Raw genomic sequence first — 51776 nt, forward strand, 5'->3', positions numbered from 1 at the left:
AAACAATGATCAAACAACACCCCATCTCCTCATCTCCCCATCACCCCTACCCCCCATCACCTTAATCCCTACAACCAAGACTATCTCGGGTAGATATGCCCGTCACAGGGTTAACCCCGTCTGCCCTTTCACACATCAAAGAAACCTGATAACGATCTATCACCGCATCGGTAAAATCAGCGCCCGTGATATTGGTATCATAGAATCTAGTTCTAGTGGCGATCGCCCCTATGAGAATAGCATCACTCAGATCAGAAAAATCAAAAGTAACTCGATCAATCAAAGCCCCAGAAAAATTAACCCCATGTAGGTCAGCATCCAACAAAACACTTTCGGTCATCATAGCATTAGTCAAATCAGAATTGCGCATAGATACCCGTCTCATGCTAGAAGCAGCAAACACCGCCCCCACTAACTCTTGATTAGAAAAATCTTGATCATCCAAATCCGCATAGGTTAAATTCACCATCTCTTGGGCATAGGCAGGGGTGGCACTACCAAGAATAAAACCAATGGCGAGGAATAAAACTATAACTATTTTCAAAAAACGATTCATAAACATAAAATGACAAACTATCTCCTACATGATAAACAATTACAGTTCATCCAACGAACGAACATCCCCCTGATAACCAAAACGATGGAGAGTGGTGGCCGCCTCAGACTTAGAGACAGTTTTTTGAGGCTGAAAAAGTTTAGTAAAGCCAAAAACACGACGCACATTAGCATTATCCCCATTTTGCCAATCAATATAAAGTTTTTGCCATAACTCAGGACTCATCTGGTTTGCATCTTGAAAACCCCAAGTTTCTCGGATATTATCGAGGGTAGTAGTGGGGAAACTCTGGCGAAAATCAAAAGGGACTTTCCAAGCGATTAAAGACTCTCTGGTTAAAGGTTGATCAGGGTTAAAGGCGATCGCACTCGGATCATTAGTCAAAGAAGAAGGAATTAACCCAGCATTAGCCAACCCCTGAATATAAGGAAAATCAGGATCACCCGTTGGCACATCATTAAAAACAGCCCCATCATTACCTTCAGCCAAACGAATTAACTTACCACTATCACCACTAAAAATCACATTATTAGCCTTCACCAACCAACGGGCATAATCACGACGACTAATCACCTCCCCCCCATTAAGGGACTCATTAGCCCCATCAATTACTCCTACCTGTACCAACTGTTGTAAAGACTCAGAAGCCCCCACCGTGGGGCTAGAATCCTGCCCAGAATCATCACCTTCCCCCTCAGGGGTAGTCGTATTTTCAGATAAACGACTATCCACCAAACTAAACTCCGTTTCATCCCCCACAACCTCAAAACCCATGGTTATACTAACCTCACCCCCATCATTCTCCTTCGTCGCCACCAACGAATCATTTTCCACCCTTTCCACCTGCCAATCAAACCCCAATAAACCCTGCTCATAGGAATCAACAATTAAATTAATCGGATCAGCAGAAGTCCATATAAAGCTATTATTCTCAACCCTTATCAACCTTGCCCCCTCATATACAGGAACATCTTCAGGAAAATTCTCAGGTAACTCCAACTCCTCCTCCATAACCATATCTTGCCCCTGTGGTTCATCATTATTATTAATTTCTTCCTCCTCCGTCAAACTAGCATCAGGAGAAAACCTAGATTCAAGGCTTTGATTACCACTACAACTAGATATAAACAAAGTAAAAACCAACAACACAAAATAACGAGATATAGTCATGTACCTATGAAAATCAAGATCTGTTACATTATATTAGTTATTAGATTTACTTTAAAATTAACCATTTTTAAACTCCAAAAGACCATCAAAATATCATTTTCCCTAAGTTGATTTAACAACTCTCCTTAACTTTAGTTCAATTAATAACATTCGATTCAAAGACCAAGGAAAAATCACACCAGAGGAAAATAATAGATTTTAACGGTCAAAAAATAATAAATAAAAAATAACCCTTTCCAAAATGACCACCAATAACTATCAAAACATTAACATCGATGACGGTGTCACCTCACCACCACCCCTCAAAATTTTTACCATCCTTCGTCTAGGCTTATTCAATCTTGGAGTCGGTTTAATGGCAGTCTTAACCCTCGCCGTGTTAAACAGAGTCATGATTACAGAACTAGCTATCCCCGCTAGTATAGCCGCCGGAACTCTTGCCCTGTCGCAACTTGTCGCCCCCATCAGGGTGTGGTTAGGACAACTTTCCGATGGTAAAAAACTATTTGGCTTCCATCGCACAGGTTACATCCGCACAGGAATCGTCATGGCAGGGATAACAATTTTAATTGCCGTACAATTGGTATGGATATTAGGAACAAATATAGAGGCTAATAATGGTTGGCAGTGGAATCCCACCACCATTGGAACATCTGTGGGGTTAGGTATTATGTTCATCCTCCATGGTATTGCCTTGGGGGCAAGTTCTACCCCTTTTACCGCTTTATTAGTAGATATTTCTGAGGAAGAAAGTCGTTCTAAAATTGTCGCAACCATTTGGTCAATGTTAATGGTGGGTATCGTCATTGGTGGTATCACAGGCAATATTTTTTTGGGTAATTTAGCCGTAGGAGAGATGGAGGAAAATCCTTTAATTTCCGTGGCTGATTTACAAAATCCCATTAATATGCTGTTTCTAATTGTTTCTGGGGTGGTGGTAATTCTCGCTTTAATCGGCACTTGGAATATTGAAAAAAAATATTCTCGTTTTCATCTGCGCACCAGTAACGAAGCAAGGGAGCAAAATATCGGATTACGGGAGGCTTTAAGGGTGTTAACTTCTTCTCGTCAAACGGGTATCTTTTTCTTTTTTCTGATGATGGTAACTACTAGCCTATTTATGCAAGAGTCAGTTTTAGAACCCTATGGGGGGGATGTATTTGGTATGGGCATTGGTGAAACCACCCTGCTTAATTCTTTTTGGGGGGTAGGAATTTTATTGGGTTATAGTGCTACTGGTTTTTTGGTAGTGCCTCGTATTGGCAAACAAAACACTGCTAGAATTGGTTGTTTGTTGGTGGCTATCTGTTTTCTATTAATTATTTTTTCAGGTTTAACCCAAAATGAAGGGATTCTCAAGGGTACAATGATTTTATTTGGCATTGCCGCTGGGGTGACAACCATTGGTTCTTTAAGTTTAATGTTAGATTTAACTGTAGCCGAAACCGCAGGAACTTTTGTGGGGGCGTGGGGTTTATCTCAGGCTATGGCTCGGGGCATTGCGATCGCCCTCGGGGGTTGGGTTTTAGATATTGGTAAGTTAATATTTGGCTCAAATCTTTGGTTAGCTTATAGTAGTGTCTTTTTTTGCGAAGCCTTGGTGGCATTGGGGGCGATTCTGCTTCTTAATCAAGTCAGTGTCAAAGAATTTAAGGAATCTACCCGTAAAGCTACAGAATTAGTCATGGAAGGGGATTTGGATTAAATACACTTTTGAATGGTAATACTTAAGGTGCGCTGGAAAAATAGAGTCTTGATGTTAATTGATGATTTTGTTTGCCCCGCACAGTGGATTTATGTTTTAGACAGTTTGCTTTTCTAAAAGTCTTACCGCATAAAGATTGTGCCATTCGATAGCTTTTCATTCCAATATTGATTGACTATATGTGTTGAAATCGAATTATTTTAAAATAAACTTAGTTGTTTTTGGGGATGCAACCTAACTCTTTCTTGATATTTATCAATGGGATTATGTATTTGCTTTTTAATGGCCGTTGCTAAATGAAAAGCCAACTGACAAGGTACGGCATTTCCCACCATTTTATAACCTGCGTTGACGTTATCATAATAAAAAATATGATCATCATCAAAAGTTTGAATCCTCGCACATTCCCTAACACTCAAACGACGATAAAGATGTTCATAACCAGAGGCAAAAATGCGTTTATCTTTATCCACTAAGGGCATTTTGGGGGCTTGGGGGTGAATTGGTGCATGTCTTCCCCCAGCCTGAATAGTAAAAGAAGGCTCATCCCAACTTCTTACCCTATTACGAGACATATAAATGCTGGAAAATCCTCCTGCTAAATATTCATGATTAGCAATTAAACATTTATCACCATTGGTATAGGTTTTGTTAACTGCAGGGATAGCACTATTTTTTAAATCCCAAATAGCGTCTTTTAGCACTTTTGATTTATCAATTTTTTTGGGAAATTCAAACTCAAAATTTAAATCATTTCTAATACCAACAAAAAAGACTCTTTTACGGTCTTGCGGTACGCCATAATCCACTGCATTTAAAAGGGAAAAAGAGAGAATATAACCAGTATCCATAAACAACTTTTGAATATCATATAGGGCTTGATGATGTCTTTTAGCTAACATTCCCGACACATTTTCTGCTAAAAAGAATAATGGTTTTTTATCTCCTAAAATTCTAATGAATTCAAAAAATAGTTGACCTCTTTTATCTTCAATACCTCTTAATGCCCCTGCTTCGCTCCAACTTTGACAGGGAGGCCCGCCGATAATACCATCACAATCGGGGATTTCATCGGAAGGAATTTTGGTTATGGAGCGTTGATCTAAATAAGTATTAGGAAAATTATTTCTAAAAGTTTGCCAAATATCTTTGTCATATTCATTGGCCCAAATAGTAGAAAAATCTGCTTTTTCAAAACCTTTATCTAATCCTCCAGCTCCTGAAAATAAGGATACTATTTTCACTTTTATATCTCCTTTTTTATACCAAATCCGATTAGTAAAGTTTACTATCACCCACTGTATAATTTATTACACGGCTCATAATTAACGTTCAATAAATTGAACTAAAGTTAGTTGTTTTAATATCTTCGTTAATTATTTTTTTTGCTCCGACTTTTCGATCTTTTTTATCAGAAAAAAACTACCCTTTCACTAAACTTATAAACTGTTCAATAATTAGGGTAGTTTAATCTGAATTATAAATAATATTTTTAACCTCAATTCGGGATAATTATTATTAGTCTAGTTTACTATCATGCTTGACGATAAAAACTTTACAACGGTTTTAAAATTGTTAAATAATAGCCAGAAATAGTGAAAAATATTCACCTTACTATTGCCTATTCCCTATTCCCTGCCTTAACTAAAAAATGTTATCCCGAACTCAGGTTATTTTTATGATTTTTTGATACTTTGAAAATCAGACCATAATAACACTATTCCCTATTCTCAGCTTGAATTAGGGTTTTCAGATTATCGATCGCCCCATAGACCTGCTCAAAACCTGTCCCCCCATAGCTATTACGGGCTTTTACCACCTGTTTAGGGGCGATCGCCTCATAAATATCATTTTCAAAGGCAGGATGCAACTCTTGCCACTCTGAGAGGGTTAAATCCCTGAGTAACTTACCAGCCTTGAGGGAAGTTTTAACCACCTTACCCACCAAATTATAAGCCTCACGGAAAGGCACTCCTTTAGAAGCCAAATAATCCGCCACATCCGTCGCATTAGAAAAGTCCTCATTAACCGCCTCCTCTAGTCTGCTAGTACGAAATTCCAACCCCTCAGATAACAAAATGGTCATAGCTTCTAGGCTACCCTTAACGGTTTTCACCGTATCAAAAATGCCCTCCTTGTCTTCCTGTAAATCCTTGTTATAGGCAAGGGGTAAACCCTTCATGATGGTTAACAAAGCCTGTAGATGTCCAAAAACACGACCTGTTTTGCCGCGCACCAATTCAGGAATATCGGGATTTTTCTTTTGGGGCATAATACTAGAACCCGTAGAACAATTATCCTTGAGGGTGATAAAACTAAATTCTTGGGATGCCCATAGAATCATCTCCTCACTGATACGGCTTAAGTGTACCATAATCAAGCTAGAGGCGCTCAAAAATTCGATGGCAAAATCCCTGTCACTCACCCCATCAAGGCTATTTTCGTAAATAGAGTTAAAGCCCAATAATTCCGCACTGTAATGGCGATCAATGGGGAAAGTAGTACCAGCGAGCGCACCGCAACCGAGGGGAGATATATTGGTGCGATCGTAAATTTGTGCTAATCTTTGCCAGTCTCTCTGGGCCATTTGAGCGTATGCCATGAGGTGATGGGCGAGGCTAATAGGTTGCGCCCGTTGTAGGTGAGTATAACCAGGGATAAGGGTTTCCACATGATTTTCGGCATGGTTTAACAAGGCTAGTTGCCAGTTTCTGAGCAATCCTTGAATTTGTTGAATTTGATCCCGTAAATACAAACGAATGTCCGTACCGACTTGGTCATTGCGCGATCGCCCCGTATGCAACTTTTTACCCACCGCACCGACAATTTCCGTTAATCTTCTTTCCACGGCAAAATGGACATCTTCTTCTTCTACCCCCGGGTTAAAATTCCCTGCCCCATATTCCTGCCTAATTTGCTCTAATCCTTTTACCAGGGTTTCCCCTTCCTCGGGGGTGATAATTCCTGTTTTTGCCAACATTTTGGCATGGGCCACAGATCCCGTTAAGTCGTATTCAATTAATTCAATATCAAAACCTATACTAGCATTAAATTCAGCAATGATAGGATTTAAAGAGGTTTCAAAGCGATCGCTCCAGGTCGTTTTTTTAGTCACAATTACTATAAAATTTCAATATTTTTACTATCAAAATCATAAAGCCAAACCCATGATAATGAGTAATCAATAATTGAGATATTAAAATACTATCATCGTTGCCTGTTCCCCATTCCCTGTTCCCTATGTAAAAAAAACCCCCAGCCATCAAAGACTAGGGGAAATGTCATCAAAAATCAGAATTAATTAGAAAGTAAATCTGGTACGAACAACACCCACAACCTCAGTACCATTGCGATCGTCATGGTTAGGATTGAAGATAGCATAAACACCAGGGGTGATAGAAACATTACGGCTAATGGGATATTTATATTGACCTTCCAAGATGAAAGAAGTATCTCTTTCAGAACCAAAAGTTCCACCAGTTACCTTAGGAGGTTGACCACCAGCAACGGTAAATACGGCGCCTTCTTTTAAAGCATCAATGAAGGAAATATTAGCATTCCAGGTAAATACATCAGCATCAGCACCACTTCCATCTTGGGCATCAGCATTACCAAAACCAACCCAACCAGCTACGTTGATATTGGGGCTAACTCTCCAACTGGTTTGAAGACCAAAATTATCAGTAGAAGTAGGAACACTGCCAAAAGGTCTTCTGGTGAAAGGACTACCAGTGCTACCCACAATGTTAGGGCTATCAGAGAAATAGCTACGGGCGTAAGCTAAACCTAAACCGAAGCTATCGGAAGGATTAAAGCCAAGTTGAACCACCGCGCTGAAATCTCCATCAAATAAGCCATTACCATCGCTAGGATCGGCCGCATTACCAGCAAGATAGGAAGCGCTGATTTCAAACTGATCACTAAATTCATAAACCAAACCTAAACCGCCACCTGAATTTTGACGGAAGATTAAGGGGTTGTAACGAGTGCCACGGGCTAAAGAACCACTACCACTACTATCAGTGAAAGGGCTGTAAGGTTCGTGAACATCATCGGTTTCAAAGTCTGTACCGATAAAGAAAGTAGCTCTGTCGCCGATGGGGGTACGATAGAAAAGTTTATCTACCACTACGTTATTATCCGGAGTGTTTTGGGCGAAGTTAAGACGAGTCATATCAGAACCGCTGAGGTTTTGAAGAGCTGGAACGTTTCCAGCTGCTAGACGAGTTCTTAATCTGTCTCTACCAGTGAAGCTAGTATCAAGGGATAAACGAACACGGTTACTGAAGGTTACTTGTCCGCCAACGTCATCATTTTGAGCCACTAAACCGAAAAGGACTTCACCGTTTAATTTGGTGGTGGTGGAGAATTGATTGTCTTCGAGGAAAGCGACTCTGCCTTCGAGGTTGTCAACTCTAGCACCTAGGGCCGCTAGTTCGGTTTCAAATTCAGCAATTAACCTTCTGAGGGCGGCAATGTCTTCATCGCTAACACCACCAGTGCCGATTAATCTTTCGATGGATTGCATACAAGCATTTAAACCAGCGGCGAATTCATAACGGCTTAAAGCTCTGTTGCCACGGAAGGTGCGATCGGGATAACCGACGATACATCCGTAACGTTCAACTAAACTTCTTAAGGCTTCATAGGCCCAGTCTGTGGGGGAAACATCGCTAAGTTGGTTAACGGAGGTGACTTGACCTTGAGTGTTAGTATCAGAAGAATAGTTGCTGATTTGTTCTAGGGTAAAGTCTGTGTTGTTAATTTCGTTAGCTTTAACGGATTCAACGGCAGTTCCAGTTAGTAATGTCATAGCCATTACGGTGGAAGCTGAAATGTTGTATTTTTTTAGATTTTTTAACATGATGATAAAAAGTTCCTCACACCTTTTTGGTTTTACGTTCTGCTATTATATTTGTTACTCTCTACAATTGTCTTTTACCGTAAGTAAAAGTTAGATTATTGCGAGTATATGTCAACAGACTTAATAGCATACTATATTGAGTTTAAATGATCAAGATTAAGGTAAGTTTAATTGTTGTTGACAAATTTGATCCCGTGACACAGGGCGATCGCCCCTAACCTTAAAATGCAACATAAGATCATCAATTGCTATGATATTTGAGCGATTATGGTTAATATTTCTGATAATTTGCATAATTAATTTGGATTACACAAAAGAAGAAGATGTTAAAACTGAACAAAATATTTTGCTCTCCCAAAATGGGGTTAATGATACTCCTCGGCGGTATATTATACGCCCCTGCCACCATGGCTCAATCTTCTCAAGTAAAACTAGGAGTAGTGTTAAGTAGAGAAAACATTACACAATGGGAGCAAATCAGTTCTCGATTAAACGATTCTTCTATCAATTACTGTGTCCTAGACACCAGACAATGGCAAAGTCCACAAGACTTACAATCATTAGATGTTTTATTCTTACCCAACGTTAATAACATCAACAACGCCCAAGCCAGTGCCTTAAAATCATGGGTAAATAACGGCGGAAAAGTGATCGCCTCAGGGCCTACGGGGGAATCATCCTCCGGGGAAGTCAAACAAACCTTAAGAGAAGTATTTGGCGCTTATTGGGCTTACCCTATCTCTCAGGCTTCTTCTTTGGTGTTAAACAATCCCGAAAATAATAAAAATATCCTAGCCTCCAATAGTCTCATCGGGGGAGTAATTGTCCCCACCAACTCAGATAATCAAACCAAAGCCTCTTGGTCCATGGATGGTAATCCCCCCGCCGTCATTAGCAACAATCATTCCACTTTTTTGGGATGGCGTTGGGGTGTAGATAACATTAGTAATAGTGAATTTGACGTAGCATGGTTAACCAATATCCTCAACGGTTATGGGGTAAATAGTGTTCCTCCCTTTGCCTTAGGAGAAGTGTTGCCCTGTGAGCAATCCCCCAGACAACCTTTTAACCCCCCAAACCAGAACTCTCAACAAACCCCCCCCAGCAATCAAGTAGCGCAAAACAACCTATTTTCAGCTACCCGGTCTCAACCCCAAGACCGAATGATCAAAGAACTACAACAGTTAGTTCACCGAGTGCAAAATACCCTCATCAAAGCCGACTCCCAACAGGAAATCTATAAAACCTCCATGGCTCAAGTAGTCCAACAACTAAGCCAAGGTACAAATAAACAGAGAAGTTTAATCCATAGCAATATTTTCGCCCACAACGCCATCAACCATGCCCAACAAATTATTCAAAACTTTCCCGAGTTAGCCAGTCAAGACTTCAACAACGCCCGACAAAACTGGTTAGACGCTAGACGTCGTCTTTGGGATAACTACCCTGTCGATCGCCACTTCGCCCAATCAGAAGTTAGAGGTATTTGGCTAGATCGAGGTACTATCGTCAAAGCTAAATCTAAAGCAGATTTAGAACCATTATTTGATCGTTTTGCCCAAGCGGGAATTAATACGATCTTTTTTGAAACCGTCAACGCCAGTTACCCCATCTACCCCAGCCGAGTAGCTCCCGAACAAAACCCCATGACGAGGGGATGGGATCCCCTTCAAGCAGCCATTGAACTCGCCCACGAAAGGGATATGGAGTTACATGCCTGGGCTTGGATTTTTGCAGGGGCTAATGAAGGACATAATCGCCTTCTCAATTTACCTGATAATTACTTAGGGCCTGTGTTGAGTCGTAATCCTAGTTGGGTACTAAAAGACAAGGATGGACAAGCATTTAACCGCACCCCCGGATTTAAAAAGGCATTTATTGATCCGGCTAACCCCCAAGCCAAGGAATATTTACATCGACTTTTAGAAGAAATTGTCACTAACTATGATGTGGATGGCATTCAATATGACTATATTCGTTATCCGTTCCAAGATGGTACTACCCGACAAAATTTCGGTTATACCCAAGTTAGTCGTCGTGCTTTTCAAAATGCCTATGGGGTAGATCCGCAAACCTTGACCCCTAGTTCTCCATTATGGTCCCAATGGTTAGGTTTTCGCATTCGTCAAGTGGATAGTTTTGTCCAAGAATCCTCCCGTCGTCTAAAAGCTATCGATCCTGATGTAACTATTTCGGCGGCGGTATTTCCCATGGATAGACAAGGGCGTTTAAATGTTTTACAACAAAACTGGGAGGAATGGATTCGTAATCAATCGGTGGATATGATGGTTTTAATGACCTATGCGCTTGATACGGGAAGTTTTGAGAGTCGTTTAGAGTCTTTGAATGATCCGAGTTTAAATAATAGCTCTAGTTTAATTATTCCTGGAATTCGTTTACTTAATGTTCCCGATACCGAGGCTCTTGATCAAGTTCAATTATTGCGTAATTTACCAACCTCTGGTTTTGCTTTATTTGCGGCGGAAAATTTGGATTCTAATTTAGAAACTATTTTCCAAAAGACTCAGGGAGGAGATACGATGATTCCTCAATTTTTACCCCACCGTCAGCCTTTTAAGGTTGCCTCCCAACGTTATCAAGCCCTCGTGCAAGAGTGGAATTTTGTTTTGCTTAATGGTCAAATGGCGATCGCCTCTGGATACTTAGAAAACTGGGCAACTAATGCGGATAACCTCAATCAAGCCTTAGCAAAATTGGCAGAAAATCCGAGCCAAAGCAACCTGCGACAAGCTAAAAATAGCTTACAACGTTTTAAGGGGCAATTTTCTAACTACACAAGGGAACATGGCAACATACAACCCCTGCAGGTGGAATCATGGCAAAATCGCCTTGTTACCATTGAAAACCTTCTTAATTATGGGGAGAGAATGGAGCAAAATTAAAATTTGGCGTTGGTGAATTAAGGTACAATTTTTAGTTTTGTTTGGCAATAGGCAATAGGGAATAGTAATAATAGTTTTAATACTATACATTTACTGTAATTCAATAATGGTTCATGCTCAAAATCAGTGATGCCTAAAATTTTAGATGTTGGAGAGTTTGAGTAAATACAGGTTTTATCAACGGTTAACTACTCTTAGGGTAAAGGGATATTGATTTCCCCCCGACTCTCCTACATAAATTGAATATTGCCCCGGCGCCCATACTCCTCCCATGTGGGGTAGTTTTCCTGTGGCGGTATCCCCTAAAATACAGGTGCGATCGCCCCTATCTGGCCCAACAATTAATAAAGTGGGCTTACCCTGACTAGCTTCAACCTGAAGATGTAGGGAAAAATTTTGTTCCCTCAAATTAATCACATGGTGAGGATTTTCTCTAATATATCCACAATCACCACTATTCACACTTCCGCCCATATTGCCAGTGATTTCCCTATTCAAACTTTGGGCAACGGCCATCGGGGCAAAAAAATAAGCCCATAAGAGTAACATTGAAAAAGCCCGTAAGGTTGAAAAATTACTCTTATTACCCCCAGAAGCAAATAGAAAAATTTTGTGATTCATTTTAGTTCGTCTTTTTTTTTCCTGTCTTCTATCCTAGACTAGAAAGTATAGTTAAATGTTCTCCATATTTACAATTCGATAAAATGGCTTCAAACTCTACCACAAGACCTGAAAAATTAGATAAAATCGTCCAAAAGTTCAAACGCAGGGAAAATCCTAAACAAAAATATGAACAGTTGCTATGGTATGCCAAAAAGTTAGAACCATTACCAGATAATGATAAAACCGCAGAAAATAAGGTTTCTGGTTGTGTATCTCAAGTTTATATTATCTCTAAGGTCACAGATGGTCAAATTTTTTATCAAGGAGATTCTGACGCTCAATTGGTAAAAGGATTAGTTGCTTTCTTGATTGAGTCTTTGAATGGTTTAACCCCCCAAGAAATTATCTCCATTGAGCCTGATTTTATCGAAGAAACTGGACTACAAGCGAGTTTAACTCCTTCCCGTGCTAATGGTTTTCTCAATATTTTTAAAAAGATGCAACAGTTAGCCCTTGTTTCTCTGGCTTAAGGGATATTCCCCGACAAGATTGCCTCGTAATCCATTGCGAGGTTATTAGTCTTCATAAAACTGCTGGGCGTGAAAACGGGCATATCGTCCATTTTGTTCCAATAATTGCTCGTGATTACCTGATTCGATAATTTTACCTTTATCTAATACTAAGATGCGATCTGCTCTTCTGACGGTGGCTAGACGGTGGGCAATAACAAACACGGTGCGCTCTTGCATAATTCTTTCTAAGGCTTCTTGTACAAGGGCTTCGGATTCCGAGTCTAGGGCAGAGGTGGCTTCATCGAGAATGAGAATGGGGGGATCTAAAAACATGGCTCGGGCGATCGCAATGCGCTGTCTTTGTCCTCCCGATAGGCTAATGCCCCTTTCTCCCACATAACTATAATAACCTTGGGTTAAGTCCCGGACAAAACGATCTGCATTGGCAATTATCGCCGCTCTTTCTACTAATTCTATATCAAAATTAGTTTGACCAAAAGCAATATTATCGGCAATAGTACCAGAAAATAAATTAGTTTCTTGGGGTACAATTCCAATTTGTTTTCTAAGACTTTTAATGCTGAAATCTTTGATATTAATACCATCAATTAAAATTTCTCCTTCCGTTACATCATAAAAGCGAGGTAACAAATTTACCATGGTACTCTTACCAGCTCCAGAAGTACCCACAAGGGCGATCGTTTCTCCTTTTTTAACGGACAAATTAATATTATTTAAAACCAATTTATCATCATTATAAGTAAAACTAACATTACGATATTCCACCAACCCCGTCGCCTTTTCAAGAATGACAGAATCTTCTTTTTCTACTACTAAAGGTTGCAAATTTAACAACTCAAAAATACGCTCCACAGAAGCCTCCCCCTGCTTAAACTCATTATAATTATTCGTAGTAATAGAAATAGGATCAATTAACAAAGCCACCGCTGCAATGTAGCTCACAAAATCAGTACCCGTCATATTACCCTGAGAAATTTGCCAACCCCCAAGGAAGAATAACAAAATGACACTCATCGCCTCCAAAAAACCCACTACCACAAATTGCAGAGCCTTAATTCTTTCCGCTGCAAACTTACTTTTTCGATTATTTTCTGCTTCAATACCAAAACGATTTATTTCATATTCTTCTGCCGCAAAAGCCTGTACTAATCTAATGCCACCAAAAACCTCGGTAATTAATGCTGATAAATTAGAAATACGATTTTGACTTTTTCTCGTCAAATCCAATAACCTTGAACCAAAAGCACCTATCAATAAAGCCATTAAAGGAGCAACAATTAAAGTAGAAATAGTTAACTGCCAATTAACGTAAATCATGTACCCTAAAACCGCAATTAATTGCAGAATACTAGGTAAAAATTGCTGAAATATCTTATTAACAACTTCTCCTATTTTGTCCACATCTTCAGTGAGACGATAGGATAAATCTCCCGTTTTCGCTGACTCAAAATAACTGAGACTTAATTTTTGTAAATGTCCATAAACTAATTTACGTAAATCGAGAGCTATATATAAGGCCGCCTTTGCCATGAGAGTATCTTGCCCATACTGCACCACCCCTCGAATAAAAAATATAATTGCCGATAATCCAGCTAAAGAAACAATAGAATTTAAATCCCCTTGTCCAATAAAACCCGCCATTTCCCCTGCTAACCAAGCCAAAATAGGCCAAAAAATTGTAAATCCGATGGTGCAAAATAATGCTCCCATGATAGTTTTCAACTGGGGGCGAATATAGGGAATTAGTTGCCAGTAGATGGATTTAGTTTGTTTTTCCAAGGTGGTAGATTGAAATAGACTGTTTGAAGTTTACCTGAAAATGAACCTTTTTGATGGCTTGTAAACTAAGAAAAATTGTTTTTAATCTATTTTCTTTTTTATTTTTTTAGCTAATTTTGTTTTTCCTTCCCGAAGGTAAGTTAAAATAAAAGTTAATATTTGTAACAAACCTTAAAAACCCTTATCAAAAAGTAATCTTTCGTTAGAAACTATGCACAGTCGTCTTCTTAATAAAATATTCGTATCTTTAACCATTTGCTTATTAACATTAACAACGTGGTTATTTAATCCTCAACCAGCCCAAGCCGTTAACAATCCTGAATTGCTACCTAGTGAAGTTACCCCCGTGGTAGATTTAGCAAATTACTTGCCAGATTTGCAGGAACAATATTTAATCGAAGAGTTTGATAAATTTGAGCAGGAGACGGGATGGAAGTTAAGGGTATTAACTCAATATGATCAATCTCCGGGTAGGGCGGTAATTAAGTTTTGGAATTTGGATGAACAGAGTATTTTATTAGTGGCCGATGGCAGGGGGGGTAATTTGTTGGCTTTTAGTGTGGGGGATGATGTTTATCCTTTGTTACCTCGTACTTTTTGGATTGAATTGCAAACTCGCTTTGGTAATATGTATTATGTTCGTGAAAATGGGGAAAATAATTCCATTGTGACGGCTATGGATACGGTGGAAACTTGCTTAAAGGATGGTGGTTGTTTGGTTGTACCTGGGTTACCTCAAGAACAATGGATTTTAACATTAATTACTTCTGTGGTGGGGGGTGTTATTTTTGGTTTGGCTGCTTTACCCCGTAAGGAAGGACAGGTTTTTGCTTGGCAGTGGGTTTTAATTATTTCTCCTTTGTGGGGAATTTTATTTATTGCTTTTGGTATGGGCCCTGTGGTAACTCGTACTACGGAATGGTTACCTTTATTTCGTAATGTAATTGGTTTTATTTTGGGGGCGTTGGTGGCATATTTTTCGCCTTTGCTTAATCAGCAATCTCCTTCTGAAACTTAGTCTTTTGGGTTTAAGTAATTAAAAGGAATTAGTATTATTGTGTCTTCTTTCTTCTGTGTGGAGAGGGAAGATTTTTTATTTTCTAAAAAAAATAAGGGCTGAAGATTATTCAACCCCTAAATTAGATAAATGAGCTTAAAATCTGATTATCTGCGCCATGATACTTTGGGTAAGATTTGTTCTAAATTAGCTCTATCTTTGTACTTAGTCGCAAAGTTAAGTAAAGAATCGAGGAGAGAATCAGAGAGATAGTGAGGTTGTAAACCAAGATCTAATAATTTGGTGTTTTTAGCGTTGAAGTAATGTTCCTCAATTTCTACGCGGGGGTTTTCAATGTTATTCACTTCCACTTTTAAGCCGATGGTTTGTCCTGCTTTTTGTACCATGGAAGCTAAGTCATTGATACTGAATTGTTCGGTAAATTGGTTAAATACTCTAAACTGTCCAGCATCAGCAGGATTGGCGATCGCCAGTTCCATACATCTTACAGTGTCCCGAATATCCAATAAAGCGCGGGTTTGTCCACCTGTACCATATACGGTTAAAGGATGTCCTAATGCGGCTTGAATACAGAAACGGTTTAAAGCCGTACCAAATACACCATCATAATCAAGACGGTTAACCAACATTTCATCCATGCCAGTTTCTTCAGTCAAGACACCATAAACGATACCTTGGTTTAAATCAGTGGCACGAATACCCCATACTTTACAAGCAAAGTGGATATTGTGGCTATCATGTACTTTACTTAAATGGTAGAAACTACCTGGTTGTTTAGGATAGGGTAATAAATCCTTACGGCCATTATGTTCAATTTCGATATAACCTTCTTCAATATCAATATTAGGAGTACCATATTCGCCCATAGTACCTAGTTTGACGAGATGGGTATCGGGAAATTCTTCTTTGATAGCATAAAGAATATTAAGAGTACCTACTACGTTATTAACTTGGGTAAATACAGCGTGTTCTCTATCAATCATAGAATAGGGTGCGCTGCGTTGTTCCCCAAAATGTACCACTGATTCGGGTTCAAATTTACGAAAAGCCTTGATCAAAAAATCATAATTGGTAATATCACCGATAAATAATTCAATTTTTTTGCCCGTTAACTCATACCAACGTTGAATACGTTTCTGGATAGGGGCGATGGGGGTTAGGGTTTGTGAACCCAATTTGTCATCCCAGTGACGACGGGCTAAACTATCGAGAATTGCTACTTCATATCCTTTATTGGAGAGGTGTAGGGCTGTTGCCCATCCACAGTAACCGTCTCCGCCTATTACTAATGCTTTCATCTTACTATTTGTGCTTAATATCAATATTTAGGTTAATTTACCAATTATTGGTACTCAAAAGATCATTGAATATGACTTTTTTTTGGTTAAAGTCCAATTTATCACTAAATCTTCGCTTCTATTATTGTAGATGTGTTGGTTAATACATTAAAAAGGGAACAGGGAACGGGGAAAAGGGAACGGGGAAAAGGGAAACGGTTATAATATTGAGAAGTCTTAGTTTTTAGTGTAATTCAACTAGATTTCATAGCATAATTAAGCAATGCCATATATTTTTATGACCAAAACCATTGATTATTAAAAATAATACCACCATTGCCTATTGCCTATTGCCTATTGCCTGTTGCCCATTGTCCATTGCCCATTGCTCAACCCAAACAACAAATCATATACAGTTCACCTAACGCCATTACTTGATAAAATTGAGCTAATAATCAATTGCATTAATTAAGAGGGATCAACGGAAATCATGACAAATTCCCCGTTCTATCAAGGAATACAGTACTTTAAAGAAGACTTACCCCATTTTGCTGAATATGGCACACAAAGTGCGATCGCACAGGATCAAACCGCCATCGCCTCTGCCACCGACAAAAAAGCAGTATATCAAACCCTCCTCGCCGCTGATGCCTTACGTTACCTAACCCTACACATCACCGCCACCAAACAATCAGGACATCCGGGGGGTTTTGCCAGTATCGCCGATGCGATCGCAGCCTTGGTCATGTTAGGACATAAAAACATTATTACCGAAGTAGGACACCACGCCCCTGGGTTTTACAGCACCGTTTTTCTTGACCAATCCCTTGAAAAAATGGGTATCTACACCGTAGAAGACATGGGCAACCGATTTAGGGAAATGCACGGACTTCTTGGACACCTTTCAGGACAAATCCCCGGACTCCTCAACCCCGCAGGCCCCCTCGGACAAGGCCAACACTTCGCCATGGCAGGGGCAAAACTCCACCCCGGCACTCTTTTCCCTGTTACCATCGGTGATGGCGGATTAGGAGAACCTTATATCATGAGTAGCTTTGGACACTTCAACACCGCTTATCCCCAAGCCACCAACTTTTTACCCATTCTCGTATGGAATGGATATTCCCAAGAGCATCATAGTATGGTATCCACCAAAACCAACCAAGAAATGATCGCCTATTGGCAAGGCAACGGCTTCCAAGAAGTCATCCTCGTCAACGCCAAAGACTACGATGACAGCAACCAACCAGGGGAATATGTAGATAGTACCAAATTTTCTTTTGCTAAAAGGCTCGAATTTACCCAAGCCGTTTTAGAAGCCACCGACAAAGCCGCCAAATCCTCCCTCGGTGGTAAACTAACTGTCCTCATCGTCAAACAGCTAAAGGGCGCTGGAGTCCACAAAACTGGTTCAAAATCCCATAACCTTTACCCTGGAGATAGCCTAGATAAAGATTATATCGCCTCCGCCCTCCAAGAAAGAGCCTTATCCAAAGAGGCTTGGGAATTAGTGCGCAGTAACTTCTCCCGTGCCAATGGAGGCCCTAACGTTGAAGTGGCAGTTACCGAGAAAGAATTACCCCTCCCCGACTTAGGCACATTACCCCTCACTGAATATCCTGTGGGTGGAGATAAAAAAGTAGCAACCACCGCCATGGGTGAATTAGTTGTCCATGTGGGTAAACAAGATCCTAATTTTATCGTTACCAACGCCGACGGTAACGCCGCTTCGGGTATTAATAACATCAACATCGGTTTAAAAATCCTCCACCCCACCACCGACGAAACCTACTTCCAACAACCCCAAGGGCAGGTTTATGAGCCTTTGAGTGAGGATGCCTGTGCAGGTTTAGCAGTAGGACAGGCTTTATTTGGAGCGCGTAGCCTTTGGTGTTCATACGAATCTTTTGCCATCAACGGCTTACCCATCTGGCAAACCGTTACCCAAGCCATGGCGGAATTAAGAAGGGAAACCCCCTCCACCATTACCCTCTTTACCGCAGGAGCATTGGAACAAGGGCGCAACGGTTGGACACACCAACGCCCCGAGGTGGAAAATTACTTCGCAGGAATGATGCGTAACGGCAATGTATTTCCCCTCTTTCCCTGTGATGCCAACAGTACCCAAGCCTGCTATGAATGGGCGTTAAATACCAAAAATAAGGGCATTACCATCACTGTTAGTAAGTCTCCTTTACCCATTCTCACCACCTTTGATCAAACAAAAGAAGCCTTGGAAAAAGGCGGGGTAATTCTCCATGAATCTGAGGGAAGTAAAAAGGTTGTTTTTGCGGTTATCGGTGATATGACCTTAATTCCTGTGTTTGAAGCGGCTAAAGCCTTAGAAGCCGAAGGAATCGGGGTGCGTATCGTTTCTGTAATCAATCCCCGTCGCTTATATCGTCCTACGGATGTGGCATGGGAAACCTGTACCGCTAAGGATGGTAATTTCCTTGATGATGCTGGTTTTGAGGCTCTCTTTGGAGGTGATGCTTTAATTGGTGTAACGGGTGGTACTAGCGGAATGTTAGAGCCTATCATGTTACGCAGTAATGTTAAACGGGATACCTTTGCTTGGAAACGGGGAGAAACCACCGCCAGCGCTGGAGAGTTGATGGCGTTTAATGGTTTAACGGCTGATGCTTTAAGTGCTAGGGCAAAAGGTTTATTGTAGTTTTTTCTGGGGTGGGCAATGCCCACCTTTTGTATTAAATTAAAATAATTGTTTAATGGAAAATTGTCCTAAATATCTCTCTCCTCAACTAATATTAAGTTCGCTAAATTAGTGATAGATAGATTGTGTCTTGATAACCTCACCGTGTAATGAATTACAAGGCTAACGGTAATTCGTTCAATAAATTGAACTAAGATATTGATATTGTTGATTTGTAAGTGATCAAGGGGACTTGATATAACACAACCTTTGTTTGAGATAACATTTTCTGGTAAAGGCAGGAAATAGGCAACAGGAAACATTAATCAAGTTTTAGGGTGTGGAAAAATAATACTTTCATCTTATCCTGAATCAGATTAACAAACTTTTTTTATCAATTATTGTTAATTATCAATTTTTTGGTTGAGTCGCTATGATTAATCAATGGAAAATTTCCCCTATCTACGATATTCCAAAATGGTTTCAAGACATTATTCAGGAATACACAAAAGATATTCCCTCTAAGGGGGAGTTAGTTTCTCAAATTCTCTGGCATCGAGGTATTAGGGAAGAAAAACAGTTACGCACTTTTTTAGATAGTCGCAACTATCAACCTACGTCGGCTTTTGATTTTGGGCAGGAAATGAAGTGGGCTGTTAATCGTCTTAGTCAGGCATGGGAAAAGGGTGAAAAGGTATGTATTTGGGGTGATTTTGATGCGGATGGTATTACTTCCACTTCTGTGTTATGGGAAGGGTTAGGACAGTTTTTTGTGCAGGATATACAGTTAAGTTATTATATCCCTAATCGTTTTAAGGAGTCTCATGGTTTAAATTGTGCTGGAATTGATAAGTTACATCAAGGGGGAGTCGGTTTAATTGTCACTTGTGACACGGGAAGCACTAATTTAAGGGAGATTGATTATGCTAAAGAATTGGGCATAGATATAATTGTCACTGATCATCATACTTTACCAAACGATCGCCCCAGGGTAGTATCTATTATTAATCCCCGTTATTTTGCTGATTTCCATCCTCTCTATCATCTTTCGGGGGTTGCGGTGGCTTATAAGTTAATGGAGGCTTTATATGAGACTTTTCCCCATATTCCTACCGCACCAGTGGAAGATTTACTGGATTTGGTTGCCATTGGTTTAATAGCGGATTTGGTGGAGTTAAAGGGAGATTGTCGTTATCTTGCCCAAGAGGGCATTAAAAAATTACCAAAAACCAAGCGTTGTGGCATTCAAAAGTTACTAGAGTTATGCAAGGCTAATGGCGATCGCCCCATGGACATTTCTTTTGGTATCGCCCCCCGTATCAATGCAGTCAGTCGTATCCACGGGGATGCTAGTTTTTGCGTCAAATTATTAACCACCAAAGATAGTAAGGAAGCTGAAACCCTCGCTAAACAAACAGAGGAAGCTAATCTTAACCGCAAGGAATTACAACAAACAGTATTAAAACAAGCCCGTAAGAAGGTAGATGATTTAGATTTATCTACCACCGCTGTCATTGTTTTGGAAGATAATCAATGGGAAACGGGGGTATTAGGATTGGTGGCTAGTAGCATCAGTCAGGAATATGGGCGCCCTACTATTCTCCTTAGCACCATGATAACCAATGATTCTAATTTAGCACGGGGTTCGGCTCGTTCAGTGAGCGGTATTAATTTATATGATTTAGTGTTATCCCAACAACATCTTTTATCGGGTTTTGGGGGGCATCCTTTTGCCGCTGGTTTGGCTTTACCTTTGGAAAATTTACCTCTATTTCGAGACGGTATTAATCAAAAGTTGAAACAACAATTAGATATAACTAAATTGCAACCTATCCTTGAGATAGATTTAACTGTTACTGTTGCTCAATTAACCAAAAAATTATTTAGGGAATTGAAGTTACTTGAACCCTGTGGCATGGGTAATTCTGCTCCTAAATTATTGATCAAAAATTGTTGGTTTAGTAATGTTTTTCATAAAAGTTATACCGCCAAAAATAATAAAAATATTAGCTATTTAGTAACATATTTTAATTTATGTGATATTACTACTCAAGATAAAGGAATTGAAGGAAGTTGGTGGGGTCATGGTTCTAATGATATTCAAGAGAATAAGACCTATGATATTATAATTGAGTTTGATTTTAACAAACACAAAAGAAAAAACTCTGATTCAGAAGAAGGTAAGTATGAGCCGAGAATAATAGATATTAAACCTGTTACTAATTCTGAGCTAAATTATTATACTAATAAATCTTCCACTGCTAGAAATAATATTGTTTTAAAAACAAGTAATAAAAAAAAGGAACACGAACCCTTTGACGAAAATTATTATCAGGAAATATGGACTAACTTTTTAGGGATTATTAAATATTTAATTAACCATCAAACACCCATTGATATAACACTATTTAAACGAAAAGTTTCTATGGGCGATCGCACCTTAAACCAAGCATTAAAAACCATTATCTATTTAGGAATTAATTACACCATAAAACAAAACCAAATTCAATTTGTAAAACAAAAAATAGACCTTAATCAAGAACAATATATAACCAATTTATCTAAGACAATTCAAATGATTAAAGAAGAATATCTCCGAGAATATTTATCAAAATCATCTGTTTAATTAGGGTAATTAACTAACTTGATTTCGGGATAAAATTTATAGTTTTATCAAGGTATCATACTAAATCCGTCAACCAAAATATACTTTAGTTCAACTTATTGAACGATAAGTTGTTAGCCTTGTAATTCATTGCAAGGCGAGGGATGAGATATTTTCTAACTCGGATTTGGTATCAGGTGTTGGGTTAAAGAATTTATAGAAATGATACTTTATGGTAAATTCCCGAACTAAATATATCTTATATGAAATACTTAAATATTTGCAACAAATAAAGTCTCTAAAATAAAATTCCAGCCTAATTATATTTATAGAGCTCTTTTTTATATTTCATATTAGTTCAATTCATTGAACGACAAACTATTAGCCGTGTAATTCATTACACGGTGAGGGTAGGAAAATAGAATCTATTAATAACGAATTATTCGAATTTTATATAATTCATTGCAAGGGGAGTGATAATATATTTTCTAAATCAAACTTGAAAATACTTAATATTAACCCTTTATTCCCTCAACTAATGCCGAATAATCTCCATTTTGAAAACCCTTTTCCATGGCATTTTGCACCACCGATTGAATAGCCTTAAGGGCAATATTATTAATACTTTTATCCTCTGTAGCATCCAAAAATAAATTAATATCTTTTAATAAATGTTTAGTGGGAAAATTAGGATTATCATAATTACCCTCAACCATTCTTGTTAACTTTTTATCAAAAGTAGGTGCATACAAAGCACTATCACGCAAAATATCCATAAAAATATCAATAGATACCCCTTGTTGTTGTAAAAAGCTCAAACTAAGGGCAAAAGTGCTAGTTAACCCTGCAATCATTTGATTTAAAGCCAATTTCAAGGCAGCCGCTTTCCCTACTTCTCCAATTAGAGTGGGTTGAGGACTATAATTTTTAAATAAAGGTTGCCATTGTTCAAACTGTTGCGGTGTTGCTCCCACCATTAATAATAATTCTCCCTGCTTAACTTGGGGAATGCTACCCAAAACGGGTGCTTCCAAGTATTCTCCCCCCCTTGCTTCGATTTCTTTGAATAACTGCTTACTCTCATCGGGGGCAATGGTAGCCATTTGAATGACTGTTTTTTGGGCAAAAGAAACATTAGAGGATAAAATAACCTCTTTAATGGCGGAAAAATCTGACAACATCAAAATCAAACAATCACCGAAGTCAATAGCTTTTTGGGGATTAGTTGTGACAGGAACTTTTTCTTCTTTTAAGGGTTCTAATTTTTCAGCAGAACGATTGTAACCCATAACAGGTATATTCGCTTTTGCCAGTTTTTGGGTCATTGGTAATCCCATTAAACCCATACCAAAAATAGCTACTTTAGTCATGATACAAAATGTTTTTTAATAATATAAATAAAAAAGAAAAAAATCAAAAAAGAATTGTTTATAGTCTTAATTTAAGCAAATTGATATTTAATTTGTCAAAAGTTAGTTTAATAAATATCGGTTTAGGATTATTTTTTATCCCTTCTTCATTTGCTCAAAACATTCCATTAAAGCCCGTAGAAAGTTTACCAATGGAAGTATTAGACACTCAAATTTTGAGCCGAGATAGACAAAGGTTAATTCGGGCTATTGACCATAGTTTACGATACATGAATACGGAGAGTGCGAGAAAAGCCTATGAAAATTATTCTGTGCCGGGGTTTACCCGTGAGCGAGTAATGGCTTCCTTACGGCGTTTTCGTGAGTTGTTGGCCACTTCCCATTCTTCTGCACAACTGCAAGAAGCTATCGAAAGGGAGTTTCGTTTTTATCGTTCTGTGGGTCATGATGGAGAAGGTACGGTACACTTTACGGGTTATTTTCAACCAGTATATCGTGCCAGTCGTCAAAGGACTGATGAGTTTCGTTATCCTCTCTACCGCAGACCGAATAATTTTGATAGTTGGAATAGGCCTCATCCCACGAGGGCGCAATTAGAAGGGGTTGACGGACAGGGTACTGATAGTATCATACAGGGTAATGAGTTGGTGTGGCTGGGCGATCGCCTCGAAGCCTATTTAGTACAGGTACAAGGTTCAGCAAAACTAAGGTTAACCAATGGACAAACCATGACTATCGGCTTTAATGGTGCAACGGATTATCCCTACGTCAGCTTGGGAAGAGAATTAATTAATGATGGCAAAGTACCTGCCGAAGAGATGAGTTTACCCCGATTGATGCAATATTTAGAAAATAATCCCGATGAATTGAGTATCTATTTACCCCGAAACAATCGTTTTATCTTTTTCAATGAAACAGGAGGACAACCCCCCATGGGTAGTTTAAATGTACCCGTTACCGATGAAAGATCCATCGCTACCGATAAATCTATTATGCCTCCCGGGGCATTAGCCCTCATTCATACCCGTATTCCCCAACTGAACCCAGATGGGCGGATGATCACCCCTGTAACCAGTCTTTATGTACTAGATCAAGATACAGGAAGTGCCATTAGGGGCGCTGGGAGGGTAGATATTTTCTTTGGTACAGGAGATATTCCTAAAGCCCAAGCGGGTTTAGTGGATTGGGATGGAGATTTATTTTATCTACTTCTAAAATAGACATTTTCAAAAATTAAAGAAATGTTAAGTTAGGTAAAGGAAAAAATGATAAAGTAGAAACAGAATCAGCAACCAGAAATCATAACTATTGCAATGAAATGTATTGTCAATCGCCGAGCCAAATTCAGCGCCAGTCACCGTTATTGGTTGCCCGAATTATCAGAGCAAGAAAATCAAGAGCGTTTTGGCCCTAATAGCCGTTTCCCTGGCCATGGACATAATTATGTATTATTTGTGTCCTTGATTGGAGAATTAGATCAATATGGCATGGTGCAAAATCTCTCTAATGTGAAAAAAGTTATTAAAAATGAAGTTACCAGTCAGTTAGACTATGGTTATCTTAATGATATATGGGAGGAATTCAAGGAAACTCTGCCCACCACCGAAAACATTGCAAGGGTAATTTGGCAAAGGTTAAATCCTCATTTACCGCTCACTGACATTCTGTTATACGAACATCCTCAACTTTGGGTTAATTATCAAGGAAAAGATATGGAAGCAACTTTAACAATTCAAACTCACTTCAGCGCGGCTCATCGTTTAGCGTCCAATCAGTTAAGCTATGAAGAAAATTTAGAAATATATGGTAAGTGCGCTCGTCCTAACGGCCATGGGCATAATTATCATTTAGAAGTTTCTGTCACAGGGCAAATGGATGCTCGTACGGGAATGATTGTGGATTTAGGGGCGCTGCAAAATGTCATTGATGAATATGTGGTAGAACCTTTTGATCATACTTTCTTAAATAAAGATATAGCCCATTTTGCTGATACTGTACCCACCGCCGAAAATATTGCTTTTTACATTGCTACTTTATTAAAAGAGCCTGTAAGTAAGTTAGGGGTTGAATTAGAAAAAATCAAGCTCATTGAAAGTCCCAATAATTCCTGTGAAATTTTCTGTCGTAATCAAAGTTTTGATGGTATGAAGGTTGAGGAATCTGAGAAAGTTCCTGCTTTAGCTTAATATTTGATGGGGGTTAAGGGTTTTCTTATCCCCTATTTTTTTGGTTATATAATCACTTTAGATTAATTTCAAAAAATATATTATTATTGCCCTTGCAATGAATTACAAGGCGAACAGTTTATCGTTCAATAAATTGAACTAAGGTATATTTTGATTCAGGGATTGAGTATAAGCTACTATCACCCATACTCCCCATCTCCTACACTGAAAAATTCTCAATATCAATCTTGTTGTTAACTTTCTTAAATTAAATTGAACCAAAAATTATTTTTGATAGCATAATCGAAGTAATAAAAGTAGATGTATAGGTTAGAAGACAGATGCCTAAGACCAAAACTGTTTACATTTGTAGTGCCTGTGGGGCTGAGTCTATCCAGTGGTTTGGTAAATGTCCTAATTGTGATACCTATGGTACTTTGGAAGAACAAATCATCAATCCTGTAACTAATGGGGGAACAAGTTTTAGTCGGGCTGGTTGGCAGTCTCAAACCCGTCAAGTTCATACGGGTAATACGGAAGCAAAGCCAAGGGCTTCGGTAAAGTTTTCTGATATTACAGAGGAAGAACAACCCCGCATTGAGTCGGGTTATCGAGAGTTAGATCGGGTTTTGGGGGGTGGTATTGTCCCCGGTTCGTTGGTTTTAATTGGGGGTGATCCTGGCATTGGTAAATCTACGTTATTATTGCAAACGGCGAATCAGTTATCTTTGCGTCTTCCTCGTATTCTCTACGTATCGGCGGAGGAGTCGGGGCAACAAATCAAATTGAGGGCGACTAGGTTGCACGTGGGGGCGCAAGAGGCCTTAGAGATAGAGCAGCAAAATAATCATAATGGCAATGGTAAAAAGCCGAAAAAGAACGAAGATTCTGAACAAAAGGGAGCGGTTAGTTTGGCTTCTTCTCCTAATCTTTATGTGATGCCTGAGACGGATTTGGAGGAAATTTTAAAGGAGTTGGAATCTTTAAAACCTCAAGTAGCAATCATTGATAGTATTCAAACTCTCCATTATTCGAGTCTTAATTCTGCCCCCGGTTCGGTGTCTCAGGTGAGGGAATGTACTTCGGCTTTAATGCAGGTGGCAAAGCGGGAAAGTATTACTTTATTTATTGTCGGTCATGTGACTAAGGAAGGGGCGATCGCAGGGCCTCGTGTATTGGAACATCTGGTGGATACGGTATTATATTTTGAGGGCGATCGCTACGCATCCCATCGTCTGTTGCGTTCGGTGAAAAATAGATTTGGAGCAACCCACGAAATTGGCATCTTTGAAATGGTGGATCATGGTTTGGTGGAGGTTTTGAACCCTTCGGAATTGTTTATGAGTAGTCGGGATGAACTTGCCCCCGGCACCGCTACCATTGTTTCTTGTGAGGGTACACGCTCCATTGTGGTGGAGTTACAAGCCCTGGTAAGCCCCACCAGTTACACTTCTCCCCGACGCTCTACTACGGGGGTGGATTATAACCGTTTACAACAAATTTTGGCGGTGTTGGAAAAGCGGGTAGGGATTCCCCTTTCTAAACTAGATGCCTATGTGGCTTCGGCTGGGGGCTTGGGAGTAGAAGAACCGGCGGCGGATTTGGGCATGGCCATCGCCATTGTGGCCAGTTTTCGGGATCGTATTGTTGATCCTCGTACGGTGTTAATCGGCGAAATCGGTTTGGGGGGACAAGTGCGCCTTGTTTCTCAGATGGAGTTAAGATTAAAGGAAGCTGCTAAATTGGGCTTTAAAAGGGCGATCGTTCCTAAAGGGCAAACTTATCCTAGTGATCTCGGGTTAGATATTATTAGTGTTAATCGGGTTATAGATGCGATCGTGGTTGCCATTCCGAATAATCCCAACCTTGATGAGGGGCAAGAAGAACCAGAATCCCCAGAGGTAAAAACTTACGAGAATTAATTTTTATCTAATTAGGTTAGTGCTACTTAAATTTATTGTCTTGCTTGTCGTTTTCATTATGATAATCTGTGAGTAAGGGCGATCGCACCCTACCCATTCTCAAACACCGATCACGAAGTGGCGCTACGCGATCGCACCTCCTCATTCCCAAAAAGGCGATCACTACTTTTAACGATCACACGATCGCTGTTCTTTAATCCCTCAAAACAATGCTAAACTAGGAGTAAATTATTTATTTAGACTATGATAATTTTAAACTGAAAAACTGATTCTAATTTAACTGATGATGAATTCAAAGTACTATCAGATAACAGCAATTATCGAAAAAGATGAATTTGGCTATTATGCTTACTGTCCGCAATTACAAGGATGTCAAACTCAGGGAGATTCTTTGGCGGAAATTCAGTCAAATATTCTCGAAGCGATTGAACTATATCTATCAACACTTTCAGAAGAAGAAAAAAAATTATTACTTCAAAAAGAAGTATCAATGATAAATTTGGGGGTTCAAGTTGCCTAAACAACCTCGTTTAAATGCTAATTCCGCTGAAAAACTGTTATTTCAATCGGGATTTTCTTTAATTAGAACTCAGGGCAGTCACAGAATTTATCAAAAGAATTTAACTAAAGTGGTTGTACCATTTCACGGTAAGAAAACCCTGCATCCCAAAATTGTGAAACAAGTTCTCGATGCTATTCAAGATAATAATTAAATTTTCCTTCTCTTCTAAGATGATCGCACCTCTCCATTCCTAAAACACGATCGCACCGTACCCCTTCCCAAACATTCTTCCCACTCTAACCCTCATAAGACTTATCGCACCTTACCTCATCTGAAAATAACCTATAATTTAGATCTATGTAAAAAATAGAGTGAAAAGATATGGTAGCTCCATTAAAAACTGAACCTCAAAACTTGTATGACACTGATTATAATCTCTGGGTATTGGAAACCGTCAAAAAGTTAGAGAATAGAGATTTAGATTCCCTCGACTGGGAAAATTTGATTGAGGAAGTATTAGATTTGAGTAAAAGGGATAAAAGAAAACTCGAAAGTTTATTAATGAGACTAATAGAACATCTTTTGAAATTAGGCTATTGGGATTTTGAAAGAGAGAGAAATAGAGGACATTGGGAAAGAGAAATTTTTAATTTTCGCAAACAAATTAATCGATTATTGATAGATAGTCCTAGTCTTAAGAATCATCTTCGAGATCAGTTTAATTTATGCTATGAAGATGGGAGAAAACTAGCCAGTAAACATTCTCAACTTCCTCTCAATACTTTTCCTGACAAGCCGATCGCATATCTTGACAAAATCCTCGATGAAAACTGGCTTCCTTAACTTGTACAGAATGATCGTACCCTATAATTTATCGCACTTCATATTTTCAAAAAAATACTGATTACACTTCTCAAAAAATCGGGTAAAGTGAAAGATAATTAAGTATTCTTAAAACCATGAATCAATCAGATTTACAGCCTAAACTAAATCAAGCTAATCAATATTTTAATCAACAAGAATTTAGCAAAGCATCGCAACTATATTTACAATTAATTAACGAAAATCCTCAACTCAAATCTAATCTATCCATTCGTTTAGCCCATTGTTTAATCTTAGAAGCAAACTGGCAACAAATTTCAGGGAATTTAATTCAAGGGATTAATTATTTATCTACTTCAGGATGGCTTAACTCTCTATTTCAAGGTAAACCTGTTAATGCTGAAAGTAAACCCATTCCTTGGTACACCTATCCAGCTATTGAGTTTTTAGAAGATAAAATAAAGCCTGATTCTATAGTGTTTGAATTTGGTGGCGGAAACTCTACTTTATGGTGGGCAAGTAAAGCAAAACAAGTTATCTCCATTGAAAGCGATCAGAGTTGGTATGATCAAATTAAACAAAAAATGCCCGATAATGTGCAATTAAATTTAGAAATTGATGAGAAGAAATATGCAGATTTTATTAATCAATATCCCGATCAGTATTTTGATGTAGTTATTGTTGATGGAATTAATAGAAACAATTGTTTAGAAACTAGCTTAAATAAACTTAAACATAATGGTTTATTAATATTTGATAATACCGATAGATATGAGTATGATAAATCTATTAATTTACTATTATCACTCGGATTTAAGAAAATAGATTTTTATGGTTTAATTCCTAGTTATACTTACAAAAACTGTACCTCAATATTCTTTAAGTCCACGGAAATATTAGAAACAACAAATTTACCGAGTAATAAGCAATCTTGTTTAGGTAAATCCTGTATGCAAATTACGAATCCTCGAATTGGGAACATTTACAATAAATCAATAAATGATGCTGCGTTAAAAAATAAAAAAATCTTATATTCTCATCATTGGTCAATTAATAATCAGCGTCAGCCCATACTTTCTGAAAATGAAATTTATATTACCAGTACCCCACAACAAAAAGAAAATGTCATAAATTTATTACATATTGGTAGTGAATATGAACCTCAAAAAATATTAAAACAACATCAAAATGATTGGCAACCAGATTTATTTATTGCCAAAGTTGACTCTTTTTTTAATGTTATCCCTCGTAATATTCAAGCATTAAATTGTCCTAAAGTATTAATATTGGGAGATACTCAGCATGGGAATCAACCCCTAGAAAAAATGATTCAGTATGCCAAATCAGAAAAATATGACTTTTATATAACCGATCATAAACGCCATCATCTTTGGTACTATCACTTAGCTGGATTAAAAAATTTATACTGGTTACCTGGCTTATTTCTTAATCCTTTGATTGATAATTCTGAAAGTCAAAATTTTGAAGATCCTAGTATTAGTCCTAACTTATTTAAGGATAAAGTTATCTTCGTAGGACAAGCAAGTAAATTTCATCCCAGAAGAAAAGCAATATTAGAATATTTACAAAAAGAAATACCCAATTTTTGGTACGGGAGATTATCTCAAAAAGACTCCTTAAAAGCATACTCTCAAGCCCTTATATCTCTTAATATAAGTCTTAATGGAGATTTGAATTTACGCTTTTTTGAAATTATTTCCTCTGGAGGTTTTTTATTAACAGATAGGCTAAGTGAAGAGTCAGGGATGAATCTTTTATTCTCGGAAGGAGAAGAGTATGAGACTTTTTCCAACGTTCAACAGTTAGTTGACAAGGTTAAATATTTTCTTCAATATCCCGAATTAGTTGAACAATATAAACAAAAAGCATACCAAAAATACCTCAATAATTATACTCCGAAGCACCTAGCTGAACAATTACAAAATATAATGGAAGGTAAGCCAGTTAATGATATTTTTACTGTCAAAACTATTAATCGTATTAAATATTTATCGGGACAAGGTTATAGTCAATCAAGGATTCAAATATATCAAATTATTCAAGATTTTCATAAATATTCCGAAAAACTAAAAATTTTCGTTGATAATGACAATCAATTTTGCCATATAGAAGATTTCTTAGATTTACCGCGAGTCAAGATATACTTATCAGCTAATTCAAATTATCTAAAGAATGAATTATATCAATATTTATTAACTTCTAAAACCCTTCACGCTATAGAGTTATTAAATGATAAATATAACAACTCTTATGATATTTTAATTGTTTCTAAATTAATCTTAGATATATTTTTACAAGGTTCAAAGAGCGAGTTTTTAATTATTTCTCAAGATCAATCAGGACTATCAAATATACGTGATTTCATAGAGAATAACTATAATGGATTCACAATTAATGTGACTCAATATATAGATTTTCTCGCTATCCATGTAAATCGTGAAAATGTCACAAAAAATAATGTCACAGGTAATTTAAAATTAACAAACACCAACTATCTAATTACCCCTGACTGGCAAAGCGACGAAGAAACCTTAACCGAAGAATTATATAACCTCATCTCTACCTTAGCTCACAACTCTCCTCTTAGTAAAGGGGATTCGGAGGAATCAAATCCCAATATAGAGAGGGAGGACATAATAACCCTCGTTATTGACACCACTGGTATAACTGAAGAAGATGCTAATTTATTCTTATCTGGTATTGCCATGAATCTAATGATGGAGGAAGAATTAGACTTAGAAAGTATTCTTAATTTTACTTTTATTGATAATCTCGAGGAGTCGCAATGGCAAAAAATATTACCTAAAATAACGGCAAAAATAACCCTTAATAGTGAGAATCAGGACATAGTCAATAATAAATTATTTGATGATGTAATTAGTATCATGGCAGACGGTAATAATTATGTAATTATGCCAGACTGGAGTAAAGATGAGCAGGATTTATTTAATACTTTTAGTGAAATATTAATAAACATATCATCAGAAGAAAAAGCAACATTATTAATAGATACAAATAATTCTAATGAAGAAGAAGTCGGTTTATTTGTATCTGAAGTGGTAATGACTTTAATGTTAGAAAAAGGAATCGAGTTATCAGAGGGAATTAATGTTAATTTTGTTAAATTTACTCCTACTCAATGGCACAATTTGGAAGGCTTCATTAAAGAGAAAATTATCAGTGGCTAAATTAATTTATTAGTAGTAAAAAAAGCCCATTCATTAACTACTTACTACCAAAAAAAAATCCCTGTGATACAATAAAATCGTTTTTATATTTACAAAACTTAAGATTTATCCTCACAACATAATTAGCTCACAAATCCCATGGTAGTAAACAGACTCGGAAAACTATGTGCGATCGCCCTCTACTGTGCATTTCTAGGGGGTTGTATGATGGAAAATCATAGCCAAGCCCAAGAAGAAAGAGAAGGGCAAGAAAGACCCTCTGCCCCCTCCGTAGATGCGGTTCGGGTAAATAGGGAAACCCTAGAAGAAGCCCAAGAATATATTGGCACTACCCAACCAGTCAGAGAAGTTGTGGTGCGATCGCAGGTAGAAGGACAACTATTGAGCTTAACTGTGGATGTAGGGGATACCATCACCCAAGGGCAAACCATCGCCAGACTAGACGACACCATTCTACAATCAGCCCTCACCAGGGCGCAAGGGGAATTGTCCTCCCTACGTGCCGAAAGATTAAGTGCCGTAGCCGAAATTAACAACGCCCAAGCCCAAGTAGAATCAGCCCGAGTCCGACTCCAACAAGCCCAAGCCGACGTTAACCGCTTTGAAGAATTAAACCGAGAAGGGGCGATCGCCCGTAGAGAATTAGAAGTCGCCCAAACCGAAGAAAGAACCGCCATCCAAGAAGTATCCTCCGCCCAATCCCAAGTCAGAGTAAGAGAATCCGCCGTAAGTGCGATCGATGGTAGAATTCAAAGCCAACAAGCTATCATCACAGAAGCCAGACAAAGACTAAACTACACCCAAATTAGCGCAGGAAACCAAGGACGAGTCCTCGAAAGACTCACCGAACCAGGCAACCTCGTTCAACGAGGGGGCGAAATACTGCGCCTCGGTGACTTTAGCCAAGTAAAAGTACAAATTTCCGTATCAGAACTAGACCTCGAAAACTTCTCCGTTGGTCGCCCCGTAACCGTCCGTTTAGACGCATATCCCACCCAAACCTTTAGCGGAGTCGTTTCCACCATTTCCCCCGCCGCCGATGCCGACGTAAGGCAAATTCCCGTAGAAATAACCCTCGATACCAATAGCCTATCCATCAATAGCGGTTTACTGGCCCGAGTTTCCCTCGCCGACAATCGCACTCCTCCCATCGTCATTCCCCAAAATGCCCTAGAAGTAGGCGGAAATGATGAGAATAACCCCACCGTATTCGTTTTAAATGATAATGGTAGTCAACCCTCAGTAATAGCCCGTCCCATCGTTATCGGTGATAATCGTAACGGCAGAGTCGAAGTTACTCAAGGTTTACAGGAATCAGATCGCCTAATTATCAGAAGTAGTCAACCCCTACAAGATGGACAAAATGTTAGCCTCAGTATTATTTCCGATAACTAGCAACTAGGGTAAATTTGTCAATGTAGGATTATCTTTTAGAATTATTATAAAAAAAAAGGGAAGCGATGAAAATATTAGAAGTACAAGATTTAGAAGTAACATTTTTTGACGATGACAATCAACCATCCATCGCCGTCAATAAAATTAACTTCGACCTAGAAGCGGGAAAAACCCTCGGCATTGTTGGTGAATCAGGATCAGGAAAATCCGTCACCTCCTTAGCTGTTATGGGTTTAATTGCAGGGAATGGTAAAACCCACGGACAAATCTGGTATCAAGATAATACAGAATCATCCCCCATTGACTTACAAAGTTTGAGCGAAGAAGAAAGAAGGGAATATCGAGGGGGTAAAATTGCCATGATTTTCCAAGAACCCATGAGTTCTCTCAATCCCTTATATAACATTGGTTTTCAGATCACCGAAGCCATCTTACAACATCAACAAATATCCGAAAGTGAAGCCAGACGACAGGCGATCGCCCTTTTACAAGAAGTAAAATTATTAGCAGACGATCAAACCCTTACCCAAGAATTTTACACCGAAACCAATAATATCAACCCCTCACCAACAGAAGTTAATCAATACATAAATCAGAGAAAAAGGGAAATTCTTAAACGCTATCCCCACGAAATGAGTGGGGGGCAACTGCAAAGGGTAATGATTGCCATGGCAATCTCCTGTAATCCCCGTATTATCATTGCTGACGAACCCACCACAGCCCTTGATGTCACCGTCCAAGCCACCATTTTAGAACTTTTAAAAGAATTAGCCCAAACCCGTCAAATGTCCGTCATTTTCATCACCCATGATTTGGCGGTGGTTGCCAATATTGCCGACTCCTTGGCGGTAATGTATCAGGGAAAAATTTTGGAATATGGCAAAGCACAAGATGTGTTATTAAATCCCCAAAGTCCTTATACAAAAGGTTTACTTGCCTGTCGTCCCCGTTTGGATGAAGATCGAGAATATTTGCCCACGGTGGCTTGTTTGATGGCCAATGATGGGGAAATTCCCGAGATTAATTTACCCCCCAAGGAAGTTAATTTGAATAAGCCTTTAATTGCCGTGGAAAATTTAATTGTTGGTTTTCGCAAACCCGGGATTTTTTCTTGGGGCATAAAACCAGCGGACTATTTTTGGGCGGTGGATGATGTCAGTTTTCAGGTGTTTGGGGGAGAAACGTTGGGCTTGGTGGGGGAGTCGGGTTGTGGTAAATCAACTTTGGCAAGGACGTTATTACGATTAATTAATCCCATTTCAGGCAAAATAGAGTTTATGGGTCAAGATTTAGCTAAATATAAAAAAAATGATCCTCGTTTACGTAAGTTGCGCCGAGAATTACAAATTGTTTTTCAAAATCCTTACAATTCCCTTAACCCTCGCATGAGCATCGGTAAGACAATTATTGAACCCATGGAAATTCATAAGATGGGCGGTAATAGTCGTAAACGCAAAGAAAGGGTTGCCTATTTGCTAGAAAGGGTGGGGTTATCTCCTGATTGGTTTAATCGTTATCCCCATGAATTATCGGGGGGGCAACGCCAGAGGGTATGTATTGCCAAGGCTTTGGCTCTTAATCCTCAGTTGATTATTTGTGATGAGTCGGTATCGGCGTTAGATGTTTCTATTCAAGCTCAGGTTTTGAATTTACTTAAGGAGTTACAACGGGATTTTGGTTTAACTTATATTTTCATTTCCCATGATTTGAGTGTGGTTAAGTTTATGAGCGATCGCATCATGGTTATGAACAAAGGTAAAATAGAAGAAATTGCCACCACAGAACAAATTATTAACCATCCTCAACGGGATTACACCAAAAAGTTAATTGCTTCTATCCCTAAATTTCCTACCTTGGCTTAATCTTTCTTCGTTAAAATGCCAATAAACCATGAGAGCATAGGATAACAGAACGATTAATCTTTTATGTTTTTGCCCTTAATCCTCAATACTTTCGACTTTTTTGCGTATTGGTGATATTTTTTTTCATAAAGGTAATTATCCATTGTCAATTATCCATTAATATCTCATGTCAAATTTAGAAGAACTAATCAACGCCATTCAGATAGAAGCCCAAAGTGCTGATTTTCCCTTAGATATTCCCGTTTATGAATCTGCCCAAAAAAATCCCACTAAGCCTATTCTCTACTATGGCAACCTAAAAAGTAACGTTTGCTTTTTCGGACGGGATTTAGGGCGCGATGAAGTCATAGCAGGACAACCTTTGATCGGGGCTTCTGGTACATTGGTTCGCCAAGGTTTTTATCAAGCTATTTATAAAGAGAGTACCAATGACAAAGATAAATTAATGGCTGTGTGCGATCGCCTCTTATTAACAAACACAGTACCTTATAAACCCCCAGAAAACAAAGCCTATGGAGTAAGAGTAAAAAGAAGATTTCGCCCTTTCATAGAACAATTATTAACCATTCATTGGCAAGGAAATCATATTATCACCCTCGGCACAGAAGCATTTAAATGGTTTGAACCCTATACCGATAAAGAAACATTTAATCAATTTTGGGCAGATAAAGATCATCGTTATCAAAAAAGTATTCAAGTCACACTAAATGCCACCGATAATCAAGGAAATCTAGTCAAGAAACAAACCCTCATATCTCCCCTTCCCCATCCTTCCCCCCTCAACCAACGCTATTATCGACTATTCCCCGGAATGTTACAAGCAAGATTAGCCAACCTAGAATTTTAAATTGACAATGAACAATTGACAATTAATAACTGATGTTACCTACTCATATTTTTTAGCAGGTGGGGTGGTTAAAAATATGAAAAGTTTTTACGAGGTTATTGAGGAAGTGAAAATAAGACCATTAATTAATGTAGAATTGTTCTAAATTTTTGAACCTGATACCTGATACTTAACACCTCAAACCAAGAACTACTCCTCATCTCCCCTCCTCCTAATCCCCCATCACCTCACTTTTGATCAAAACCTAATAATTATTCTGCCAGACCTTCTCTTAATTAAGCTAAAATTAGTGTAGATCTTAGGATTATCAACACTTATTAATCATTTAATATTGAAAGTTGTAAGTATAGATACTTATAAAAAATAAAGAGGTAGATTACATGACTCAGATTTCTCCCCAATCCTCCAATCAAAAAGAAAACAACAATAATAACCATTTATCATCCCCCTCACCACCAGAAAACCCCACAAAAATGTCTCCACTCTCAGATTCATCCCAAGGGTTAATCAAATGGTGGCAAAGTAAAAACCTCAGATTCAAAGCCTCATCCATTGCCACAACCTTGACTATATTACCCATCGTAATCGTAGGTAGCATCATTGGAGGAACAGTAAATCAAGCATTTAAGGGAGAAATCACCGAAGTACAAAAAGAAGAAGCCCAAATTATTGGTCAAGACATCAACCTAATCATTGCCGATCGTTTTGCCCAAGCCCAAGGTATGGCTCAAGTTTTACCATCCCTAGCCGCTTATCAACAAAGAAATCAAGCAGAATTACAAGCCCAATTAAGTAATTTTCAACAATTATATAAATATTTTGATACCATTGCCGTATTCGATGCTCAGGGAAACGCCCTAGCCGAAAGTAGTGGTCGCGCCATGCCCAATCACTTCCAAAGAACCTACATTCAACAAGCAAGGGAAGTCAGAGGGGCGATCGTCAGTCAACCCATTATCTCCGAATGGGATGGTAACTATGGAATATATTTCGCCTCCGCCCTATTAGATCCTAGCACCAATGAAATTACTGGATATTTAAGGGCAAGAGTTCCCGTAGAAGAACTACAAAGATTTATTGCCAAAACAGAAAGCTACGAAACTACCGGAGAAAATATTTATCTTGTCGATGGTAACAATCAAATATTTCTTTCATCAGATACCATCTATTCTACCAACATAACCACTACCGGGCAAACCGATGCACCAAGCACCTTTGAAAGTGTCAGAACCGTTGAACAAGTTTTCCCTAGCCTAGCATTACAAGAAGACTCCCAGCTAGAAGTTACCACCATAGAAGATCAAAACCAACTAACCCAAACCAATCAAATTGTTAGTTACAGCCCCCTAAACATCGACATCGAATCCTCAGAAATGAATTGGGGCATCATTCTCTCAGGAGACACAAGGGTTATTCTTGCCCCCGTTAATCGCATTACAACCCTTATCTTTCTCGGCATTTTGGTTTCAGGGGGAGCAGTGGGTTATATCGCCTACACCATCGCAGGATTAGTGGTTAACCCCATCGAAAAAACCTCCCGAACCATTAAACAAATTGCCGCAGGAGATTTCGATGTATCCGTGGAAGTTAGTGGCGATGATGAGATTGCCCAATTGGGTGAAAGTGTCAATAACATGACCTATCAACTGCAAAACCTCCTCCTAGAACAACAAATTTTCGCCAATCAATCGAACCTCCTCAAAAACATCACCTTTGAGATGACCAAAGCCTTTGAGGTGAACGAAGTATTTTCCATCGCCGTAAGTGAAATTCGTAAAGCCTTAGGTGCAGATAGGGTAATTGTCTATAGTTTTGATGAAGATTGGGCAGGTACAATTGTATCAGAATCCGTTGATCCTCAATATCCCCAAGCCTTCGGAGCGAAAATCCATGACCCCTGTTTTGAAGAAAAATATATTGATAAATACTTTAGTGGCAGGGTTCAAGCCACCAACGATATTTATAAAGCAGGGTTAACAGATTGTCATCTCAAACAACTAGAACCTTTTGCCGTCAAAGCCAATCTTGTTGCGCCCATTATTGTTCAGGATAAACTATTAGGACTACTCATAGCCCACCAATGTTCTGCACCCAGAAACTGGCGCTCCTACGAAATTGACTTCCTTACCCAAACCGCAACCCAAGTCGGTCCTGCCCTAGAAAGGGTAATGCTTCTTGAGAATCAGCAGTTAGATAGTTTCCTCTCCAACAAACTCAAAGATATTAGTTTCAAAATCGCTGAATCCTTAACCAAAGACAAGGTTTTTGATGTAGCCACCGCTGAAACTCGTAAAGCCCTCAGAGCAGATCGAGTTATTATCTATACCTTTGATGAAGATTGGAAAGGCACAGTTATCGCCGAATCCGTTGATTCTCAATTTCCCCAAGCCCTCGGAGCGATGATCAAAGATCCTTGTTTTGCTGATAAATACGTTGATAAATATAAACAGGGTAGAGTTCAAGCGACCCCCAATATTTATACCGCAGGGTTAACTAAGTGTCACATTGAACAGTTAGAACCCTTTGAAGTGAAAGCCAATTTGGTTACACCTATTATTGTGGACGGGGAATTATTAGGGCTGTTGATTGCTCACCAATGTTCTGCCCCCCGTCAGTGGACGGAGTCTGAGTCTAGTTTTATTTCTCAGTTAGCTACCCAGATTGGTCCTGCCCTGGAAAGGGTACAACTTTTGGATCGTCAAAAATTGGCAGAAAGTACCCAAAGGCAACAGAAGGAAACCATTCAACAACGGGCATTGGAGTTGTTAATGCAAGTAGATCCAGTCTCCCAAGGGGATTTGACCATTAGGGCGACGGTGACAGAAGATGAAATTGGTACCATTGCCGACTCCTATAATGCCACCATTGAGAGTTTGAGAAAACTGGTAACCCAAGTACAGGGAGGATCTCACGCTGTAACAGAAATTGTGACAGAACAAGAGGAGTTTATTAGTAACCTCGCCACAGAAATTGTCCGTCAGTCCGATGACATTAATACCGCCCTTGAGCGTATTCAGTCTTTCTCTATGTCCGCTCGTTTGGTATTAGATAGTGCCGAACAGGCAGAACAAGCGGTACAACAGTCAAACCGCAGTGTAGAAGAAGGGGAAATGGCCATGAATCGTACGGTAGATGGTATTCTTGCCATTCGAGAAACCGTGGCCGAAACAGCGAAAAAAGTAAAACGACTCGGGGAATCAACTCAGAAAATTTCTAAGGTTGTGAACTTGATTAGTAGTTTTGCGGATCAAACTAACCTACTGGCGCTTAATGCTTCCATTGAGGCCGCCCACGCAGGGGAAGAGGGACGAGGCTTTGCGGTGGTAGCTGAGGAGGTTCGTTCTTTGGCTCGTCAGTCTGCCGAAGCTACTGCGGACATTGAAAAAGTGGTGGCTGAGATTCAGCAGGAAACCAATGAGGTGGTAAAAGCTATGGAAACTGGTACTGAACAGGTGGTAGAGGGTACAAGGTTGGTGGAAGAAACTCGTTCTTCTTTGACTCAGATTACTGCTGCTTCTGCTCAGATTAACCAGTTGGTAACAGCGATCGCAACGGCGGCGGCCGAACAGTCTCAAACTTCGGAGGAAATTACGGAAACCATGGCTGATGTGGCCTCGATCGCCTCAGAAACTTCCATGGCGGTGGATGATGTATCCCGTAAGTTCCGTAAACTGCTTAAGGTATCTGAAAACTTACAATTAAGTGTTAGTAAGTTCAAAGTTGACTAATTGATGGGGAATTTTTTCCCCTTTTCTGGCTTCTGACTGACTGCTTTATATTAACCTCAGTTCGGGATAGTAAAACCTTGTAATTGTCCATTGTCCATTGTCCATTATCCATTATCAACCATGACCCAAACACCCCAAAAGCCCCATCTCAATCTTGACAATATTCCTACTAATAATAAAACCCGTTTAGTAGTTGATGCCCCCCTGTATTCTCCCCAAAAGCCCAAAACTGTTAAAAAAGAATCGTCTCCCTTGGTGCAGTGGTTTTATGATCTTTCCCTACGGCGTAAACAGCTATTGGTATTATTGAGTGCGCAAACCGTGGCGATCGCCTCTTTGGTGGGGGTCAGTGTAACCCAGATTATTACGGGGGGACGGGCGCAATTAGTTAACCAATCCATCTCCGAGCTAGAAGCCACCAAAATTAACTATGGCATTAAAATCAATCAGATGGGTTTTGGTTTTCGGGGACAATCCGATAACACCGCCGTCATTCAAGGGGCGATCGCAGGTAACAACATTACCCCAGAAAATAAAGCCATCGTCAGACAAATCCTCGCCAACGAAATCAGCGCCCGTGACATAGAATATGCCACCTTAGTTGGTTTAGATCGCCGTATTATCGTCAACGCCAACAACGATCGCACCGGGGAACTATTTGATCCCAACGGCCTAGTTAGTAGAGTTATTGAAAATCCAGAACAAATCAGAATTAGTGAATTAGTACCATGGGAAGACTTAGAAAGAGAAAATCCCCCCAATTTAGGGCTATTTGAACCCAACAGCCCTGCCCTGATTCGTTATACCTTTACCCCCGTATTTGCCCTCAATAGTGATCAAGTGGTCGGGGTATTAGTATCAGGGGACGTAGTTAACGGTAAATATACCATCGTTGAAGATACCATTCAAGAATTTAGTGGAGGTTATGCCGCCATTTACAAACTCCTAGAAGGGGGAGAATTCCGCATGGCCACCGCCCTCATCGGACGAGGGGAAAACGAACAAAGAGATGTTGCCGTTGATAATAACGCCGTGTTAGAAAGAGCAGTTTTAGAAGACGATCGCATCGTATCCGATCGTACCGCCATCGCTGGGGAAATTCACACCGTCACCGCCGAAGTGATCAAAAACAGTTTAGGGGACTCCGTGGGTATTATCGTTCGTGGTACTCCTGAAAGGGATCTTAACTCCATTTTAAGAAACAGCGTTACCTTCCAAATCCAAGTAGCCATCGGTGTAATTCTCTTTAGTCTTTTACTGATCATTATTCTTGGCAAGGCGATCGCCCAGAGAGTAGAAGCCCTACAAAGTACCACCGAAAAATTTATGGCCGGGGATTACAACACCCAAGCCCAAATATTAGGAGATGATGAAATCGGTAAACTAGCGAGAACCTTTAACGAACTAGCCGCCAACATCGCCAACAACGAAGGAATGCTATTACTCGACAACGAAAAAGGGGTTCTCCTCCAAGAAATTACGGGTTCTCGTACCCTTGACGAAGAGGACGTAAACCAAGTATTTAACAAAGCCCTCAAAAAAGCCAAAAAAATTCTACGGGTCGATCGTCTCGTTATCTACCGTTTCAAACCCGACTGGAGTGGCTATATTTCCAACGAAGCAGGAGATCCCAGATTTCCCAGCGCCCTAGAAGAACAAATCAACGATCCCTGTATTCCCATCGAACTCAGACAAGCCTACATTAACGGTAGGGTAGTACCCACCACCGATGTTTATAACGCAGGGTTTGCCCCCGAACATGAAGCCCTCATGTATCGACTACAAATTAAATCTAATTTAGTAGTACCCATCATTAGCCAAGGAAAACTGTTTGCCCTATTCATCGCCCACCACTGTCAAAACCAACACACCTGGGGAGAAAAAGAAATCAGTTTTATGGGTCAAATTGCCCTTCGTTTTGGGGTCATCCTAGATAGGGTAGGGCTACTCAAATCCCAAATGATTGCCGCCCGTAGTGCTGAACAACTCAAAGAAATTACCCTCGCCATTGCCTCAAAAACCAACCGAGAAGAACTCTTAGAACAAGTAGTTAACGACGTTCGTTATGCTATAGGGAGCGATCGCACCATAGTCTATGAATTTGATGAAAACTGGCAGGGAACAATTATCGCCGAATCCGTAGAAGAAGAATATCCCAAAGCCCTAGGGGCAGTTATTGCCGATCCCTGTTTTGCCGATAAGTACGTAGAACGGTATCAACAAGGAAGGGTTCAAGCTACCCCCAACATTTACAAAGCAGGGTTAACCGACTGTCACCTACAGCAATTAAAACCCTTCGGAGTCATTGCCAACCTCGTTGCCCCCATCTTAGTAGATCAAAAACTATTGGGTTTATTAATCTGTCATCAATGCTCTGGGGAAAGAAACTGGGAATCAGGAGAAATTGAACTCTTTAGCCAACTATCCACCCAAGTCGGTTTAGGTTTAGAAAGGGTAAATCTATTAGAAGCCCAAAAAGAATCAGAACAAGAACAAAGACAAGCAAAAGAACTATTACAAAAACGAGCCTTAGACCTTCTCATGCAGGTAGATCCAGTGTCAGAAGGGGATTTAACCATCCGAGCCACCGTTACCGAAGATGAAATCGGTACCATTGCCGATTCCTACAACGCCACCATCGAAAGTTTAAGGAAAATTGTATCTCAGGTACAAACCGCCGCTACCTCCGTAACCAAAACCACCACCATTAACGAAAATGATGTCAATGTCTTACAAGCGGAAATCAAGGAGCAGGTATTAAACATTACCCAAGCTCTAAAAACCATCGAAGCCATGAGTAATTCTAGTACCCTGGTGGCGGAAAATGCTGAACAGGCAGAGGAGGTGCTACAAAGGGCCCAAGAAAGTGTGGAAATGGGTGAAGTAGCCATGAATCGTACCGTAAAATCAATTATGGAAATTCGGACAACGGTACAACAGGCCACCAAACAGATGAAACGCTTAGGGGATACCACCCAAAATATTTCCAATGTGGTCGGTCTGATCGGTCGTTTTGCCGCTCAAACTCACCTTTTGGCTTTGAAGGCATCCATCGAGGCCGCCCGTGCAGGGGAGCAAGGAACAGGGTTTGCGGTAATTGCTGAGGAGGTAAGAACTTTGGCTAGTCAATCGGCTTCGGCAACGGCAGACATTGATAAGCTAGTTACGGATATTCTTTCGGAAACAAAAGTAGTGGTAACGGCCATGGAACAAGGTAATGAACAGGTGGTAGAAGGTAGTAAACTGGTGGAAGAAACCCGTCAGAGTCTTAACCAAATTACGGCGGCAACCTCTCAGATTAATGAGTTGGTAGAGGCGATCGCCGAAGCGGCCTTTGAACAGTCGGAAAACTCGGAAAATGTGGGGGAAAAAATGACTGATGTGGCAAGGGTAGCGCAAAAAACTACGGTATCTGTAACCAAGCTCTCGGATTCTTTCCGTCAATTGCTTGAGGTTGCTCAGGAGTTAGAATCTAATGTGGCTCAGTTTAAAGTAGGGTAGTTAATTGATAATGGAGAATGGATAATTGATAATTCATTTTTATCAGTCCATTTCTCCATCACTTAAAACTTAATACCTTTAATGGACGTACCATGGCACATCCCTGCAGGTTATAGTTTGTTAATTGTCAATTCTTCACACCTTTACAAAACTATAAATTTTATCCCAAACGAGGGTTATCTATGCTTGGGGTAAAACTAAATTTTCAGCGCCCTCTATTACTTCCGCCGAAATAACTTTATCTTCAGGGGTTAGTTTTTCTAATACTTCTGCACCTTCGGTAACATAGGCAAATACAGCAAATCTGCCGTCCATGAGGTTATAACCGGGGGGGGTTACTTCTGTGTCAAATTTGAAGAAGAAAAACTGGGATGAACCACCATTGGGGTCGGTGCTAGGACGGGCTAAAGCCACTGCTCCATAAGCGTTAAAGGGTAACACTGGTTGTGCTAGGTACATTCCCACATCTTCGGTGGTAAAGCCGTAAATAGGCTCGGATTCTCCCTGTACTAAAATTTCGAGGGGAATAGAACGATATTTGTTAGTGTCGGGATCGATAAAACCTACTTCTTGCCCTTCGGGATCTCCTGTTTGAATGACGTAGAAGTCTTCGGCACGGATGAAGGGTAGTCCATCATAAAATTTTCTTTGCACTAAGTCAACGAAGTTACCACCTGTGACGGGGGCGCTGTAGCCATCTACCACTAGGATTAAATCTCCTTGGGTGGTGGTGATGTTTACTTTGGCTCTGCCTTTTAGTTGAGGTAAATTAGCATAATCTTGGGGTACTTCAAAGGGAAATCCTGTGACCATTCCTTCTTCTAGTTCGGTAATGTTAGCTAAAATTTCTTCTCTAACAGCAAGGATTTCTTCTCTTTTTTGTCTTTCGACTAATTCTGGTAAGGTTTCTACTTCTTCGACGATCGCATTTACTAATTCCTGGGAGCGCTCGGCAAATTCAGCGGGTACATCTTGGGCGATGTCATCGGCATGGAGTTTGAGGGCAAAGGCGGCGTTTCTTACTTCTTTATCAACTCTTTTCCAACGTTTTGATCTTAAATCTTTTTCTATTTTTTCGATGTTACTCTGAACTTCTCTGATGTTTTTATTTTCAATGGGCAGGGCATATCTCAATATTGCCTCTGGATCGGTAATCGCATCCCCTTGCGCCAAGATGGCATGGGCATTCTGCCATGGAGTAGGGGTAAGGGCGATCGCCCCTGTAAATATTAATACTGTTGCAACGATTATTTTTGTCAGGCGTTGCCACCAATTAGCTTTCATAATTAATTACTAAATTATTTTAAATACTGCTTACTGTCATTATTTCATAAACCGTAGAACAATGGACAATTAACAATGAACAATGGGCAATGGGCAATTAACAAACTATAACCTGTCACCCGCAACCTGAAACCTGAAACCTCCCTAGCACCTGCCACCTACAAACCTCACTCTAAACTCATTTTCAAAAAAATGTAACAAAATGTTGCCAACTTCAAAAATCTATGTTACATTAAGTATCAAGTAGTTGACTAAACTGCAATTATAGATATATAGGAGATTAGTTATGGAAGATAAAGGAAAATTAGGTTTCACCGCTTTTGCTGAAAACTGGAATGGTCGTTTAGCAATGTTAGGATTCTTAATCGGTATTTTAACCGAGTTATTAACTGGTCAAGGAATTCTCTCCCAGTTAGGTTTAATGTAATTCTAACCTTCGTTTCATTAATCGTTTAAATAAATTGCCCATAAAATTGAGGGGAGAGTATGTACTCTCCCTTTTTTTATCTTAACTTTTTTTGATGTAGAGAATAAAAAGCGAAAAACTTAAGAAAAACGATCAGAAATGAACTAAACAAAGAAAATTAATTATCCATTATCCATTATTAATTATCAATTGTTAATATGGTATGATCTGACAATTCGTAATTGTGAATTGTTAAAGATTGTTTCATAATTATAAAAACACTTAATAATCAGGTTGATTCGATATACATGGGATACGTTAGATACTCTAATTTTGTAAGTCTTCTTCAAGAGCGTGCAATCTCGCACCCAGATCAACTTATCTTCACCTTTTTAGGAGATGGTGAGAACGAGTCTGATTATCTAACTTATCATCAATTGGATCAACAAGCAAGGGCGATCGCCCACAAACTCCAAAGCGAAAAAGCCAAAGGAGAAAGAGCATTATTACTATATCAACCGGGCTTAGAATTTATCACCGCCTTCTTCGGCTGTCTATACGCAGGAGTCATCGCCACCCCAGCCTATCCTCCCAGGGCTAATCGCTCCTATACCCGCCTATCAGCTATTATCAAAGATGCAGGAGCATTATTCGCTCTTACGACTCAGGCACTCAAAGAGAAAATTGAGCAAAAATTAACCAAAAATAACCATATAACCTGTCTCACCACCGATAACATTCCCTCCAGTGTCGCCCAAGACTGGCAACCAGAATCCATCAGCCCATCAGAAACAGCCTTCCTACAATATACCAGCGGTTCTACAGGCACACCCAAAGGAGTTATAGTCAGTCATGGTAACCTTATTCATAACTCCCAACTAATCAAAGATTATTTCCATAACGACGAACATTGCGTGGGCTCATTTTGGCTACCACCATATCATGATATGGGCTTAATTGGTGGTATCTTACAACCAATTTACTCCTGTTTTCACACCATCACCCTGCCCCCCGTTACCTTCCTCCAGCGCCCCATCCGTTGGTTAAAAGCCATTAGTAAATATAAAGTAACCACCGCAGGAGGCCCTAACTTTGCCTATGAAATGTGTGTTAACTCCGTCACCCCCAAGCAAAAAAAAGATTTAGACTTAAGCCATTGGAAACTCGCCTTTAGTGGCGCTGAGCCCGTCAGGGCTGAAACCATCGCTAAATTTAGCCAATATTTTGCCGATTGCGGATTTCAACAAAAGAGTTTTTATCCCTGTTATGGTATGGCAGAAACCACCCTCATTGTTTCTGGGGCAAATCCTTATCAATCTCCCACCATCAAAAATATTTCGGCTACAAAATTACAACAAAACGAAATTGTTTTTAATCCCGAAAATACCACTGATATACAAAAAGTCGTCAGTAGCGGTAATATATCTCCTCAATTAGAAGTCGCCATCGTTAATCCTGACACCCTCTTAGAATGCCCTGATAACAGTGTCGGGGAAATATGGGTAAAGGGGGAAAGCGTTACCCAAGGTTATTGGTTAAAAAAAGATTTGACAAAAAATACTTTTCATGCTGAAACAAAGGATGGAAAAAAAAAGGATTTTTTGCGTACAGGCGATTTAGGTTTCATTGGTGATGGAGAGTTATTTGTTACGGGAAGATTAAAGGATTTAATTATTATTCGTGGTAGAAATCATTATCCCCAAGATATAGAAGAAAGTGTTGGACATATTCATCCAGCTATTAACCCCGAAAGTGGTGCTGCTTTTACCATTGAAACGGAAAATGATGAACAATTAGTTGTGGTTTTTGAGGTTAAAAGGACTTTTTTACAAAAGTTGAAGCAAAATGATATTTTGCAAGAGGAAATTTTTGATGCCATTCGCCAAGCTATTGCCGAAAATCATGAGTTACAGGTTTATTCTATTGTCTTAATTCGCACAGGTAGTATTCCTAAAACCTCTAGTGGTAAAATTGCTCGTTATGCGTCTAAAAAAGAATTTTTAGATGGTAATCTTCCTGTGGTTGCACAATGGAATTTAAATTCTAATTCTATTAGACATAAAGTGGTATATTTCAATAATATTAGTAGAATAAAAAATACTGTTTCTACTATTAATATTAAAGGAAATAAAAAAGCTATAAAAATACAAAAATGGTTAATTAATAATGTAGCTAATAGATTACAAGTAAATCCCAACTTAATCGATATAGAACAACCTTTTATAAATTATGGACTTGATTCTGTCCAAGCTGTTCAGCTTACGGCGGATTTAGAAGATTATTTAAACTGTAAATTGTCGCCAACTTTGGCTTATGATTACCCTAATATAAAAAGTTTATCTTTGTATTTGTCGGAGCTAAAAACTGATGAAGTTATTGCTGTAGAAGACGAAGAAAGCATAGCTAATAAAACAGAGCAAATCGCCATCGTCGGCATGGCTTGTCGTTTTCCGGGGGCGGATAACCCTCATAAATATTGGCAATTTTTATCTAAAGGTAATAACAATATCAGTAAAACTTATCTGCGCCCGAACATCGATAATTTCGGGGGGTATATAGAAGATTATGACAAATTTGATCCACAGTTTTTTGGTATTTCTGCTCGAGAGGCGATTAATATTGATCCTCAACAGCGTTTATTATTAGAAGTGGCTTATGAGGCGCTGGAAAATGCCCATTTGACGACAGAAAAATTGTCGGGTAGTGCCACGGGGGTATTTGTGGGTATCAGTAGCCAAGATTACGCCCAGTTGCAGATGAAACATGGTTGGGGGGTTAATGTTTATTCTGGCACAGGAAACTCAGGTGCGATCGCCTCTAACCGTATATCCTATAATTTTAATTTAACTGGGCCTTCTTTGAGTGTGGATACAGCTTGTTCATCCTCCTTGGTTGCGGTACACTTAGCAGTAAATAGTATTAAAAACGGTGAGTGTGACTGCGCCATAGTGGGCGGAGTTAACTTAATCCTTGCCCCTGAATTGACGGAAACCTTCCAAAAAGCAGGGATGATGGCGGAGGATGGCAAGTGTAAGACATTCTCGGAAGATGCCGATGGTTATGGGCGCGGGGAAGGTTGTGGGGTAGTTATCCTCAAACCCTTGGATAAAGCCTTAGCTGATGGTGACAAGGTTTTGGCAGTAATTCATGGTAGCGCCATTAATCAAGATGGGCGTAGTAATGGTTTAACAGCGCCCTCAGGCAAAGCGCAACAGAGGGTAATTCAATCAGCGTGGAAAAATGCGTCTATTACCCCTGATAAAATCAATTATATCGAAGCTCACGGAACAGGAACACCTTTAGGAGATCCTATCGAGGTTAATTCTTTGGCTGGTTTGTTACCTTTATTAGATGGGCAACAGACTGTTAACTATTCTTCTGTTATCGGTGAAAATGAGGAAGAGTCTTCCTCGGATAGTGTGGTTAATAATAAAGAGGAAAAGACTTCTTCTGATAGTGTGGAAAAAGATTCTTCTGTAGAGAAAGAAATAAGAGGAAAAGACTACCCTATTTGTTGGTTAGGTAGTGCAAAAACAAACATCGGGCATTTAGAAGCCGCCGCAGGTATTGCGGGATTAATTAAAACCGTCTTGATGTTAAACCATGAAGAGATACCCCCCATTGTTAACTTTAAAAAATTAAACCCCTATATCACCTTAGAAAATAGTCGCTTACAGATTGCCACTAAATCTGTGCCGTGGAAAAAATCTAGTCAACCTCGTTTTGCCGGGGTAAGTTCCTTTGGTTTTGGAGGCACAAATGCCCATGTTATAGTGGGAGATATGATGGATTCCCCCGTAACTATAGAAGCAAAAGAAGTTAAGGCACAAGAAAAAATAAAACGCCCTTACCATCTTTTAACCCTTAGTGCCACCACAGAAAAAGCCCTTCAAGATGTCGTGAATCGTTATCAAGATTATCTCATTAAAACCCAAGGGGATGATATTAGTCATATATGTTATAGCACAAATAAGGGGCGATCGCACTTTAACCACCGCCGAGGGATTCAGGCAAAAGATAAAAAAGAATTACTCGAAAAACTTGCCACCCTAACCATCAATCAAGATAACCAGATTAATCATAATCAGATAGCCTTCCTATTTACAGGGCAAGGCTCACAGTATCATAATATGGGCAAAGAATTATATCAGACTGCCCCCCTATTCCAAGACACAGTTAACTACTGCAGTGAGATACTCAGTCAATACTTAGAAAAACCCCTCACCGAAATTCTTTTTAACCCCGAGGAAAAAGAAACCCTCCATCAAACCATCTATACCCAACCCGCCATTTTCGTCATCGAATATGCCCTTGCCCAACTATGGTTATCATGGGGTATCAAACCATCTATAATGATGGGGCATAGTGTCGGAGAATATGTTGCTGCCACCCTTGCGGGAGTCTTTAGTTTAGAAGACGCCCTCAAACTCATTGCCCACCGTGGTAAACTCATGCAACAACTACCCCTCGATGGGGGTATGGTATGTCTATTTACCAACCTTGACACCGCAAAAACCCTCATCCAAAAAACAGGATTACCCCTCGATATTGCCGCAGTCAACGGTAACAGTAATATTGTAGTATCGGGCAAAAAAGAAGACTTACAACAACTACAAACCAGCGCCAAAGAAAACAAAATAAAATGTCGCCCCCTAAAAGTCTCCCATGGTTTTCATTCCCGATTGATGCAACCCATCTTGGCAGACTTTGAAAAAATTGCCCAAGAAGTTACCTATCAACCACCCCAAGGGGAAATTATCTCCAACATCACAGGAAAAACCATCGGCGCAGAAATCGCTTCCCCAGACTATTGGGTAAAACATATCAGTCATCCTGTAAACTTTGCCCAAAGTGTGGAGTATTTACAACAACAAAACTACCAAATCTTTTTGGAAATTGGTAGTAAGCCAACCCTTTTGGGTATGGCGAGAATGATAGTAGAAAACAAAACCAACCCTGATGAGTGTCTTTGGCTACCCAGTTTACGTAAAGGAGAATCTGACTGGGAAAATTTACTCTCTAGTCTAGGTATTCTTTACCAGCAAGGATTCAAAATTGACTGGCATGGTTTTCATCAAGACTATCCTTATTTACAAAGAGTTTCTTTACCCAACTATCCTTGGCAACATCAAAGATATTGGCATGGAGATAGTCACATCGTGGATGATAGTCAACAATGGTTATATGAAATAGTTTGGGAAAAAGATACTTCTATTTCTCATACCAGTGAGGAAAAAATCATGGTAGTTTCTTCCTCCAAGGAGTTAGTTATGGAGGGAGTTGCTGTCACTACCCATTCTCTTCCTAAGCATGATGTTTCAACTTCAGAAAATACCCATCATTTACCGATTAATATCCATAACGAGAAAGAGTCTTTTCCTCTCAATACCCCCAGTAGCTATTTAATCTTTGTGGATGAGAAAAAACTAGGGGAAGCATGGGCAAAAGAGTTAACCTCCCAAGGTAGTCAAGTTTATTTAGTTTATCAAGGGGAAAGTTATCGTCAGGAAGAAACTACCTATTATGTCAATCCAAAAAACAAACAAGACTATCAGTTATTATTAGACAGTCTCGATAATAGAATAGAAAAAATTATCTATGGTTGGGGTATCAATCAAGATGATGACTTACATAATATTAATCAGTTAAAAGACAATAATTATTTAAACTGTTTACCTGTTATCTATCTAATTCAAAATTTAGTTAACAGTAACCATCACATCAAACTCTGGTTAATTACCCAAAACAGTCAATCCATTACCCATACAGAAAAAATCAATCCCTATGGTGGCAGTATCTGGGGATTAGGAAAAGTAATCTCCCTCGAACATAGCGAGTATTGGGGAGGTATGATTGACATAGATAATCAAGGGGTGTCTTTTCCTCTATTTACCTACTTGATAAATCATCAAGAAAAAGAAACCATGACGGCAATCAGAAATAACTCTGTTTTCCATTGTCGTTTACAACACAAAACCCCTGACAGTTATCAAGAAAAACCACAAGTTACCGTCACATCCTCTGGCAGTTATTTAATTACAGGGGGATTAGGCGCTTTAGGTTTAGAAACAGCCAATTATTTAATCAGTCAGGGGGCAAAAAATTTAATTCTTGTCTCCCGTAGTCAACCCTCTTCCTCCGCTTCTCAAAAAATTAGTCAATGGCAACAGCAGGGAATTAATGTCATCGTCAAACAAGGGGATGTCAGCGAAAAAGAATCCCTCGCCCAAATTATTACCGATATTCGTCAATCTTTACCTTGCCTCAAAGGAGTTATCCATACTGCAGGGGTATTGGATGATGGTATCTTGGCAACTCTTTCCCCTGAAAAAATAGCTAAGGTAATGGCAGCTAAGGTAATGGGGGTAAATAATTTACATCAACTTACCCTCGATGATAACCTTGACTTTTTTATCTTGTATTCTTCGGTGGCTTCCATGGTAGGATCTATAGGACAAGGTAATTATGCTATGGCGAATAGTTATCTTGATAGTTTTGCCTCCTATCGTCAATCCCTTGGTTTACCTGGTATCAGTATTAACTGGGGTGCTTTTTCTGTGGGTATGGCAAAGGCAACCCAAGAGAATTTAACCAGTGTGGGTATTGAAACCATCTCCCCTCAAAAGGGTATTGCCATGATAGGAGATTTAATTAATTATCCTCACTCCACTGTAGGGGTAGTTAAGTTTAATTGGGATATACTTAGCCGTAAGTTTCCTCAATTATCCCTGTCTCCCTATCTAAAAGGTGTCGTTTCTTCCTCTTTGACAACAGAAGAAGATGAAAAGGATGATAGTCAAACTCAATTATTCCATCAACTACTAAAAGCCGATGAGAGTGGCAGAATAACCCTATTAATAGATTATCTCATAGGGGCGATCGCCCTTATCCTGCACATCGATAAGGAAAAAATTACCCCTGAAGATAGTCTGATGGATTTAGGCATGGATTCATTAATGGTAATGGAAGCCATCAACCACCTAAAAACCGACTTACAACTAATGTTATACCCTCGGGAAATCTACGAGCGCCCCCAAATTGCTACCCTTGCGCAGTATTTAGCCCAAGAATTTGCCACCAGCCACGATACCCAAAAC

Annotated in this window: 33 protein-coding genes; 21 read left to right on the forward strand and 12 right to left on the reverse strand. The window is 39.3% G+C overall.

Features of this window, described 5'->3' with window-relative positions; all coding sequences use genetic code 11:
- Positions 1-61 precede the first annotated feature (61 nt).
- The gene (locus tag IQ215_RS11035) at positions 62-556 is read right to left on the reverse strand and encodes a pentapeptide repeat-containing protein (RefSeq protein WP_193801370.1); all 495 of its coding nucleotides are present in this window, start codon (positions 554-556) and stop codon (positions 62-64) included.
- A 39-nt stretch (positions 557-595) separates the two neighbouring features.
- Positions 596-1726 (reverse strand): S-layer homology domain-containing protein, encoded by a 1131-nt coding sequence (locus IQ215_RS11040; RefSeq protein ID WP_193801371.1) that lies wholly within the window; start codon positions 1724-1726, stop codon positions 596-598.
- 241 nt (positions 1727-1967) lie between these two features.
- Here IQ215_RS11040 and IQ215_RS11045 point away from each other — a divergent pair, with 241 nt between their 5' ends.
- Complete coding sequence (locus IQ215_RS11045; RefSeq protein WP_193801372.1) at positions 1968-3431, forward strand: BCD family MFS transporter; 1464 nt, start codon at positions 1968-1970, stop codon at positions 3429-3431.
- Between the two features lie 22 nt (positions 3432-3453).
- On the opposite strand, the gene IQ215_RS14495 is transcribed toward IQ215_RS11045, so the two are convergent.
- From IQ215_RS14495 to IQ215_RS11070, 5 genes are all read right to left on the reverse strand, one after another.
- Complete coding sequence (locus IQ215_RS14495; RefSeq protein ID WP_277815529.1) at positions 3454-3576, reverse strand: hypothetical protein; 123 nt, start codon at positions 3574-3576, stop codon at positions 3454-3456.
- A 55-nt stretch (positions 3577-3631) separates the two neighbouring features.
- Complete coding sequence (locus tag IQ215_RS11055) at positions 3632-4675, reverse strand: DNA (cytosine-5-)-methyltransferase (protein ID WP_193801374.1); 1044 nt, start codon at positions 4673-4675, stop codon at positions 3632-3634.
- A 473-nt stretch (positions 4676-5148) separates the two neighbouring features.
- The gene (gene argH, locus IQ215_RS11060; protein WP_193801375.1) at positions 5149-6546 is read right to left on the reverse strand and encodes an argininosuccinate lyase; all 1398 of its coding nucleotides are present in this window, start codon (positions 6544-6546) and stop codon (positions 5149-5151) included.
- 186 nt (positions 6547-6732) lie between these two features.
- Entirely contained in the window at positions 6733-8295 is a 1563-nt protein-coding gene (locus IQ215_RS11065; protein ID WP_241735308.1) for an iron uptake porin, read from the reverse strand.
- Positions 8296-8451: 156 nt separating this feature from the next.
- Positions 8452-8589: a hypothetical protein gene (locus tag IQ215_RS11070; RefSeq protein ID WP_193801376.1), complete on the reverse strand. Its 138-nt coding sequence runs from the start codon at positions 8587-8589 to the stop codon at positions 8452-8454.
- Between the two features lie 29 nt (positions 8590-8618).
- On the opposite strand from IQ215_RS11070, the gene IQ215_RS11075 reads away from it, so the two are divergent.
- Positions 8619-11198 (forward strand): family 10 glycosylhydrolase, encoded by a 2580-nt coding sequence (locus IQ215_RS11075; protein ID WP_193801377.1) that lies wholly within the window; start codon positions 8619-8621, stop codon positions 11196-11198.
- Positions 11199-11375: 177 nt separating this feature from the next.
- Here the strand turns inward: IQ215_RS11075 and IQ215_RS11080 are convergent, their stop codons facing one another.
- Positions 11376-11819, reverse strand: a complete 444-nt coding sequence (locus IQ215_RS11080) for a hypothetical protein (RefSeq protein WP_193801378.1) — start codon at positions 11817-11819, stop codon at positions 11376-11378.
- Between the two features lie 83 nt (positions 11820-11902).
- Between IQ215_RS11080 and IQ215_RS11085 the strand changes: the two genes are divergently transcribed.
- Positions 11903-12331, forward strand: a complete 429-nt coding sequence (locus IQ215_RS11085) for a SufE family protein (RefSeq protein ID WP_193801379.1) — start codon at positions 11903-11905, stop codon at positions 12329-12331.
- 45 nt (positions 12332-12376) lie between these two features.
- Here the strand turns inward: IQ215_RS11085 and IQ215_RS11090 are convergent, their stop codons facing one another.
- Positions 12377-14044: an ABC transporter ATP-binding protein gene (locus tag IQ215_RS11090; protein WP_241735310.1), complete on the reverse strand. Its 1668-nt coding sequence runs from the start codon at positions 14042-14044 to the stop codon at positions 12377-12379.
- Positions 14045-14324: 280 nt separating this feature from the next.
- Here IQ215_RS11090 and IQ215_RS11095 point away from each other — a divergent pair, with 280 nt between their 5' ends.
- On the forward strand, positions 14325-15131 hold the full coding sequence (locus IQ215_RS11095; protein WP_193801381.1) for a TPM domain-containing protein: 807 nt from the start codon (positions 14325-14327) through the stop codon (positions 15129-15131).
- Positions 15132-15277: 146 nt separating this feature from the next.
- Here the strand turns inward: IQ215_RS11095 and IQ215_RS11100 are convergent, their stop codons facing one another.
- Entirely contained in the window at positions 15278-16429 is a 1152-nt protein-coding gene (locus IQ215_RS11100) for an NAD-dependent epimerase/dehydratase family protein (RefSeq protein WP_193801382.1), read from the reverse strand.
- Between the two features lie 469 nt (positions 16430-16898).
- Here IQ215_RS11100 and IQ215_RS11105 point away from each other — a divergent pair, with 469 nt between their 5' ends.
- Positions 16899-19082 carry a phosphoketolase gene (locus IQ215_RS11105; protein ID WP_193801383.1) on the forward strand — a complete coding sequence of 728 codons (2184 nt, stop codon included), beginning with the start codon at positions 16899-16901 and terminating at the stop codon, positions 19080-19082.
- A 412-nt stretch (positions 19083-19494) separates the two neighbouring features.
- Complete coding sequence (gene recJ, locus IQ215_RS11110; protein ID WP_206688578.1) at positions 19495-21687, forward strand: single-stranded-DNA-specific exonuclease RecJ; 2193 nt, start codon at positions 19495-19497, stop codon at positions 21685-21687.
- A 494-nt stretch (positions 21688-22181) separates the two neighbouring features.
- Here recJ and IQ215_RS11115 read toward each other — a convergent pair whose 3' ends face one another.
- On the reverse strand, positions 22182-23036 hold the full coding sequence (locus IQ215_RS11115) for an NAD(P)-dependent oxidoreductase (RefSeq protein ID WP_193801384.1): 855 nt from the start codon (positions 23034-23036) through the stop codon (positions 22182-22184).
- 8 nt (positions 23037-23044) lie between these two features.
- Here IQ215_RS11115 and mltA point away from each other — a divergent pair, with 8 nt between their 5' ends.
- The 13 genes from mltA (at position 23045) to IQ215_RS11175 (ending at position 42989) form a co-directional block, all read left to right on the forward strand.
- On the forward strand, positions 23045-24256 hold the full coding sequence (gene mltA / locus IQ215_RS11120; protein ID WP_193801385.1) for a murein transglycosylase A: 1212 nt from the start codon (positions 23045-23047) through the stop codon (positions 24254-24256).
- 93 nt (positions 24257-24349) lie between these two features.
- Entirely contained in the window at positions 24350-25222 is an 873-nt protein-coding gene (locus IQ215_RS11125) for a 6-carboxytetrahydropterin synthase (protein WP_193801386.1), read from the forward strand.
- A 320-nt stretch (positions 25223-25542) separates the two neighbouring features.
- Positions 25543-27123: a DNA repair protein RadA gene (radA, locus tag IQ215_RS11130; RefSeq protein WP_193801387.1), complete on the forward strand. Its 1581-nt coding sequence runs from the start codon at positions 25543-25545 to the stop codon at positions 27121-27123.
- Positions 27124-27191: 68 nt separating this feature from the next.
- Positions 27192-27320, forward strand: a complete 129-nt coding sequence (locus IQ215_RS14500) for a hypothetical protein (RefSeq protein ID WP_277815530.1) — start codon at positions 27192-27194, stop codon at positions 27318-27320.
- An 86-nt stretch (positions 27321-27406) separates the two neighbouring features.
- Complete coding sequence (locus IQ215_RS11135; RefSeq protein ID WP_241735309.1) at positions 27407-27643, forward strand: type II toxin-antitoxin system HicB family antitoxin; 237 nt, start codon at positions 27407-27409, stop codon at positions 27641-27643.
- Positions 27636-27836 carry a type II toxin-antitoxin system HicA family toxin gene (locus IQ215_RS11140; RefSeq protein WP_193801388.1) on the forward strand — a complete coding sequence of 67 codons (201 nt, stop codon included), beginning with the start codon at positions 27636-27638 and terminating at the stop codon, positions 27834-27836. The genes IQ215_RS11135 and IQ215_RS11140 overlap by 8 nt, the downstream gene beginning before the upstream one ends.
- A gap of 170 nt (positions 27837-28006) precedes the next feature.
- The gene (locus tag IQ215_RS11145) at positions 28007-28468 is read left to right on the forward strand and encodes a DUF29 domain-containing protein (RefSeq protein WP_193801389.1); all 462 of its coding nucleotides are present in this window, start codon (positions 28007-28009) and stop codon (positions 28466-28468) included.
- Positions 28469-28584: 116 nt separating this feature from the next.
- Positions 28585-31656 carry a glycosyltransferase family protein gene (locus IQ215_RS11150; RefSeq protein WP_193801390.1) on the forward strand — a complete coding sequence of 1024 codons (3072 nt, stop codon included), beginning with the start codon at positions 28585-28587 and terminating at the stop codon, positions 31654-31656.
- 138 nt (positions 31657-31794) lie between these two features.
- Complete coding sequence (locus tag IQ215_RS11155) at positions 31795-33051, forward strand: efflux RND transporter periplasmic adaptor subunit (protein ID WP_193801391.1); 1257 nt, start codon at positions 31795-31797, stop codon at positions 33049-33051.
- A 65-nt stretch (positions 33052-33116) separates the two neighbouring features.
- Positions 33117-34913 carry an ABC transporter ATP-binding protein gene (locus IQ215_RS11160; protein WP_193801392.1) on the forward strand — a complete coding sequence of 599 codons (1797 nt, stop codon included), beginning with the start codon at positions 33117-33119 and terminating at the stop codon, positions 34911-34913.
- A gap of 166 nt (positions 34914-35079) precedes the next feature.
- A complete protein-coding gene (locus tag IQ215_RS11165) occupies positions 35080-35760 on the forward strand; it encodes a uracil-DNA glycosylase family protein (protein ID WP_193801393.1) in 681 nt (226 codons plus the stop codon).
- 380 nt (positions 35761-36140) lie between these two features.
- On the forward strand, positions 36141-39488 hold the full coding sequence (locus IQ215_RS11170; RefSeq protein ID WP_193801394.1) for a methyl-accepting chemotaxis protein: 3348 nt from the start codon (positions 36141-36143) through the stop codon (positions 39486-39488).
- Between the two features lie 120 nt (positions 39489-39608).
- On the forward strand, positions 39609-42989 hold the full coding sequence (locus IQ215_RS11175; protein ID WP_193801397.1) for a methyl-accepting chemotaxis protein: 3381 nt from the start codon (positions 39609-39611) through the stop codon (positions 42987-42989).
- 180 nt (positions 42990-43169) lie between these two features.
- Here IQ215_RS11175 and IQ215_RS11180 read toward each other — a convergent pair whose 3' ends face one another.
- Positions 43170-44273, reverse strand: coding sequence for a peptidylprolyl isomerase (locus IQ215_RS11180; protein ID WP_193801398.1), 1104 nt, complete (start codon positions 44271-44273; stop codon positions 43170-43172).
- A 286-nt stretch (positions 44274-44559) separates the two neighbouring features.
- Here IQ215_RS11180 and IQ215_RS11185 point away from each other — a divergent pair, with 286 nt between their 5' ends.
- Positions 44560-44700: a high intensity light-inducible lhc-like protein gene (locus tag IQ215_RS11185; protein ID WP_015221583.1), complete on the forward strand. Its 141-nt coding sequence runs from the start codon at positions 44560-44562 to the stop codon at positions 44698-44700.
- A gap of 287 nt (positions 44701-44987) precedes the next feature.
- Positions 44988-51776: type I polyketide synthase (locus IQ215_RS11190; protein WP_193801400.1), on the forward strand; the 6789-nt coding region annotated here is incomplete at its 3' end.

Origin of the sequence: Cyanobacterium stanieri LEGE 03274, from assembly GCF_015207825.1 — a bacterium.
GTDB classification, from domain to species: Bacteria; Cyanobacteriota; Cyanobacteriia; order Cyanobacteriales; family Cyanobacteriaceae; genus Cyanobacterium; species Cyanobacterium stanieri_B.

Excerpts from the sequence above, each read along its gene's own strand:
- IQ215_RS11035 (WP_193801370.1), bottom strand. The coding sequence starts at position 556 with ATGAATCGTTTTTTGAAAATAGTTATAGTTTTATTCCTCGCCATTGGT.
- IQ215_RS11040 (WP_193801371.1), bottom strand. The coding sequence starts at position 1,726 with ATGACTATATCTCGTTATTTTGTGTTGTTGGTTTTTACTTTGTTTATA.
- IQ215_RS11045 (WP_193801372.1), top strand. The coding sequence starts at position 1,968 with ATGACCACCAATAACTATCAAAACATTAACATCGATGACGGTGTCACC.
- IQ215_RS14495 (WP_277815529.1), bottom strand. The coding sequence starts at position 3,576 with ATGGCACAATCTTTATGCGGTAAGACTTTTAGAAAAGCAAACTGTCTA.
- IQ215_RS11065 (WP_241735308.1), bottom strand. The coding sequence starts at position 8,295 with ATGTTAAAAAATCTAAAAAAATACAACATTTCAGCTTCCACCGTAATG.
- IQ215_RS11070 (WP_193801376.1), bottom strand. The coding sequence starts at position 8,589 with ATGCAAATTATCAGAAATATTAACCATAATCGCTCAAATATCATAGCA.
- IQ215_RS11075 (WP_193801377.1), top strand. The coding sequence starts at position 8,619 with ATGTTAAAACTGAACAAAATATTTTGCTCTCCCAAAATGGGGTTAATG.
- IQ215_RS11080 (WP_193801378.1), bottom strand. The coding sequence starts at position 11,819 with ATGAATCACAAAATTTTTCTATTTGCTTCTGGGGGTAATAAGAGTAAT.
- IQ215_RS11085 (WP_193801379.1), top strand. The coding sequence starts at position 11,903 with ATGGCTTCAAACTCTACCACAAGACCTGAAAAATTAGATAAAATCGTC.
- IQ215_RS11090 (WP_241735310.1), bottom strand. The coding sequence starts at position 14,044 with ATGGGAGCATTATTTTGCACCATCGGATTTACAATTTTTTGGCCTATT.
- IQ215_RS11095 (WP_193801381.1), top strand. The coding sequence starts at position 14,325 with ATGCACAGTCGTCTTCTTAATAAAATATTCGTATCTTTAACCATTTGC.
- IQ215_RS11100 (WP_193801382.1), bottom strand. The coding sequence starts at position 16,429 with ATGAAAGCATTAGTAATAGGCGGAGACGGTTACTGTGGATGGGCAACA.
- IQ215_RS11105 (WP_193801383.1), top strand. The coding sequence starts at position 16,899 with ATGACAAATTCCCCGTTCTATCAAGGAATACAGTACTTTAAAGAAGAC.
- recJ (WP_206688578.1), top strand. The coding sequence starts at position 19,495 with ATGATTAATCAATGGAAAATTTCCCCTATCTACGATATTCCAAAATGG.
- IQ215_RS11115 (WP_193801384.1), bottom strand. The coding sequence starts at position 23,036 with ATGACTAAAGTAGCTATTTTTGGTATGGGTTTAATGGGATTACCAATG.
- mltA (WP_193801385.1), top strand. The coding sequence starts at position 23,045 with ATGTTTTTTAATAATATAAATAAAAAAGAAAAAAATCAAAAAAGAATT.
- IQ215_RS11125 (WP_193801386.1), top strand. The coding sequence starts at position 24,350 with ATGAAATGTATTGTCAATCGCCGAGCCAAATTCAGCGCCAGTCACCGT.
- radA (WP_193801387.1), top strand. The coding sequence starts at position 25,543 with ATGCCTAAGACCAAAACTGTTTACATTTGTAGTGCCTGTGGGGCTGAG.
- IQ215_RS11135 (WP_241735309.1), top strand. The coding sequence starts at position 27,407 with ATGATGAATTCAAAGTACTATCAGATAACAGCAATTATCGAAAAAGAT.
- IQ215_RS11145 (WP_193801389.1), top strand. The coding sequence starts at position 28,007 with ATGGTAGCTCCATTAAAAACTGAACCTCAAAACTTGTATGACACTGAT.
- IQ215_RS11150 (WP_193801390.1), top strand. The coding sequence starts at position 28,585 with ATGAATCAATCAGATTTACAGCCTAAACTAAATCAAGCTAATCAATAT.
- IQ215_RS11155 (WP_193801391.1), top strand. The coding sequence starts at position 31,795 with ATGGTAGTAAACAGACTCGGAAAACTATGTGCGATCGCCCTCTACTGT.
- IQ215_RS11160 (WP_193801392.1), top strand. The coding sequence starts at position 33,117 with ATGAAAATATTAGAAGTACAAGATTTAGAAGTAACATTTTTTGACGAT.
- IQ215_RS11165 (WP_193801393.1), top strand. The coding sequence starts at position 35,080 with ATGTCAAATTTAGAAGAACTAATCAACGCCATTCAGATAGAAGCCCAA.
- IQ215_RS11170 (WP_193801394.1), top strand. The coding sequence starts at position 36,141 with ATGACTCAGATTTCTCCCCAATCCTCCAATCAAAAAGAAAACAACAAT.
- IQ215_RS11175 (WP_193801397.1), top strand. The coding sequence starts at position 39,609 with ATGACCCAAACACCCCAAAAGCCCCATCTCAATCTTGACAATATTCCT.
- IQ215_RS11180 (WP_193801398.1), bottom strand. The coding sequence starts at position 44,273 with ATGAAAGCTAATTGGTGGCAACGCCTGACAAAAATAATCGTTGCAACA.
- IQ215_RS11185 (WP_015221583.1), top strand. The coding sequence starts at position 44,560 with ATGGAAGATAAAGGAAAATTAGGTTTCACCGCTTTTGCTGAAAACTGG.